Below are 56449 nucleotides of genomic sequence, written 5' to 3' on the forward strand. Positions count from 1 at the left end.
CGTACGCGGTGGACCGACGCCGGGACGTCCCGCCGACGGGCCGCGAACGGGTGGTCGCGTCGCACGTACCGGACCCGACGGAGCCGGTCCACTCCTGACCGCCCTCACCTTCGGAGATGCGCGGAAACCATCCGGGTGATCGCCAGTCCGTAGCCGGTGGTGGGTACGAGGCCGGCGGCGACGAACAGCACGCCTGGGAACATCAACGCCAGCCAGCCGAGTTGGCTGGGGAACAGGGCGTGTCCGGGGCGTGCCGGGTCGTAGAGCACGGTGACGTGATCGCCCGGCGACAGGCTGCCCGGGGCGTGCGCGACGTCATCGATCGACGCCCGGGTCTCGTGGCCGTCGGCCAGGGCGACCCTGACGAACTTGGGACTCTGCTTCATCTGCGGCCTGTTGTAGTCGGCGTCGACCACCACGGCCACTCATTGTCGTCTCTGACGGGCACATTGACCTGATCTCGCACCAGACCGTCTTGTGGTCCAGGGCCCGGTTCACGCCCCATCGGTCGCTCAGCGCGTCGAGGAGAGCCAGGCCGCGGCCGGACTCCTCCGTCTCCGTGGCGGGCAGGAGGACGGGCAGAGCCTGTGCTTCGGGATCGCTCACCTCGATGCGCGTATGGCCGTGTCCCGGCACCCCGATGACACGGACGGTCACCGGTGTTCCCTCGCCCACGTGGTCGATCACGTTCGTCAGCAACTCCGTTGCGCAGAGGCGGACGTCGTAGGGGTGGTCGCGGAGGTGGTGGCGTAGTTCCGGGGCCGCCTTCGGGGTGGCCAGGAGGTGGAGTTCGAGGTGGGTCATCGCCCCGCCGCCGTCTTCCTGAGCGCGGCGGCCAGGGCGCGGGCCGTGGCCGTGTTGCAGTTCCCCAGCGCGACGAGTCCCGTCGGCGGGGCGTACGTGCCCGCGAAGCTCGGCAGGTCGACTCGCAGGGAGGGGAGGGTGATGCCGTGTTCGGCGAGGGCGGTGCGGAGGTCCTCGACGCACAGGGTGACGTCGTAGGCCGTGGGGGAGTGGTCGGGCATGAGGGTGGGCAACTTTCTGTGTGCCGTGTGTGATCAATACCTCACAGACTGTCGTCCGGCTCGCTACCGTGGAAGGGCATTCGCGTCCGCGACGCGAACTGCGGAAACGGCCAGGTGAGTTACGGCGGTGAGCACGGGTGCGGCGTAAGGACATCGACGGTTCGATGAGCGTCCCGACCTTCTACGGAAAGGAGTTGCGGTGGAAGCGGGAGGCGGCGGGACTGTCCCTCGAGAAGCTGGTCGAGGGCAGCTTCTACGGCAAGTCCCATCTCAGTGACATCGAACGCGGTGAACGGCGGATGCCGTTGGAACTGGCCCGGCATGTGGATCGCGTGCTGGGCACGGACGGGTACTTCGAGCGGCATTGCGAGGATGTGCGGCGGGCGAGGAGAGGGCCGCATGCCGCGTACTTCGAGAAGGCTCTGGAGGCGGAACGGCACGCCGAGTCGATCGAGTTGTGGTCTCCCAGCACGTTGCCCGGACTGCTTCAAACGGCTCCGTACGCACGGGCGCTGGTCCGGGCTGCCCATCCGTCGGCATCCGACGACTGGGTCGAGGAGAAAGTGCAGGCCCGGCTCGATCGCGCCAGTCTCTTCGAGAACGACCAGTCGGTCCCGGAGTATTGGGCCGTCCTGCATGAGTCGCTTCTTACGGAAGCCATCGTGCCGCCGCAGGACATGACCGTGCAGCTCGACCGCATCACGGAGTTGGCGGATCGGCGCAGGATCACTCCGCAGATCGTTCCGCGGAAGTGCGGCGCGTATCCCCTCATGGCCGCGTCCATCATGATCATGGCCTTCCCTGACGCCCCGCCGCTGGTCTACACCGAGGCGTCGTACAGTGGAGACACCATCGACGATCCGGCCCTCGTGAGGCAGTACCGCAAGGCATACGATCGGCTCAGGGCCGTTGCGCTGTCACCAGACACGTCCCTCGCCATGATCAAGGCAGCGGCAGAGGATTACCGAAATGGCAAGCAACCGGATCGACTTGAGTGACGCGCTCTGGTTCAAGAGCAGCTATAGCAACGGTGACGGCGGCGAATGCGTGGAGGTCGCGAGCGACTTCCCGGGCGCCGCCCTCTGGCACAAGTCGAGCTACAGCAACGCGGGTGGCGGGGATTGCGTCGAAGTCGCCCACGGAGTGCCCAGCCTGGTCCCCGTCCGCGACTCCAAGGCCCCGCAAGGCCCCACTCTCCTCCTCCCCGTCACCGTCTGGACGTCCTTCATAGCCTCGCTCAAGTCGTAGTAACGCAGAGGGCGTGAGGCCTGGAAGGCCTCACGCCCTTTCGCTCACCGCGTCAGCGGATCAGTGCTTGCGGTACGACTCCACGTAGCCGCCCGCCGGCGTCCCCACGCCCGTCACGTCGTCGTAGCCCTTCACCGCGGACAGTGAGCTGTCCTTGCCGAGGCTGCGGACCGAGGTCAGCAGGCCGTCGGCGGCGTCGTAGCCGTTGGCGAAGTCGACGCGGGCGACGGCGAGGCCGGAGCCGGTCGGGTTGTCGGTGACGTCGTGGTAGGCCTTCGTGCCGTACCTGGAGTAGATCAGCGGGTTGGCGAAGCCGAGCGCCTTGCCGCCGCGGGCCTCCTGGGCCAGCGCCTGGACCGCCGCGATCACCGGCGCCGCCAGCGAGGTGCCGCCGATGCGGTACTCGCTGTACTGCTGCGACCCGTCCGGGAAGGTCTGCGTCTGGCCGACCTTGAAACCGGTGTTGGGGTCGGCGATCGCCGAGATGTCCGGGACCACGCGGTTGCCGGAGGCGCTGTTCGCCGTCGCCAGGGAGTTCGGGACGACGCCCTTCTGGTAGTACGGCTCGGCGACCGTCTTGCTGGTGCCGCCGCCCGCGCCCGAGGTGAACGCGCCCGGGAAGGCCGTCCAGCTCTTGCCGTCGCCGGACAGGGCCGCCTTCTCGGTGCCCCAGCCGGTCTCCCACAGGTACTTGTCGCCCTTGCCGACGGCGAGCGAGGTACCGCCGACCGCCGTCACCCACGCCGAGTTGGCCGGGGTGTCGACCTGCTTCGTGCCGGTGTTGGCGACCTCGTCGCCGTTGTCGCCGGAGGAGAAGTAGAAGCCGATGCCCTGCACCGCGCCCAGCTGGAAGACCTGGTCGTAGGCGGCCGCGAGGTCCGGGGTCTGGTTGGCCTCGATGTCGCCCCAGGAGTTGGAGACGATGTCGGCCAGGTGGTTGTCGACGATCTTGCTGAGCGAGTCGAGCAGGTCGTCGTCGTAGCAGGAGGCGGCGCCCACGTAGGTGACGTCGGCGTTCGGCGCGACCGCGTGCACGGCCTCGACGTCGAGGGTCTCCTCGCCGTACCAGCCGGCCGCCCCGCACTCCTGGGTCTTGGTGTACTTGCCCGGCAGCACCTGGTGCAGCTGGCCGGTCTTCCAGGCCGCGTCGCCGTGCTTCGCGGCGTAGGTGCCGGCGTCGTAGGCGATGGTCGGCGAGGCGTAGGCGTCGGTGATCGCGACGCGCACGTTCTTGCCGGTGTACGAGCCCGCGCCGTAGGCGGCCCGCAACTGCTTGCCGGTGTAGCCCTGGACGGCGTACGGGATCTTGGAGCCGTAGGCGTCCGGCAGCGTGGTCGCGGTGTTCGAGCCGTAGTACGACGAGAACGGGCCGGCGTTCTTGAACACGGCGTCCGGGGGCGGCAGCGTGTCGTCGTGGGTGGCCTTGTGCGGCGCGCTGTCCAGGCCGGTGACGGTCAGGATGGAGCTGCTCACGGCCGCCGGCACGGTCGCGGTCTTCACCGGCGCGCGGTAGGTCTTCGAGCCCTTGGCGTAGTTGTGCAGCTGGGTGCCGAACGCCTGCTCGACGGCGGAGACGTCGCCGGAGACGGAAATGTAGTGCTGGGTGACCTCGGTGACCTTCAGGCCGGACGCGGTCAGCCAGGTCTTGACGGCCTTCACCTGGGCCGCGGTGGCGCCGAAGCGGGCCTGCGCCTGCTTGGCGCTGAGGTACTTGCCGTAGAGCGGCGAGCTGGGGTCGGACACCGCCTTCGCGTAGGCCGCGAGGCCGCTGGCGTTCCGGCCGGCCAGGTAGACCCGGGCCTTGACCTGCGCGCTGTTGGAGGTGGCGCCCTTGTCCGCCTTGGCCGTGGCCCAGGTGGGCTTGGTGCCCTTCAGGGTGTCACGGGCCGGACTGTCCGCGGCGTGCGCCGCGGGTATGCCGAGTGCGAGCGCGCCGGCGATCATCGGCAGTGTCGCTGCCATGCTCACGCTGGCCCGCACCTTGGCACGGTTCGATCTCATACTGCCCCCTGCTATGCGGTTCGTCGCATGGAGTGGTCGGTCAACCGTGATCACCAGGGGGCCAGCGGCGGAACGGCCCGTGAATGGATCACGCGATGGGGGTCACTCTTGCGGTGAACTGTTCATGCCAGGGGAATGAAAAGGCCAAGGAAACCCCAAGTGGGCGTTGATTAGGGGCCTTTGGTCGGATTTCGACATCGCGCCGAACGTTACGGATCGATTTCGATTATCGGCAAGCCCTTGCGGTGCCGTTAAGTCGACAAATCCCCCACCGTGTACGCCCGTTCAGTCGCGTGGCTTCGCGCCCCGCTCCTTCAGCATCTGCGCCATCGTCGTCAACTCCGACTGCTGCGCGTTCACCATGCCCTGGGCGAGGTTCTTCTCCACCTCGACGGTGCACTTGGCCACGCACCCCTCGGCCATGTGGATACCGCCCTTGTGATGGTCCGTCATCAGCTGCAGGTAGAAGATCTCCGCCTGACTGCCGTTCAGGGTCTGCAGCTGCTTCAGCTCGGTGTTGGTCGCCATGCCCGGCATCAGCGAACCGTCCTTGCCGGAGGCCATGTCGCCCATGCCCATCCAGGTCATCGGCGGATCGGCCGACACCTTCGGCAGCCCCCACAGATCCAGCCAGCCCAGCAGCATGCCGCGCTGGTTGGCCTGCGTCTGTGCGATGTCGTAGGCGAGCCGCCGTACGTCGGTGTCCTTGGTGCGGTCGCGCACGATGTACGACATCTCCACGGCCTGCTGGTGATGGACCGCCATGTCCCGTGCGAAGCCCGCGTCCGCCGAGCCGGCGCTCGGGACCGTGCCGCCGCCGCCGTCCTCGCCCGCGACCGCGTAGGTGATCGCGCCGGCCGCGACCAGCACCGCCACCGCGGAGCCCGCGATGAGCACCGACCGCATCACTGGCCCTTGCCGCCCGTGCACGCGGCACCCGGCTCGGGCGTCTGCTTGCCCTGCACGAACTCCTCGAGGAACTTGGCCACGTTCGGGTCGTCGGCGCCGGTCACGGTGCGCTGGTGCGCCCACGCCGTCATCATGATCGGGTCCTTCTGCTGGTCGTCCGGGCTCATCAGCGTGTACGGCGTCTGCTTCACCTTCGCCGCCAGCGCGTCGACGTCGGCCTTCTTCGCCTTGCTGTTGTACGTCACCCAGACCGCGCCGTGCTCCAGTGAGTGCACGGCGTTCATGTCGTCGACCGCCTTGGTGTAGACGTCGCCGTTGCAGTTCTGCCAGACCGGGTTGTGGTTGCCGCCCACCGGGGGCACGGTCGGGTAGCGCACGGTCGTCGACACATGCGTCCGGCCAAGGGCACCCTTCCAGGTCTTCACCCCGTCCTTGCCGGTCACGAAGTGCCCCGAGGCCTTCGCGTCGGCCGCCGCGGTCTTGTCACCGGACTGGTTCTTCACGAGCACCACACCGCCGACCACGAGACCGGCGACGACCACCGCGCTCGCGGCGATCGTGAGGATCCGGCCGCGGCGCTGGCGCGCCTGCTCAGCGCGCCGCATCTCCTCTATACGCGCCTTGCGCTCGGCACTGCTGCTCTTCTTCGCGGAACCCATGGGGTGTGTCCTTCTGGGGGAAAGGGGCGTGGCGGGTGGGCCCGCTGATCGTAAGGGGGGAGACGGGGTCAGTCGTAGGGAGGGCACAGGAAAGACCTGGAAATGCCGGTGGTCGACAGGAAACCGGTAGCCGGAACGCACAGGTACGGGTGGTTTTGCATCTGATATTCATGTTCGTGGGTCGGGGGTGACTCGCGTCGGAATCGAATCGGCCATTACGGATGTCGGTGCGAGCAGGCAAGATGGGCGCCAGGACGGTACACCTGCCGTATGGGAGCCGTTCAGGCCGAGGACGCCGGGGCGATCATGGTCCGCAACGCGCATGAAATGCTGTTGTGGTGTGATGCTGAAGTGCCCGACCGCCTCCTGTGGGACCGGGAGCAGGCGGCCTGACCAGCAAGGATGGGGAAGCGGAAGATGGACAAGCAGCAGGAGTTCGTGCTCCGGACCTTGGAGGAGCGCGACATCCGGTTCGTACGCCTGTGGTTCACGGACGTGCTGGGCTTCCTCAAGTCCGTCGCCGTGGCCCCGGCCGAGCTGGAACAGGCCTTCGACGAGGGCATCGGCTTCGACGGCTCCGCGATCGAGGGCTTCGCCCGGGTCTACGAGTCCGACATGATCGCCAAGCCGGACCCGTCCACCTTCCAGGTCCTCCCGTGGCGCGCGGAGACCCCCGGCACGGCCCGTATGTTCTGCGACATCCTCATGCCGGACGGCTCCCCGTCCTTCGCGGACCCGCGCTACGTCCTCAAGCGCGCCCTGGCCCGCACCTCCGACCTGGGCTTCACCTTCTACACCCACCCGGAGATCGAGTTCTTCCTGCTGAAGGACCGCCCGCTGGACGGCTCCCGGCCCATCCCGGCCGACAACTCGGGCTACTTCGACCACACCCCCACCAACGTCGGCATGGACTTCCGCCGCCAGGCGATCACCATGCTGGAGTCGATGGGCATCTCGGTCGAGTTCTCCCACCACGAGGGTGCCCCCGGGCAGCAGGAGATCGACCTCCGCTACGCCGACGCGCTGTCGACGGCCGACAACATCATGACGTTCCGCCTGGTCATGAAGCAGGTGGCGCTGGAGCAGGGCGTGCACGCGACCTTCATGCCGAAGCCCTTCTCCGAGCACCCCGGCTCGGGCATGCACACGCACCTCTCCCTCTTCGAGGGCGACCGGAACGCGTTCTACGAGTCGGGCGCGGAATTCCAGCTCTCCAAGGTCGGCCGCTCCTTCATCGCGGGCCTGCTGAAGCACGCCGCGGAGATCTCTGCGGTCACCAACCAGTGGGTGAACTCCTACAAGCGCATCTGGGGCGGCTCCGAGCGCACCGCCGGCGCCGGCGGCGAGGCCCCCTCCTACATCTGCTGGGGCCACAACAACCGCAGCGCACTGGTCCGCGTCCCGATGTACAAGCCCGGCAAGACGGGCTCGGCGCGCGTCGAGGTCCGCTCCATCGACTCCGGATCGAACCCGTACCTGGCCTACGCCGTCCTGCTGGCGGCCGGCCTCAAGGGCATCGAGGAGGGCTACGAGCTCCCGCCGGGCGCCGAGGACGACGTCTGGGCCCTCTCCGACGCGGAACGCCGCGCGATGGGCATCGAGCCCCTCCCGCAGAACCTGGGCGAGGCCCTCACCCTGATGGAACGCAGCGACCTGGTCGCCGACACCCTCGGCGAACACGTCTTCGACTTCTTCCTGCGCAACAAGCGCGCGGAGTGGCACGAGTACCGCTCCGAGGTGACCGCCTTCGAACTGCGGAAGAACCTGCCGGTGCTGTAGGCGCAGGTCAGAGCCGGTTTCCCGCTGTAGCGACGCATGGGGCCGTACGAGGACCCCCGCACGTGAGGTGTTTGCGGGGGTGGCCTCGGGCAAAGCGACCGGGATTATTCTGATACGAGTGCCACTCCCATACCCGCATGAAAGGGGCAATAAAGTCGTATTCCGCACTTTTTGATCACTGAGGATGGGTCCGCTATGGACCATCGAGCCCACGCCGCCCCGCAGCTTGTGCCTCGCGCTGACCCTGTCCGGGCCCGGCACTGCGAAGTGTGCTTCGGGTGGGGAACCGTTATTACCGCCAGGGGTCTGCATGAACTGTGCCCAGCGTGCCAGGTAGACCTGTACCAGGCGGATCCGGCCGCGGGCCCGCCCCGTGACCGTGAGCGTCCTTGATCCCTGTCGGAACCGGGTGGCGCTGAGTGATGGTAGATGGCCACTGACCTGCGCGAATCTGTGCGAGCCTGGCAACGGGCGAAGGCCAGCGCACACACGAGACTGGATAGTGAGGCCGCGATGCGGGAGACCTACCACGAGGAACTGGCCTCGATCAGTGACGGCCTGGTGGAAATGGCTAACCTGGTCGGCTCGGCCATCGGCCTGGCTACGACCGCTCTCCTCGATGCCGACCTTCAGCTTGCCGAAAGCGTGATCGCAGCCGACGAAAAGGTCGATGACCTTCAGCGCGACCTGGAGAACCGGGCAATCGCGGTGCTGGCACGGCAGCAGCCGGTAGCCACGGATTTGCGGGTCGTGGTCACCTCGCTTCGCATGAGTGCGGACCTGGAACGCGCTGGTGTCCTGGCCCAGCATGTGGCCAAGCTGGCCCGCATGCGATTCCCCCAACGGGCGGTGCCGGGCGATCTGCGCCGAACGGTTCTGGAGATGGGCCAGCTCGCGCAGCGGCTGATGGCGCAGGCCGCCGAAGTGGTCATCACCCATGACGTCCATGCCGCAGTCCAGCTGGAGAAGGACGACGACCGCATGGACGAGCTGCACCGCAGGATCTTCCAGCACCTCATGGACGGCCAGTGGCAACACGGCGTGGAGACCGCCGTGGACGTCACGCTGGTCGGCCGCTACTACGAGCGGTTCGCCGACCACGCGGTCTCAGTGGCCCAGCGTGTGGTCTACCTGGTCACGGGCGAACACGCAGACGCGCTGATCCCGGACACGTCGACATGACGCCCATCAAGCTCGGCGAGGGTTGCCCGCTTGGCCGCTCGCAGCGGTCGCGGCGCGTAACCGGGCGCGGCCGTCGGAACTGAGGTAGCCCACTCGGCGGGCGTGGCGTTGGCAGGCAGAGTCCCGGCCATCAGTATGGGCGCATGGTGGAACACACGACAGTCCTGCACGCCATCACCCGGAGCAGAACCCACCGGGGAGGATGGGTCGAGCATGACCCGACTGGGCAGGCAGTGGTGCGATGTACCTGCGGCCTTGACAGCGGCAGCTTGCTGGAAACACAGGCGGTGCAGATCGCTGATGAGCATCGCCGAACGGCCGCGGAAGCGCGCGTGTAAGAGAACGGCGACAGCGCTTGTCAAGACCGCGTGCGTCGGCTGACATCACCGGCTGACACCAACAACGAAGAACGCCGGCGATCGGCGACGAACCTCAGTGGACGATCAGTCGAGGCTCAGCACAAGTTGATCGAGGCGCCCCAGACGCATGATCGACCCGACAAGGATGAGGCCACAGGTCTCAAAGCCTCGGTCTCGCAGGGACGCCGTCCTCACCGCCGGCCGGCGCCCGTCGCCTTGACTCGGTCGGTAGACGACTACCGACTGTCGATGCGCTGACGACACCGGCCAGGGGGCCGTGAGGCTGTGCCCGATCGACACTGTGGGGTTTGAGCCTCACGCCTAAACTCATGAGTGTGAGTTCCGCCCAAGGCAGCGAACGCGACCCGTCCGTGTCCCATGCGGCAGGGGTGCCCAACCTCACGCAGCACGAGCAGGACGGCGCCCGGGTGATAGCTGTGCGCGGCGCCTTCGACCTCAACTCGGCTCCCGCCCTCGCCGTGGCACTTGAGACCGCGGCCCAGACGTACTCCCGGGTGGTCGTGGACGCGGCCGGCCTCACCTTCGCAGACTTCACCGTCCTGAACCTGTTGCTGAACTTCAACCGAAAGACGACTGGACTACGCCTGGCAAGGCCCGCGCCGCCGCTTCGGAGAGTGCTGGAGCTGACCGGGGCAAACGCTGTCCTCGACATCCGCTCGACTGTGCAAGACGCCGCGCGCCCCTGATCCGGCCTACTCCGCCGGATCCTCATCCGCGTGCCGCACCGCGCGCTTCACGGCCTGCTCCGCCTCGTACCGCGACATGGTCACGTCCTCGCGGTGTGCGTACTCGGTCACGGCCGCCTGGAAGGCTGCGCTCGCCTTGCGCCACTCCGCCCACTGCGCGTCGTACTCATCGCCCGCGAGGCCCGCGAGCTTCGCCCGTTCCTCCTCGGTGGAACGTTCCAGCTTGATCAAATCGTCGGGGATGTCTGTCACGACCGGATCCTAAACGGCACCCCGTCGTGACGCCCGTCGCCGCCCCGCTCGTAGGACTTATGGGCCGGGACTCCGCCTCTCAATCTCAACTTGAGTCGCGCCCCCCGGGGGGCGCACACGCTGAGCCGTGGGCACCATCCCTTCGGGAGTTCTTCCTGGGAAGTCGCCTGACTTCCCCCAGGTGTCCCCCCAGGGGTGCTCCGGTCCGGAGACCGCCTGCTCACAGGGCTATTGCGGCGCCCGCTGTAAATCTGCCGAGCTTCGTAACGGGGCCGTCTGTGGGCCGTCGAAGGGTGGCCCACAGCGACCAACGACGACCAACGACGGCCGTTCGATGGCAGGTCAGGGCTGCGTCGATGTCGATCGCATGAGGTCGCTCCGGGCCACCGTCACTTCCTGCGCGACAAGCGCCGGGAGTGGGAGGAGTACCGCAGCGAGGTCACGGCCTTCGAGCTGCGGAAGAACCTGCCGGTGCTGTAGGCGCGGCGCCGTCCGGCGCCGCGGGCTCAGCCCGCTGCCACGGCGTAGGGGCTGGTGCCCACGGTCACCGTCGCGACGACCTTGTGGGATGTCGGGGCGATGACCGTGAGGGTGCCCGCTCCCTGGTCAACGACGTAGAGAGCCTGGCTGGTGGCTTCCATGCCGAACGGGTCGGTCCCGGCGGGCCCCACGGGAATGGTCGCCGTCACGCGATGGCTGCCGGTGTCGATGACGGAAATGTTGCCCGGGCCCAGAGCGGCGGCGTAGGCGACGTGGCCCTCGGGCGCGACGGCCACGTCGAAGGGGCCTTCGCCGACCTGCACGGCAGTCGCCTTCCCGGTCCTGGTCGCGACGGCGAGGACCTGTTTGCCCACTTCGTCGGCGACGTAGGCCCACTTGCCGTCCGGGGTGACGGCGACGCCCACCGGGGAGCGGCCCGCGGAGAGCTGCTGGGTGACTCGGTGCGTGTGGGTGTCGACGACCGAGAGAGTGCCCGATCCGGCGTTGGCCACGTAGGCAGCGCCGCCGTCACGAGTGAAGGCGACGTTCACGGGAGATTTTCCGACCGGGACGGTCGCCGCCACCCGGTCGGTCCGGGCGTCGATCACCGAGACGGTGTTGGAACCGCCGTTGGTGACGTAGAGGGACGTGCCATCGGGGCTGAGCCCGACCCCGGTGGGGCTCTTCCCGACGGGCACGGTGGTGACGATCTTGTTGGTCCGGGTGTCGAGGACCGATACCCGGTTCGAGCCGTTGTCGGCGACGTACACGTGCCTGCCGTCCTTGGCTACAGCCACGCCCTCCGGCGCCAGGCCGGCCGGAACGGTGGCGACGACCTTGTGGCTGCGGGCGTCCACTACCGAGAGCGTGTTGTCCTGCTGGTTCGTGACGTACACGCGCCCGGCGCCGGCGCCGGGCGAGGTCGACGCGGGAGAAGGTTCCGCCTCCGCCGAGGCGACGGGCGTACAGGTGATCAACAGGATTCCCACGCCGGCGGCGAGCGCCGACCGGAGCGCCCGACCGGGTCGCCGGCGGCCGCTGCCGGCTCGGATCCGCAGGGCAGAGAACATCTCGCCTCCTGAGCGCATTGCGACGGTTCGGTCCGTGAACGGGCGACATCCCGCCGACGGCCGCCCCGCGGCGGGGATCGGACCAGGTCAGGTCAGGAGCGTGCGGGCGTAGTAGTCCTTCTCGTCCCGTACGCCCGGAAGGGCGTAGAAGTAGCCCCCGCCCCGTGGGCTGATGAACGGCACCAGTGCTTCGTCTTCCAACCGCTTCTGCATGGTGACGTAGGTGTTCAGTTCCTGCTGGAAGCAGACGAACGCGTGCCCCATGTCGAGCTCCGGCAGGTTGGGACTGCGGTCGTAGTCGTAACTGCGACGCAGGATGCTGCTGGTCGCCGCGGTCTGCGGAGTCTGGGGATTGGCAAGGCGGATGTGAGAGTTCAGGGCGGTGATCAGACCCTGCGGATCGTTGGTGTAGATGGGGTCCTGAAGATCATTGGCGTTCTCGCCCGTGGCGTACATGGGGGCGCCGCTCGCCTTGCGGCGGCCGAAGATCCGCTCCTGTTCGGCAACGGACACCTTCTGCCACGCCTCGATGAAGAAATGCACGACACGCACCACGTGGTACGTACCACCGGCGGCCCAGGCCGGTTCGGCGCTCTTCGGCTGGACCCAGACCACCTGGTTCAACTGGGTGGCGTTGTCGAGGGGCGGGTTGGTGATGCCGTCCTTGAAGCCGAACCAGTCGCGCCGGACACCGACGGGACGCTCCGGGTTGCGCTGGCCGTCGACGCGCCAACGGAGCTTCGCCGCGGACTTGGTGTGGGTCAGGATGTCGAGCAGCGCGTGCACCGTCGTGTCGCGGTGATCGGCGCAGATCTGGACGAGCAGGTCACCCTGGCTCAGCGCGGGGTCCAGGTCGTCATGGCGGAAGGGTGTCATCGAGACGAGCTGGACCGGCTTGCGCGCGCTCAGTCCGTAGCGGTGGTCGAAAAGGGACGCGCCCACTGCGACGGTCACCGTGAGACCGTCCGCCACGACCGTGGGTCCCATGATGCCGTTGTCCGTCGGCCGTGCGGTCGAGGGCACCTTCGGTGGCCTGCCCCCCGCCGTGAGAAAGCGGGCTCGCGAGGTCAGCGTGCGGAACAGCTCGGTGAGTCCCGCACGATCGGGGGCGGTCACGTCCAACGAGACGAAAATCGCGTCCTGTTGGGGCAGAGTGACGATGCCTGCCTGGTGATAGCCGTGGAAGGGGACCACCCTGGACGTCGGCTCCGCCTTCGCGGCGGCCACCGTGTCGGCGTGCGCCGGACGGCTCCCCAGGGCTGCCCCGCCTGCCGCCCCGGCCAGGCCCGCGGTCGCACCGAGAAACGTCCGCCGAGCGAACGCACTCCACGGGCACCCTTCGCCGCTCCGCCCTTCGTCCGGGGTCTCGAATGTCGCGTCAGTCATAAGTTCCCCTCCGACAGGGGCCAGATGGCACGCCGTGCGGCTCTTCCGCGACGCGATCGCGTGAGCCGGCTGGTCCTGGAGGGCATGAACATCGGTGGCGGTTCTCCGTCAGCGTTCCCGGGGGCCGCCAGTTTGCATGACCGTCCATAAGCGGAATGTTTTGGACATATCCACTTTTCCCTACTGTAAACGGGTGAAGGGGATGCGTCGAGTGACGGCGGTGCCCGCGCGGTCATGGGCAGGTAAAGCGGCACGTCGGCTTCCCGGTGGCCGGATCGCAGGCGGCGGCCGTTCCAGGGGCTGCCCCCGCCGCCGACCGGACAGGCCCCTGCCGTCGCCCTCGCTCGCGCTGCTCTCCCGCGTCCGACCTGGCGGACTGTCTGTCAGCTCGGGTTCCTGACTTGCGGGTTGAGCCTGCCGCTCACTTCCGGGTGGGTCACGAGCGACAGGCGGCCTGCCTCGTTCCGCCGCTGGTTCAGCTCTGGCCGACGAACGCCGGGGACACGGCCGCGGTGCTGATGCGTCGCGCCTTTCCCGTGCCGTCCGCCGGGATCTCGTACAGGTCGGCTCCGAAGTCTCCCGGCAGGGCGTAGACCAGGGTGTGGTCGTCGCGCCACACCGCCTGGTCGTCGACGCTGCGGGACTCGGCGAGCGGGGCCTCGCGCAGGGTGCGCAGATCCAGGACGTACAGGTGCCAGGGGGCGTCCTTGGGCAGGCCCTTGACGCGCTTCTTGAAGGCGACGCGGGTGCCGTCGGGGGACAGGGACGGACACTCCACGTTGGTGTGGAGCATGGTGACCGTGCGGGCGCGCAGGTCGCCGCGGACGAGGTACGTCGTGCCCTTCGTCGCCAGCGTCGCGTAGAAGGTGCGGTCGTCCTTCGCGAAGGTCACGCCCCAGAAGTTCACGTCGGACGCCCGGTAGCCATGCCCGTCCTCGACGATCCGGAACTCCTCCAGGGACGCCGTCAGTTGTCCCGTCCGGGTGTCCACGATCGCCGCGCGCGTCGAGAAATTCGTGCCGGCGTACGAGTCGCCGCCGACGAACGCCGTCCAGGCCGCGAAGTGGCCGGTGGGGGAGACCCGGGCGCGGGAGGGGATGCCGGGGACGTCGTAGTGGGCCTTCTCGTGGAGGCGGGCGTCGAGGATCAGGGCGCGGTAGGTGTCGGAGACCGCGCCGTGGACCGCCTGGAGGCAGACGCCGGTGCCGGAGGCGGCGTAGAAGCGCAGGCACTTGACGCCCGAGGCGGTGCGGGGGCCGGACGGGTCCGAAGCCGGGGTCGTGGTCAGTTCGTCCCGGTGCGGGCCCCAGGCCATGTTCCGGAAGACCATCCGGCCGTGCTCGGTCAGGGTCACCGTGCCCGGCGTGACCTTCGGGCCCCCGGCCTGCGTGTGATTGCGGCGGTCCGCCCGCGCCGACGCGTGCAGGACCGAGGCCAGTCCCACCGCCGCCAGGACGGCGACGGCCGAGAGGAGGACCAGGATGCGCCTGCGTACGGTCATGCGGTCGCCGTCCCTTTCGAGTGCGGGGTGCCCTTCGGGCGGAGGGTGAGCGCGAACAGGGCGCACGCGGCCAGCGCCGCCACCGACCCCGCCAGCGCCGCGCGGTCGCCCCAGACCGTCCAGGCCGCGCCGAACAGCAGCGAGCAGGCGAACCGGGCCAGGGCCTGCCCGGTCTGCACGACGGCGAGACCGGACGAGCGCAGCGCCTCGGGCACGCTGTCCGAGGCCGCCGCCATCAGCACGCCGTCGGTGGCCGCGTAGAAGCCGCCGTGGAGGGTGAGGACGATGTACGGCAGGGCCGTGCCCTGCCAGGTGGTGAGCAGCAGGGCGTAGGCGAGGAGCAGCGCGCCGTGGCCCGCGAGAAAGACGTGCCACCGGCCGATCCGGTCGGCCAGCCGGCCCAGCGGCACCGCCAGCAGCAGGAAAGCGGCCGCCGTGCCCAGCGGGAGCAGGGCGAACCAGCGGTCCGGGACGCCGAGCCTGTGCTGCAGCAGCAGGTAGACGAAGGAGTCGCTGACCGTGGCGAGGCCCAGCAGCAGCGCGCAGACCGTGATGCGGCGCAGGTCGCGGCGGCGGAGCAGGGCGAGGGCGGCCCGCAGGGTGGGGCGCTCGGCCGGGCCGCGGGCCGGGTCCTGGCCGGACGGCGCCGCCTGCCGGCCCGGCACGAACAGCACCAGTACCAGCACACCCAGCACCGCCACACAGAAGCTGACCATGAACACCGCGTCGTAGCCGTCCACGGTCGCCCGCAGGATCAGGAACGCCACCAGCGGCCCGAGCAGCGCGCCCGCCGTGTCCATCGCGCGGTGCACCCCGAAGGCCCGGCCGCGTGTCTCCGGTGTGCTGGACAGGGAGATCAACGCGTCCCGGGGTGCCGTGCGCAGGCCCTTGCCCGTGCGGTCGGCGGCCAGGACCAGGCCGATGGGGGTGAGGGTGTGGGCGAGCAGCAGCAACGGCTTGCAGAGCGCAGAGATGCCGTAACCGAGGCCCGCCACCCACTTGTGCCGGCCCCCGCCCCGGTCGGCGAGGTGGCCCCCGGCCAGCCGCACGACCGCCGAGAAGCCGTTGTACACGCCGTCGAGGAGGCCGAAACCGAGCGGGGACAGGCCGAGGCCCGCCACCAGGTACAGCGGCAGGACCGCCGTGACCATCTCGGACGACACATCGGTGACCAGGCTGACCGTTCCCAGCGCGAGCACGGTGGGGGCGACCGCGGCACGGCGCCGCCCGGCCGGGGGCCGGACGGCACCGTCCGCGGACGCCGCGCTGGGGGTGCCGGCGCGGCTGTCCGCTACGTACACGTCAGGACGCCCAGACGCCGGTGATGTCCTTGGCGGAGGCCGCGTTGCCCGCGTGCGCGGTCAGACCCTGGGTGTCCTCCAGGGTGCGCAGCAGGTCGTAGTGGTTGTACGTCGTCGAGGAGGAGGAGGCCGCCGTCACCGGCTGGCCGTACAGGACCGTCGGGATGCGGTTGCCGCTGAGCCGGTTGTCCTCGTCGAAGGTGACGACCAGGAGGCTGTTGTGGGTCTTGGCCCAGGTGGCGTACGCGCCGAGGTTGTTCTTCAGCCAGGTGTCACCGGTGGACACCGAGCAGTCGTGCATGTCGCTGCACAGGTTGGGGACCACGAAGGACATCTGGGGCAGTGTCGTGTAGTCCGTCGGGAACTGGGTGAACGTCTTCGCGGACGAGGTCGGCACATTGCTGAAGCCGAACCACGGGTTGTGCTTGCGCGCGTAGCTGCCGCTGCTGCACGTGGTCGAGCCCTGGCTGGGCAGGGTCTCGTTGTAGCTGGCCCAGGTGCGGCCCGCGGCGAGCTGCTCGGACGCCAGGTTGGCGGCCGAGGAGAAGCCGGGGGTGTAGCAGCTGTCGTCGGTGATGCCCTGGGTGGAGCCGGAGAACAGGGCGAAGTAGTTCGGCTGGCTCGGGTGCGTGATGCCGTACGACTGGGTGAGGTTGGCGCCGCCGGTCTTGAGCGAGTTGATGTACGGCGCGCTGGAGGAGCCGATGACCTGGCTGTAGGCGTGGTTCTCGAAGACCACGACGACCACGTGGTCCGGGGTCGGGACGGCACCCGCGGCGTGCGCGGAGCCGCCGCCGAACCCGGTCCACAGTCCGATCGCGGCCGCGGCGAGCGCGGTCGCGGACGCTACGACGGTACGGGCACGGTGGTACACGGAACTGCCGGACACATCAACCTCCGGTGGGGGATGGACGGGGCTGGCGGTGCGCACAGAGCATGCACACGCCAACATTCCCGTGTGCCACGGCACTCAACCCGGCGGATGAAAACCGCGTGAACGACTGCTGCCGTGCCGACAGGGTGCCGGCGCGGCGGTCTCCGGGACCCGAGCGGCCCGCGGGCACCCGCACGGCCGACGGGGTGCCGAGCCGCCCCGTGCGGGTACCCGCCGTCCATGGCGGAGATCCTCGTGGGCACCTGTTCCTGGACCGACCGCGCGCTGGTGAGGAGCGGCTGGTATCCGCGCGGGCTGCGCGACGCCGAGGGGCGGCTGCGGCACTACGCCGAGCGGTTCGGCGTGGTCGAGGCGGACTCGCCGTACTACGCGCTGCCGAGCTCGCGCACCGCCCGGCTGTGGGCGGAGCGCACCCCGGACGGCTTCCGCTTCGACGTCAAGGCCTTCTCCCTGCTGACCGGGCATCCGACCAGGCCCGCCGCGCTGCCCGCCGACTTACGGGCGGCGTTCACGCGCGGGCGCGCCACCGATCCGGGGCTCCTGGACGAGGTGTGGGCCCGGTACGCCGAGGCCGTCGAGCCGCTGCGGCACGCCGGGCGGCTCGGGACCCTGCTGTTCCAGTACCCGCCCTCCCTCGCCCCCGGCTCCCGCTCCGAGGCCGTCGTCCGGGCGAGCCGTGAACGCGCGCGTGGCTGGCCGTTCGCCGTGGAGTTCCGGCATCCCGGGTGGTGGCAGGGCGACCGCGCGCACGCCACGGCCGCGCTGCTCACCGACCTCGACGCCACCGCCGTGGCCGTCGACACGGCACAGGGGCTGCCCACCTCCATGCCACCCGTCACGCCCGTCACGACGAGCCGGCTCGCGGTGGTCCGCTTCCACGGCCGCAGCCCGCACTGGGGGACGGGCAGCAAGGAGGACCGCTTCCGGCACGCTTACGCCGAACGGGAACTGACACCGTGGCTGCCGCGCATCCGTGCCCTGGCCGACCGCACCGACCGGGTCCACGTCCTGTTCAACAACTGCTGCGCCGACGCGGCCGTCACCGCGGCGGACACCATGCGCCGCCTGCTGGGCGAGACGGTGCCCCACCAGGTGAGCCGACGAGTGAACCACCGCCGTTCCCCGGCGAGTTGACGAGGGGCTACTCGAACCGCCAGCGCGTCTGGCTGAACGGCTCGCCCTTGCCGAAGCCGAGAACCTTGCGCGGTGCCACCGCGAAGACCAGGGTCCGCCCCGGGTCCCGGTGGAAGCAGCCGTCGGCCACCTCGTAGTGCCAGAAGGGGCCGTACTTCTCCTCCCAGGCCGCCGCCAGCTCACGCAGCCGGTCGTCGTCGGTGACCCGCACCGCCTCGCCCTCGACGGTCAGGTCGTACCCCATGGTCCAGCTGTTGGTGCCCGTCGTCAGGACGACGTGCGGGTTCTCGGCGAGGTTGTGCGCCTTGCGCTCGCCGGGGCCGGTGCCGAAGTGCAGGGCACCGTCGTGCCACACCGCGAGCAGCGGGGTGACATGCGGCCGCCCGTCCGGCCGTACCGTCGAGATCCAGAACAGCTCCGAGTCGGTGAGCACCTTCTCCGCCTCGGACCAGTCGTGGGCCCGGGTGCCCTTGCTGCTGTAGCGGGCGTCCAGCACACCCTCGGGTTCGCGCATGATGCCTCCTTCGGTTCCCTGCCGGTACAGACCCGGTACAGACCACGATCCCGCCGGAAACTCATCGGCGCTCGGGACAGGCTCTGCGGTTAGGCTCTGGCGTGGACGACCTTGATCCGGAGGGAGGCCGCGGATGACGCCGGGGCGCAGGAGCAGTACCTTCACGCGACTGCTGCGGCACGGCTTCACCGATGCGTCGGCCGCCGAGCGGCTGCTGGACAGCGCCGAGCTGGCAGCCGTACGTGACGACCCGGTCCTCCTCGAGGCACTCGGTGCCACCGCCGACCCGGATCTCGCCCTGCGGGGTCTGGTACGGCTGCTGGAGGCCCAGCCCGGCCCCACCGCCCACCAGGAACTGCTCGACACCCTGATAGCGGCCAAGCCGCTCCGGGACCGCCTGCTGGGCGTCCTCGGCGCCTCCGCCGCCCTCGCCGACCACCTCGCCCGGCACCCGCGGGACTGGGAGGCCCTGGTCACCTACGAGCCCCGGGACCTGCACCCCGGTGTGGCGGAGTTCGAGCGCGGCCTGGCCGAGGCCGGCGACCCGGTCGCGCTCCGGGTCGCCTACCGGCGCTGCCTGCTGTCCATCGCCGCCCGGGACGTGTGCGGCACCACCGATGTCGCCGAGACCGCCGCCGAGCTCGCCGACCTCGCCACCGCGACCCTGCGCGCCGCCCTCACCCTCGCCGAGGCCGCGGCGCCCGAGGACGCGGCCGGCTGCCGGCTCGCGGTGATCGCCATGGGCAAGTGCGGCGGCCACGAGCTGAACTACGTCTCCGACGTCGACGTCATCTTCGTCGGCGAGGCCGCCGCCGGCGCCGACGAGGCCGAGGCGCTCCGCTCCGCCACCAGACTCGCCTCGCACATGATGCGGATCTGCTCAGAGACGACGGTGGAGGGCTCGATCTGGCCGGTGGACGCCAATCTGCGTCCCGAGGGCAGGAACGGCCCGCTGGTGCGCACCCTCAGCAGCCACCTCGCCTACTACCAGCGCTGGGCCAAAACCTGGGAGTTCCAGGCCCAGCTCAAGGCCCGCCCGGTCGCCGGCGACCCCGAACTGGGGCGGGAGTACATCGACGCGCTCGAACCGCTGGTCTGGAAGGCCGCCGAGCGCGAGAACTTCGTCACCGACGTGCAGCAGATGCGCCGCCGGGTGGTGCAGAACATCCCCGTCGCCGAGGTCGACCGTGAACTGAAGCTCGGCCCGGGCGGTCTGCGCGATGTCGAATTCGCCGTCCAGCTGCTCCAGTTGGTGCACGGACGGGCCGACGCCACCCTCCGTTCCGGCACCACCCTCGACGCCCTCCAGGCGCTCGCCGCCGGCGGCTATGTCGGCCGTGCCGACGCCACGCAACTCGGTGAGGCCTACCGCTTCCTGCGCTCCATGGAGCACCGCATCCAGCTCTACCGGCTGCGCCGCACCCACCTGGTCCCCGAGGACGAGGCCGACCTGCGCCGCCTCGGCCGCTCCCTGGGCCTGCGCACCGAACCGGTGACCGAGCTGATCCGTGAGTGGAAACGGCACACCGGTGTCGTACGGCGCCTGCACGAGAAGATCTTCTACCGCCCGCTGCTCGACGCCGTCGCCCAACTCGCATCCGGCGAAGCCAGGTTGAGCCCGAAGGCGGCCCGGGAACGCATGGAGGCCCTCGGCTACGCCGACCCGGCGGCCGCCCTGCGTCATCTGGAGGCCCTCGCCTCCGGCGTCTCCCGCAAGGCCGCGATCCAGCGCACCCTGCTGCCCGTTCTGCTGGGCTGGTTCGCCGACTCCGCCGACCCGGACGCGGGCCTGCTGAACTTCCGCAAGGTCTCCGACGCCCTCGGCAAGACCCCCTGGTACCTGCGGCTGTTGCGGGACGAGGGCGCCGCCGCCGAGAACCTGGCCCGCGTGCTGTCGGCCGGCCGCCTCGCCCCCGACCTGCTGATGCGCGCCCCCGAGGCGGTGGCCCTGCTCGGCGACGGCGACGGTGCCCGCGAGGGCGGCGGCACCGGCGGCGGCCTCGAACCCCGCGAACGCGCCCAGCTGGAAAGGGAGATCCTCGCCGCCGTCGGCCGCGCCGACAGCGCCGAGGACGGGGTACGGGCCGCGCGTGGCGTGCGCCGCCGCGAGCTGTTCCGTACGACCGCGGCCGACATCGTCGACTCCTACGGCACCGAGACCAAGCCCGCCGCGGCCGACCAGGGCGCCCTGGTGGACCGGGTCGGCGGCGCGGTCTCCGACCTCACGGCGGCGACACTGGCCGGGACCCTGCGGGCCGTGGTCCGCGACGGCTGGGGCGACACCCTGCCGACCCGGTTCGCGATCATCGGCATGGGCCGGTTCGGCGGGCACGAGCTGGGCTACGGCTCCGACGCGGACGTCGTGTTCGTGCACGAGCCGCAGGAGGGCGTGGACGAGCGGGAGGCCGCCGACGCGGCGAACAAGGTGGTCGCCGAGATGCGGCGGCTGCTCCAGCTCCCCAGCGGCGACCCGCCGTTGCTGATCGACGCCGGCCTGCGGCCCGAGGGCAAGTCCGGGCCGCTGGTGCGCACGCTCAAGTCCTACGAGGCGTACTACCGCCGGTGGTCGCTGGTATGGGAGTCGCAGGCCCTGCTGCGGGCCGAACCGGTCGCCGGGGACGAGGAGTTGGGGCGCCGGTTCATCGAGCTGATCGATCCGCTGCGGTATCCGGCGCAGGGGCTCGGCGAGGACGCGGTACGCGAGATCCGGCGGTTGAAGGCCCGCATGGAGTCCGAGCGGCTGCCGCGCGGGGCCGACCCCAAACTGCACACCAAGCTCGGGCCGGGCGGCCTGTCCGACGTCGAGTGGACCGTGCAGCTGCTGCAGCTGCTGCACGGATGGGCCGAGCCACAGCTGCGGACCACCCGGACGCGGGAGGCGCTGGCCGCGGCGTGCGGGGCGGGGCTGCTGGGGACCGAGGAGGCCGCGACACTCGACGAGGCGTGGGTGCTGGCCACGCGGGTGCGCAACGCGGTGATGCTGGTGCGGGGGCGGGCCGGCGACACGTTCCCCTCCGAGAGCCGGGAGTTGGCCGCGGTGGGCCGGTACCTGGGGTACGGGGACGGGCATGCGGGGGACATGCTGGACGCGTATCGGCGGACCGCGCGGCGGGCCAGGGCTGTGATGGAGGAGCTTTTCTACGGGGCGTAAGCGGTCGAGTGCGGGGGAGTCCGGTCGTGTTTCGGGTGCGGGTGCGGGTGCGTGCGGGCCGAGCGCGCCCCGCGGCGGAGCCTCTGCTGTTGACAGCCCGCGCCCTCTGGGGCCACTTGGCGAGGGCCAGGACCGCCGACAGGTCACGCCCGTCGCCAGGACGCCGAGCGCGGTGACCGCCAGGAGACCGCGCCGCCGCAACTCGCGCGGGAGGCGACCTCGACGCGCTGCGGGCGGCGGCCGGGGCCGCTAGGGGGGTGTCGTCTGGATCATGCCGGCGTCGCGGGCCCTGGCACGCACTCGCCCAGAGGGGGTGCCCCCAGCGGCGTTGTCGTCACTCGCCGAGGTCCCCCAGCCTTCGGCCGGGGGTGCCCCCACCGCGTCGCCCGCCGCGGCAGCGGCTGATTGTCCACGCCTCCTCCGCCTTGCAGCTGCACGCACCAGACCCCGCTCGGCTCGGTCAAGAGGCACTGTTCCTCACTGCCGGCCTGATCCAGACGACACCCCCTGGGTGAGCATGGCCCGCGCGTGGTTCATGAGCCCCGTCAGCCCCACCTCGAAGGCCCGGTCCGCGCGGCCGGCCGCCACCGCCGCCAGGGCCTCGGCCGGCCGCGGGGTCGGGGTCTGCGTCGTCAGCTCCCACATCGTCTCCCGCGCCGCCAGGTCCGGCGCCGAGCCCAGCACCAGGTTCTCCAGGGCGATCAGCAGCGGCATGGCGTCCGCGGGGGCGAAGCCCGCGTCCAGCAGCACCGTGACCGTACGCTCGTACTGTCCAGGGTCGCGGGGTCGCTCACGGAGGCGATGCGTTCGCGCAGCAGTTCGTGCGGGCCTGGAGGCCCTGGAGGGCTGCACGAGTCATGCGGCGAGGGCTGCGGGAGAGGCGGCGGTGGACGAGGTGCCGGAAGCACCGGTATGGCTGACGGTGACCGGAGGGCACGTGGTGCACCGGGGGGAGTGAGCCGCCGGCGGTCCCTTCCTCAGCCGCCCGCGGGGTCAGGTAGTGCGGTCGCTCCCGGTGGGCGGCGTGGCAGCGCGTAGGGCAGCGTCCCGTACCACGCCCTCGCCACCGCCAAGCCGAACGTCAGGCACAGCATGCCGCCCACCGCGTCGAGCCAGAAGTGGTTGGCCGTGGCCACGATGACGAGGAGGGTCGCCGTCGGGTAGAGAAGGCCCAGGACCCGTACCCAGGGCAACGACGCCAGCGCGAAGATCGTCAGACCGCACCACAGGGACCAGCCGATGTGCATGGACGGCATCGCGGCGTACTGGTTGGACATGTGCTTGAGGTCGCCGGAGGCCATGGAGCCCCAGGTGTGGTGGACCATCACCGTGTCGATGAAGCCGTCGCCGTTCATCAGCCGTGGCGGGGCGAGCGGGAACAGGTAGTAGCCGAGGAGGGCCACGCCCGTCGTGGCGAAGAGAGCGAGGCGGGCCGCCGCGTAACGGCCGGGATGGCTGCGGTAGAGCCACACCAGCACACCCAGCGTCACCACGAAGTGCAGTGTCGCGTAGTAGTAGTTCATGCCGACGATCAGCCAAGCCGTCGAGTTCACCACGTGGTTGACGGACCCCTCGACGGCGATCCCCAGCCGGTGCTCGCCCTTCCAGATCCAGTCGGCGTTGCGCAGCGCCTGCGCCTTCTGCTCCGGGACCGCGTTGCGGATGAGCGAGTAGGTCCAGTAACTCACCGCGATCAGCAGGATCTCGAACCAGAGCCGGGGCCGGCGCGGCGTGCGCAGCCGGCGCAGGAACCCCTGCTCTCCCTCGCCCGTGACGGTCTGCGGAAGGGTCTGTTGTGCGCGACCTTCCGGCTCTGTCACGGTCGAGTCACTCATAGGCACAGAGTCTGCCAGAAAAGACGTCTTCGACAGATCATCCCAAGGTTGGGTTCACCGCGCACGTTCTACGGCATGGCGACTACTTCCCAGGTACTGCTCGGCCGCCGCCGAGGTACTGGCGCGTGGTCAGGGGCGGTTGGTGCGCTCCCCCGGTGCCGACGCCGTAGAACCGCGTACCACCAATTCCGGCATGAAAACGAACTCGCTGTGCGGAGCCGGTGTACCCCCGATCTCCTCCAGCAGGGTGCGCACCGAGGCCTGCCCCATCGCCGGGACCGGCTTGCGGATCGTGGTGAGCGGCGGGTCGGTGAAGGCGATCAGCGGGGAGTCGTCGAAACCGACCACCGAGACGTCCCGGGGGACGTCCAGACCCCGCTGCCGGGCCGCCCGTATCGCGCCGAGGGCCATCATGTCGCTGGCGCAGACGATCGCCGTGCAGTGCCGGTCGATCAGCGCCGTGGTCGCCGCCTGACCGCCCTCCAGGGTGTAGAGGGAGTGCTGGACCAGCTCGGACTCGATCGCCTCGGCCGTCAGCCCCAACTGGTCCTGCACGGCCCGTACGAAGCCCTCGATCTTGCGCTGTACGGGGACGAAGCGTTTCGGGCCGAGGGCGAGACCGATCCTCGTGTGCCCCAGGGACACCAGATGCGTGACCGCCAGAATCATCGCAGCCCGGTCGTCCGGTGAGATGAAGGGTGCCTGCACCTTCGGCGAGAAGCCGTCCACGAGGACGAACGGCACGCCCTGCGCCCGCAGTCGCTCGTAGCGCTGCATGTCGGCGGTGGTGTCCGCGTGGAGACCGGAGACGTAGATGATGCCCGCGACCCCGCGGTCCACCAGCATCTCGGTCAGCTCGTCCTCCGTGGACCCGCCGGGGGTCTGGGTGGCGAGCACGGGTGTGTAGCCCTGCCTGGTCAGTGCCTGCCCGATGACCTGGGCCAGGGCCGGGAATATCGGGTTCTCCAGCTCGGGGGTGATCAGCCCCACCAGGCCCTCGCTGCGCTGCCGCAGCCGTACCGGGCGCTCGTAGCCGAGCACGTCCAGCGCGGCGAGCACGGACTGGCGGGTGGTGGCGGCGACGCCCGGCTTCCCGTTGAGGACCCGGCTGACGGTCGCCTCGCTCACCCCCGCCTGCGCTGCGATGTCGGCAAGCCGTGTGGTCACGCCACTGGACTGTACCGGCCGTATGTCCCCTTGCACACCGATCGGGCGCCTGATGCGGCCTGGGGGGCGGCCCGGTCGGGGCTGCTGCGTCATCGCGCTCCCTCGTGAAAGTGATGGCAAGAGCTTGCAGAGTCTTGCACAAGTGGCCCTCGTAGCGCTCTACCCCCGTAAACAAGCGTCTCACAGCGGTCGCCGAAGGGTCACGTCCGGATAACTTCGAAGATCCCTTGCGCTTTTTTTCTGCAAGGTCTTTCGCAACGCTTACATCGCTGTTACGTTCCCTGACGCCCGGCCGCCGCAACGGCGCTGTCGGCACGACGGCGAGGACGGCGGACGGGGCCGCCTCGCATCACTCGGGCTTTTCACCCTCAAGGAGAACTCATGCGGCGTGGCATAGCGGCCTCCGCGCTGGTGGCGTCCCTCGCCCTCACGGCGACGGCGTGCGGCGGGAGCGGCAGCGACAGCAAGTCGGACGGCCCGGTCACCATCACCTGGTGGGACACCTCCAACGCCACCAATGAGGCACCGACCTACAAGGCCTTGGTCAAGGACTTCGAAGCCGCGAACAAGGGCGTCAAGGTCAACTACGTCAACGTCCAGTTCGACCAGGCGCAGAACAAGTTCGACACGGCCGCGCAGTCCGGCAAGGGTGCCCCCGACGTGCTGCGCTCCGAGGTCGGCTGGACCCCCGCCTTCGCCAAGGCCGGCTACTTCCTGCCGCTGGACGGCACCGGCGCCCTCGCCGACCAGGCCACGTTCCAGTCCAGCCTGATCACCCAGGCCCAGTACGACGGCAAGACCTACGGCGTCCCGCTGGTCACCGACACCCTCGCCCTCGTCTACAACAAGGCGCTGCTGAAGAAGGCCGGCATCACCGAGGCCCCCAAGACCTGGGACGAGCTGAAGACCGACGCCGCCAAGGTCCAGGACAAGGCCAGGGTCACCGGCTACTGGGGCCCGGAGGCCGCGTACTACACGCAGCCCTTCCTCTACGGCGAGGGCACCGACATGGTCGACGCCTCCGCCAAGAAGATCACCATCACCTCGGCGGCGGCCAAGAAGGGCTACCAGACCTGGCTGGACCTCTACTCCGGCAAGGGCCTGCAGAAGGCGGACACCACCGCCGACGCCTACGCGCACCGCCAGGACGCCTTCGTCAACGGCAAGGTCGCCATGACCCTCGAGGGCCCCTGGGAGATCACCAACTTCTACAAGGGCTCCGCCTTCGGCGACAAGTCCAACCTGGGCATCACCACCGTCCCGGCCGGCTCCGCAGGCAAGGCGGGGGCCCCGACCGGCGGCCACAACCTCTCCGTCTACGCCGGCTCCGACAAGGCCCACCAGGAGGCGGCCCTGAAGTTCGTCGCCTTCATGACCTCCGCCAAGTCCCAGACGGAGATCGCCCTGAAGAACTCCACCCTGCCGACCCGCTCCGACGCCTTCACGGCCGAGGTCAAGGCCGACCCGGGCATCGCCGGCTACCAGGCGGTGCTGTCCTCCGCCCAGCCGCGCCCCGCGCTCGCCGAGTACTCCTCGCTGTGGGGCCCGGTCGGCACCGAGCTGGCCAAGGTCGCCGGCGGCAAGGAGTCCCTCGACAAGGGCCTGGGCAACGCCGAACTCGGGGTCGAGAAGCTCGTCCCCGACTTCAGCAAGTAAGCCCCGAGTGGCCGTCGGATCCCCCTGGAAGACGGGGGTAGGGATCCGACGGCCACCGGCCTGTGCCCAGCCCGAACCCGGAAAACCCAGAAGGTGTCGAACCATGACAGTCGCCATCGACCGCGCGACCGGCAAGCGCCACGGCGACCGCGCGCCCCGCCCCGGGCTGGGCCAGCGGCTCCGGAACGGCTACCAGAAGTACTGGTACGCCTACGCGATGACCGCCCCCGTGGCCGTCGTGCTCGGCGCGCTCGTCGTCTACCCCCTGGTGTACGGCTTCTACCTGACGCTGACGGACGCCAACAGCCTCAACACGGCCCGCACCATCGGCGTCAACCACATCGACGCCACCTACAAGTTCATCGGCCTGGCCAACTACCAGGACATCCTGTTCGGCCCGACGTCCTACGACCGCTTCTGGTCCCACTTCCTGTGGACCATCGTCTGGACCGCGCTGTGCGTCACCCTGCACTACACCATCGGTCTCGCCCTAGCCCTGCTGCTCAACGAGAGGTTCCGCGGCCGCACCTTCTACCGCATGGTCCTGGTGCTGCCCTGGGCGGTTCCCACCTTCGTCACCGTGTTCGGCTGGCGGTTCATGCTCGCCGACGGCGGCATCGTCAACGCGGCTCTCGACTTCCTCCATCTGCCGCAACCCGGATGGCTGGAGGACACGTTCTGGCAGCGGACCGCCGCGATCCTCGTCAACACCTGGTGCGGTGTGCCGTTCATGATGCTCTCGCTGCTCGGCGGCCTCCAGGCCATCGACGGCACCCTCTACGAAGCCGCCGAGATGGACGGCGCCAGTGCCTGGCAGCGCTTCCGCTACGTCACCCTGCCGGGGCTCAGGTCCGTCAGCTCCACGGTCGTGCTGCTCGGCATCATCTGGACGTTCAACCAGTTCGCCGTCATCTTCCTGCTGTTCGGCAACACCGCCCCGGACGCGCAGATCCTGGTCACCTGGGCCTATTTCCTCGGCTTCGGACAGCAGCCGCGTGACTTCGCCCAGTCCGCCGCCTACGGCATGCTGCTGCTGGCCATCCTGATCGTCTTCACCTCCTTCTACCGCCGCTGGCTCAACCGCAACGACCAGCAGCTCGCGATCTGAGGCAGGAGTTTCCATGAGTACGACCACTGTCGAGACCTCCGCCCAGGTCGCCGAGGAGGCCCACGTGACCGCCCCCCGCCGCATCCGCCGCCGGAGCGAGCGCGGCCCCCTCGCCACCGCCCTCACCCACGGCATCCTGGGCGTGGCGAGCCTGATCGCGTTCTTCCCGGTCGGCTGGCTGATCTTCCTGTCCCTCGGCCCGGACAAGGACGACTACCTCCATCCGGGCGGTATCTGGCACAAGATGACGCTGGACAACTACTCCTTCGTCCTCCAGCACACCGGTTTCTGGGACTGGTTCAGGACGACGATGATCGTCGTCGGCGGCACCACGGTCATCGGCCTGATCCTCGCCTCCACGACCGGTTACGCGGTCTCCCGGATGCGCTTCCCGGGCTACCGGAAGTTCATGTGGCTGCTGCTGGTGACCCAGATGTTCCCGATCGCCGTGCTGATCGTGCCGATGTACCAGATCCTGTCGCGCCTCGGCCTCATCGACAGCTACCTCGGGCTGATCCTGGTCTACTGCACCACCGTCGTCCCCTACACGGCCTGGCTGCTCAAGGGCTACTTCGACACGATCCCCTTCGAGATCGACGAGGCCGGCCGCGTCGACGGACTCAGCCCCTTCGGCACCTTCGCCCGGCTGATCCTGCCCCTCGCCAAGCCCGGTCTCGCGGTCGCCGCGTTCTACAACTTCCTCACCGCCTTCGGCGAGGTCGCCTTCGCGTCCACGTTCATGCTCAGCGACGACAAGTACACCTTCGCCGTGGGCCTGCAGAGCTTCATCAGCGAACACGACGCCCAGCGCAACCTGATGACCGCGACCGCGGTGCTGATCGCGATACCCGTCGCCGTGTTCTTCTACCTCGTGCAGAGGAACCTGGTGACCGGGCTTACCGCGGGCGGCACGAAGGGCTGACCGCCGGTTGAGCCGCGACGGGCCGTTGTTTGTCTGCGGCGGCGTTGTGGCTGGTCGCGCCCACGCGGCGGAAGCCGCACATCGATACAGCCCCGCGCCCCTTTGGGGCGCTTGCACTCCCGCGCCTCACAGAGGCGCGGGTTGGCGGTCGCGATGGACATCCGACCCCGCTTCCACCGCGGCCGCCTGTCACCCGCCCCGTATCCACCTGTGACCCGATGAATCCGTTACGTATCAAGGACGCCATGAGCCAGCAGCAATCCGCCGCACCGGCCACCGCCACGACCACCGTCGCCCGTCGTCGCGACTGGTGGCGGGACGCGGTGATCTACCAGGTCTATCCGCGCAGCTTCGCCGACAGCAACGGCGACGGGATGGGCGACCTGGAGGGCGTACGTTCCAGACTCCCGTATCTGCGCGACCTCGGCGTCGACGCCGTGTGGCTCAGCCCGTTCTACGCGTCACCGCAGGCCGACGCCGGTTACGACGTCGCCGACTACCGGGCCGTGGACCCGATGTTCGGCAACCTGCTCGACGCGGACGCGCTGATCCGCGACGCCCATGAGCTCAGCCTGCGGATCATCGTCGACCTGGTGCCCAACCACTCCTCCGACCAGCACGAGTGGTTCAAGCGGGCGTTGGCGGAGGGCCCCGGCTCGCCGCTGCGGGAGCGCTACCACTTCCGTGCGGGCAAGGGCGCGAACGGCGAACTCCCGCCCAACGACTGGGAGTCCATCTTCGGCGGCCCGGCCTGGACGAGGGTGGCGGACGGCGAGTGGTATCTCCATCTCTTCGCCCCCGAGCAGCCGGACTTCAACTGGGAGCACCCGGCCGTCGGCGACGAGTTCCGCTCCATCCTGCGTTTCTGGCTGGACATGGGCGTGGACGGATTCCGTATCGACGTGGCGCACGGCCTGGTGAAGGCGGAGGGGCTGCCGGACATCGGCGGCGCCGAACAGCTGAAGCTGCTGGGCAACGATGTCATGCCGTTCTTCGACCAGGACGGTGTCCACGAGGTCTACCGACAGTGGCGGCACGTCCTCGACGAGTACGCCGAAAATGAAATGGGGCCCGAAGGGCCTTCCGCAGAAGGGCGGTGGTGGGCGACGGGTGGGCGGATCTTCGTGGCCGAGGCCTGGACGCCGACCGTGGAGCGCACGGCGAACTACGTCCGCCCGGACGAGCTGCACCAGGCCTTCAACTTCCAGTATCTGAGCACCGAGTGGGAGGCGAAGGAACTGCGTACGGTCATCGACCGCACCCTGGAGGCGATGCGCCCGGTCGGTGCCCCCGCCACCTGGGTCCTCTCCAACCACGACGTCACCCGGCATGCCACCCGCTTCGCCAACCCGCCCGGCCTCGGCACCCAGATCCGCACCGCGGGGGACCGGGACCTCGGTCTGCGGCGGGCCAGGGCCGCGACCCTGCTGATGCTGGCGCTGCCCGGTTCGGCGTACATCTACCAGGGCGAGGAGCTGGGACTCCCGGACGTCGTGGACCTGGCCGACGAGGACCGCCATGACCCCGCGTACTTCCGTGGCGCCGGCCAGGACGGCTTCCGGGACGGCTGCCGGGTGCCGATCCCATGGACGCGGAAGGGCTCGTCGTACGGGTTCGGCGGCGGGGGCAGCTGGCTGCCGCAGCCCGCGAGCTGGGCCGAGCTGAGCGTGGAGGCGCAGACGGGGATGGCCGGTTCCACCCTGGAGCTGTACCGCACCGCACTGAGCGTCCGCCGTACACAGCCCGATCTGGGCGCGGGCGAGGCGGTGGAGTGGCTGCGTGCCCCGGAGGGTGTACTCGCCTTCAGGCGCGGGGAGTTCGTGTGCGTCGCGAACACGAGCGGGGAGTCGGTGACCACTCCGGCATACGGCCGGGTGCTCCTCACCAGCGGTGAGGTGACCGAGGCGGACGGCGAGGCGAAGGTGCCGGCCGACACGACCGTGTGGTGGACGACCGCCTGACGAGCCGTCATCCGGTAACTTCCTGCAGCGACTTCTGAAGGCCCGCTACCCATCCGGGGAGCGGGCCTTTAGCATCTGCGCAACCGCAAGGTTTCGGCAATCTTTCAGCAAGAGCCTTCAACGGCGCCTTCAAAGACGAAGGAACCCCCACATGGCACACAAGACCCTCTCCGTCGCGCTGGCGCTGGCCGCCTGTGGCGTTGTCATGACCCCATCCGTCGCGGACGCCTCCCCGCCCGGCACCAAGGACGTCACCGCCGTCCTCTTCGAGTGGAACTACGCCTCGGTCGCCAAGGAGTGCACCGGCACTCTGGGCCCCGCCGGCTACGGATACGTCCAGGTCTCCCCGCCCGCCGAGCACATACAGGGCGCGCAGTGGTGGACGTCGTACCAACCGGTGTCGTACAAGATCGCGGGCAGACTCGGCAACCGCACGTCCTTCCAGAACATGGTGAACACCTGTCACGCGGCCGGTGTGAAGGTGGTCGTCGACACGGTCGTCAACCACATGTCGGCGGGCAGCGGCACCGGCACCGGCGGCTCGTCGTACACGAAGTACAACTATCCCGGGCTGTACTCCTCCTACGACTTCGACGACTGCACCTCCGCCGTCTCCAACTACTCCGACCGCTGGAACGTCCAGCACTGCGAACTCGTCGGCCTCGCCGACCTGGACACGGGCGAGGAGTACGTCCGCAAGACCATCGCCGGCTATATGAACGACCTGCTGAGCCTGGGCGTCGACGGCTTCCGCATCGACGCGGCCAAGCACATCGACGCGGCCGACCTGGCGAACATCAAGTCGCGTCTGACCAACCCTTCCGCCTACTGGAAGCAGGAGGTCATCTACGGCGCCGGCGAGGCCGTCCAGCCGACCGAGTACACCGGCAACGGTGACGTCCAGGAGTTCCGCTACGCCTACGACCTCAAGCGCGTCTTCAACAACGAGAACCTCGCCTACCTGAAGAACTACGGGGAGGGGTGGGGGTACATGAGCAGCTCGGTCGCCGGAGTCTTCGTCGACAACCACGACACCGAGCGCAACGGCAGCACGTTGAACTACAAGGACGGCGCCAACTACACCCTCGCCAACGTCTTCATGCTCGCCTACCCCTACGGCGCCCCGGACATCAACTCCGGCTACGAGTGGACCGACGCCGACGCGGGCCCGCCCAACGGCGGCACGGTCAACGCCTGTTGGCAGGACGGCTGGAAGTGCCAGCACGCCTGGCCGGAGATCCTCCGCATGGTCGCCTTCCGCAACGCGGTGCGCGGCGAGCAGGTGACGAACTGGTGGGACGACGGGGCCGACGCCATCGCCTTCGGGCGGGGCGCGAAGGGGTACGTCGCCATCAACCACGAGTCGGGCTCGCTGACCCGCACGTACCAGACGTCGCTGCCGGCGGGGACGTACTGCAATGTGCAGGCGAACACCTCGGTGACGGTGAATTCGAGCGGCCAGTTCAGCGCCACCCTGGCCTCGAACACCGCCCTGGCGATCTACGCCGGGAAGTCCACCTGCTGATCCATCCGCTGTGTGCCGATCACGGAGAGCAGCCGCAGCGCCTCCTCGGAGCGTGAGCCCGGGGTGGCGGTGTAGATCACGACCTGCTGGTCCCGGTCGGTGATGTCGAGGGCGTCGCAGTTGACGGTGACCGGGCCCACCACCGGGTGCTGGAAGGTCTTGCACAGGGTGGGCTCGGCGCTCACGTCGTGCGACTCCCACAGCCGCCTGAACTCCTCGCTGCCGACGAGGAGTTCGTCCACAAGCCCCGTCACCTCGGGGGCGTCCGGGTAGCGGGCGGCGGCGGCCCGCAGGCGCTGTGCCGAGAGCCGTGCGAAGGCGTCGACGTCCGACACCCCGTAGAGCTTCCTGCCGCCCGGGCGCGGGCTGAGAAAGGCGCGGCGCACGATGTTGCGGTCACGCGGGGGCAGGGCGGAGAAGTCCTCCATGAGGGCGGCCGCGAGGTCGTTCCAGGCCAGCACCTCGAAGGCCGCGGACGTCACGAAGGCGGCGGCCTGGGGCAGCCGGCGCAGCAGGTCGAGGAGGCTCTGCCGCACCTCGCGCGAGGGTCCGGGCGGCGGTCCCGGCGGGGCCCCGGCGAGGTGGTGCAGATGGCCGCGCTCGGCGTCCGACAACCGCAGCGCCCGCGCCAGCCCGCCCAGCACCTCCCGCGACGGCCGTGGCCCCCGCGCCTGCTCCAGCCGGGTGTAGTACTCGGTCGAGATGAACGCCAGCTGCGCCACCTCCTCGCGCCGCAGCCCGGGCGTACGGCGGCGCGGGCCGTGCGGCAGCCCCACCTCGGCAGGGGAGATCCGCTCCCGGCGGCTGCGCAGGAACGCGGCGAGTTCTGGCCTGTCCACGCCCCCAGTGTGCGCCGGTGCGGCGGGGCCCAGCCAGGTACTGCCGGTGCCTGGATGGGCCGGGGGACCGGGCGCACGCTCGAAGACATGGACAACACCACGAACCAAGGCCTGCTGACCGGCAAGGTCGCCTTCATCAGCGGCGCCGGCCGCGGTATCGGCGCGGCCGCCGCCCGGCTCTTCGCCCGCGAGGGCGCCCGGGTCATGCTGGCGGCCCGCACGGAGGACCAGCTCAAGACCGTCACGGAGGAGATCAGGACGGCCGGCGGCACCGCTGACCACGTCGTCTGCGACCTGGCCGACACGGAGTCCGTCCGCGCCGCCGTCGACCGCACGGTGGAGGTCTACGGCCGCCTGGACATCGCCTTCAACAACGGCGCCACCATCCAGCAACCCGGCCCGATGGACGAGCTCCCCGAGGACGACTTCGACCACATCACCGCCGTCAACCTCAAGGGCGTCTGGCTCGCCATGGCAGCGGAGGTCAAGGCCATCCGCGCCACCGCCACGGGAGGCGCCATCGTCAACAACTCCTCCGTCGGCAGCCTGCGCGCCAACCCTGCCCTGCCCGTCTACGGCGCCCTGAAGCGCGCCGTCAACAGCCTCACCGAGTCGGCGGCCGTCACCTACGGCCCCGAGGGCATCCGCGTCAACGCCGTCGCCCCCGGCGGCACCCTCACCGACATGGTCCGCGAGTGGGAGGCGGCCACCCCCGGCGTCATCGACCGCATGAGGTCCACGACGCCTCTGGGCCGCACGGCCGAACCCGAGGAGATAGCCGAGGCCGCCGCCTGGCTCCTGAGCGACCGCGCGTCCTACGTGACGGGCACGGTACTGCGCGTGGACGGCGGGGCGCGGGCCTAGACACCCCCGCCGTTCATGGCGCGGGCGGTCAGGGAGTGACGTTGATGTGCCTGGCCAGCGCGGTGACGGAGAGGTCACCGTGGTCGACCCACTGCGGGAGGGCCAGCGTCTTGTGCTGGGTGGCGGCGGGCGGGGTGATCTCCAGGTAGGAGGCGTGCACCGCGCCCGAGGTGCCGGTGTTGGCGTGGGTCCAGGCGGCGACGGCCTCGGCGCTCTCGCCGTCCTTGAGGACGAGCGTCCTCCTGCCCGGGTCCTTGGCGTACCAGGTGTTGCCCCAGTGCGTGTGGGTGGTGAGCGTCCGGTGCGCGGAGTTCTCCAGCCCCAGTCCGGGGTAGCCGCGCAGGGCGCAGGTCTTGCCGCTGAGGTTGCGCAGCCTGATGACCACACCCTGGTGGTTCATTCCGCCGGCGAGCTGCTGGCCGAAGGTGGCCTTGAGCCCGGCGGCGGAGCAGGTCGGCGTCGACGTCGCGGTGCTCGGGGTCGCGGCCTCGGCGGTGCCCGCCCAGGCGAGACCCAGGCCGGCGACGGCGGCGACGGCGAGCACCGTGCGGCCCAACCTGCGGTCGGTGCGGTGCTTGGCGGTGCCTGTCGGGTCGGTGGTGTTCCGGTGTTCGTTCACAGTGACGGTGCTCCACTCGTGCTCCGCGGCGCGGTCGGCGGCGGTGTTCTCTTCCCGCGCGCCGCGCCGTCCTCTGGTGCTCTACACAAGCTTCGATGCGCGGTACAGCCGATTTGTTCACCGGATCGCGGAAAATTTCTCCCGCCCGTCGGCTCTTCGGGTGTCCCTCGTGCACGAGCGGTTCGTGCCCGACTCCCAGGTCACCTTCCCAGTTGTTGAAAGTTCTTTCTGTTGATTGCAAGCCTCTTGCTGTAAGCCTTTCGTCGGCGGTACGGTCGCGCGGGGTCCGACCCAAGAGAGCCGCCATCGCTAGGAGTTCACACCGGTGATACATGTCAGACGGGTCGCGGCCGTCGCCGTCGCCGCCCTCGCCGCCGCGCTCGTGCAGCCCCTCGCCGCACACGCCGCCGCCCCGCCCGCACCGCCCTCCGACGCGAAGCTCGCCGCCGAGCCCGCCCGGCACGACGACACCCGAGAGCAGTTCTACTTCGTCATGCCGGACCGTTTCGCCAATGGCGACACCGGCAACGACGAGGGCGGCCTCACCGGCTCCCGCCTCTCCACCGGCTACGACCCCACGGACAAGGGCTTCTACCAGGGCGGCGACCTCAAGGGCCTGACCAAGCGGCTCGACTACATCAAGGGGCTAGGCACCACCGCCCTCTGGATGGCCCCCATCTTCAAGAACAGGCCGGTGCAGGGCACGGGCAGCAACGCCTCGGCCGGCTACCACGGTTACTGGATCACCGACTTCACCCAGGTCGACCCGCACTTCGGGACCAACAGGGACCTGGAGACGCTGATCTCCAAGGCGCACGCCAAGGGGATGAAGGTCTTCTTCGACGTCATCACCAACCACACCGCCGACGTCGTCGACTACGAGGAGAAGTCGTACGACTACCTCTCCAAGGGCGCCTTCCCCTATCTGACCCAGGACGGGCAGCCCTTCGACGACGCCGACTACGCGGACGGCGGGAAGAGGTTCCCCGCCGTCTCCGCCGCCTCCTTCCCTCGGACGCCGACCGTGACGAGCGACAGCAAGGTGCCGTCCTGGCTCAACGACCCGACGATGTACCACAACCGGGGCGACTCGACGTTCGCCGGCGAGTCCGCCACCTACGGCGACTTCTCCGGCCTTGACGATCTGTGGACCGAGCGTCCCGAGGTCGTCAGCGGGATGGAGAGGATCTACGAGCGGTGGGTGCGGGACTACGACATCGACGGCTTCCGGATCGACACCGTGAAGCACGTCAACATGGAGTTCTGGACGCAGTGGGCGACCGCGCTCGACAAGTACGCGACCCGGCACGGCCGTGAGAACTTCTTCATGTTCGGCGAGACCTACTCCGCCGACACCTCCGTCACCTCCCCGTACGTCACCCAGGGCCGCCTCGACGCCACCCTCGACTTCCCCTTCCAGGACGCGGCCCGCGCCTACGCCTCCCAGGGCGGCAGCGCACAGCGGCTCGCCTCGGTCTTCGGCGACGACTACAAGTACACGACCGGCAAGGCCAACGCCTACGAACAGGTCACCTTCCTCGGCAACCACGACATGGGCCGGATCGGGTACTTCCTGGAGCAGGACAACCCGAAGGCCGCAGACGCCGAACTGCTGGCCAAGGACAGGCTCGCCAACGAGCTGATGTTCCTCAGCCGCGGCAACCCGGTCGTCTACTACGGCGACGAGCAGGGCTTCACCGGTTCGGGCGGGGACAAGGACGCCCGGCAGACGATGTTCGCGTCGAAGGTCGCCGACTATCTCGACGACGACGAGATCGGCACCGACCGGACCGCCGCCGACGACGCCTATGACACCAGTGCACCGCTCTACAAGCAGATCAGTGCTCTCTCCAAGCTGCGCAAGGCCAACCCCGCCCTCGCCGACGGCGTGCAGACCGAGCGCTACGCGGCCGACGGCGCCGGCGTCTACGCCTTCACCCGGACGGACGCGAAGACCGGCCAGGAGTACGTCGTCGCCCTCAACAACGCCGACACGGCGAGGACCGCGACCTTCGCCACCGGCTCCGCCGGCATGCGCTACCGCGCGATCCACGGCACCGACGGCACCCTGACCTCCGACGGTGCGTACCGGCTGACCGTCACCGTCCCCGCCGGGTCCGCCGTCGTCTACAAGGCCACCGGCGTCCTCGCCAAGCCCGCCACAGGCCCGGAGATCACCCTCACCGCCCCGCCCGCCGGCGCCACCGGCACCGTCGACGTCACCGCGAACGTCACCGGCGGACAGCTCAACCGGGTCGTCTTCGCCGCCCAGGTCGGCAACGGCAGATGGACCACCCTCGGCTCCGCCGACCACGCCCCCTACAAGGTCACCCAGACCCTCGCCGAGAACATCCCGGCCGGCACCCCCCTGCGCTACAAGGCGGTCGCCGTCGACTCGGCCGGGCAGACCGGCAGCGCGCCGGCGGAAAGCACCTCGGGCACCCCGCCCGCCCCCGAGACCCCCACCGCCTCCTCCCGCGACTACGCGATCGTCCACTACCGGCGCACCGACGGCGATTACGCCGACTGGGGCCTGTACGCCTGGGGCGACATCGCCGACGGCGAGGCGACCACCTGGCCCGCCGGCCACCCCTTCGTCGGCCGGGACGCCTACGGTGCCTTCGCCTACGTCAAGCTGAAGCCCGGTGCCTCGAACGTCGGCTTCCTCGTCGTCGACAAGAACGGCGACAAGGACGTCTCCGCCGACCGCTCCATCGACGTCACCAGGACGGGTGAGGTCTGGATCGAGCAGGGGAAGGCGGACGTGATGACCGAAAGGCCTTCCTATCCCGCCCAGGACACCACCAAGGCGGTCATCCACTACCACCGCGCCGACAGCAACTACGACGGCTGGGGCCTGCACGTCTGGACGGGCGCCGCGAACCCCACCGACTGGTCGAACCCCCTGAAGCCGGTGAAGACTGACGCCTATGGCGCGGTCTTCGAGGTACCGCTCACCGAGGGTGCCACCAGCCTCAGCTACATCATCCACAACGGCGACGAGAAGGATCTCTCCGCCGACCGGTCCCTGGACCTCAAATCCGACGGCCACGAGGTGTGGCTGTTGAACGGCCAGGAGAAGTACCTGCTCCCGCAGCCCGCCGGCAGCGCGGCCGCCCTCGACCTGACCACCTCCAAGGCCGTCTGGATCGACCGGGACACGGTCGCCTGGGACGGCGTCGACGGCGCTGTCTCCACCCAGCTGCTCTCCTCCCGTGACGGTTCGATCGCCGTCAAGGACGGAACGCTGACGAGCGACGACGAGCGGTGGCTGCGGCTGACGAAGACCACCCTCACCGACGCCCAGAAGGCCAGGTTCCCGCATCTGAAGGACTACACGGCCTGGTCGGTCGACCCGCGCGACCGCGACCGCGTGCGCCAGGCGCTCGCCGGGCAGCTCGTCACCTCCCAGCGCGCGGCGAACGGGGCGGTGCTGGCCGCGACCGGCGTGCAGATCGCCGGCGTGCTCGACGACCTGTACGCCAAGGCGACGACGGCGAGTCTCGGTCCGGTCTTCCACCGCGGAAAGCCGACCCTCTCCGTCTGGGCGCCGACCGCGCAGAGCGTGGGCCTCGAACTCGACGGCTCCACCGTGGCCATGAAGCGGAACCCCGCCACCGGCGTCTGGTCCGTCACCGGCCCCAAGTCCTGGAAGAACAAGCCCTATCGGTATGTCGTGAAGGTCTGGGCGCCCAGCGTGCAGAAGATGGTGACCAACAAGGTCACCGACCCGTACTCGGTCGCCCTCACCGCCGACTCCGAACGCAGTCTCGTCGTCGACCTGGCCGACAGATCCCTCGCCCCGGGCGGCTGGTCGACCTACACCAAGCCCGAGGCCGTACCGCTGAAGGACGCGCAGATCCAGGAGCTGCACATCCGGGACTACTCGGTGGCGGACTCCACGGTCCCGGGCGCCGACCGGGGCACGTATCCGGCCTTCACCGACAAGGACAGCGACGGCTCGAAACATCTGCGCGAACTCGCGAAGTCCGGGACGTCCTACGTCCATCTGCTCCCGGCCTTCGACTTCGCCACCGTGGCCGAGAAGAAGGCCGACCAGGCGAGCCCAGACTGCGACCTCGCCTCCTACCCGGCCGACTCCGACAAGCAGCAGGAGTGCGTCGCGGCGGTCGCCGCCAGGGACGCCTACAACTGGGGTTACGACCCCTACCACTTCACGGTCCCCGAAGGGTCGTACGCCACCGACCCCGACGGCACCGCCCGCACGGTCCAGTTCCGGCAAATGGTCAAGTCGCTGAACGAGGACGGCCTGAGGGTCGTCATGGACGTCGTCTACAACCACACGGCGGCCGCCGGGCAGGCCGACACATCCGTCCTCGACAAGATCGTGCCCGGCTACTACCAGCGGCTGCTCGCCGACGGCAGCGTGGCCGACAGCACCTGCTGTGCCAACACCGCGCCCGAGAACGCCATGATGGGCAAGCTGGTCGTCGACTCGATCGTCACCTGGGCCAGGGAGTACAAGGTCGACGGCTTCCGCTTCGACCTGATGGGCCACCACCCGAAGGCCAACATCCTGGCGGTCAGGAAGGCCCTGGACGCGCTGAGCGTGAAGAAGGACGGCGTCGACGGCAAGAAGATCATCCTGTACGGCGAGGGCTGGAACTTCGGCGAGGTCGCCAGTGACGCCCGGTTCGTCCAGGCCACGCAGGCGAACATGGCCGGCACCGGCATCGCCACCTTCTCCGACCGCGCCCGGGACGCCGTACGCGGCGGCAGCCCCTTCGACGCGGACCCCGGCGTCCAGGGCTTCGCGTCCGGGCTGTACACCGACCCCAACTCGTCCACGGCGAACGGCACTCCGGTCGAGCAGAAGGCCCGCCTGCTGCACTACCAGGACCTGATCAAGGTCGGCCTGACCGGGAACCTCGCGAAGTACCGGTTCACCGACACCGACGGCAAGGAGGTCACCGGCGCCGAGGTCGACTACAACGGCTCGCCCGCCGGTTACGCGGACGCGCCCGGCGACGCCCTCGCCTATGTCGACGCGCACGACAACGAGTCACTGTTCGACGCGCTGACGTACAAGCTGCCGGCCACGACCAGCGCTTCCGACCGGGCCCGGATGCAGGTCCTCGCGATGGCCACGGCCGCCCTGTCGCAGGGCCCGTCGCTCTCCCAGGCGGGTACGGATCTCCTCCGCTCCAAGTCCCTGGACCGCAACTCCTACGACAGCGGCGACTGGTTCAACGCCATCCACTGGAACTGCTCCGACGGCAACGGCTTCGGGCGCGGGCTGCCCTTGGCCGCCGACAACGCGTCCAAGTGGCCGTACGCCAGGCCGCTGCTGGGCTCGGTGAGCGTCGGGTGCGCCGAGATCGACGGGGCGTCGGCCGCCTACCGCGATCTGCTGAGAATCCGTACGACCGACAGCATGTTCTCGCTGGACACGGCTGGACAGGTGCAGTCGAAGCTCTCGTTCCCGTTGTCCGGGAAGGACGAGACACCCGGGGTGATCACCATGAAGCTCGGTGACCGCGGTGATCTCATCGTAGTGTTCAACGCGACACCGGAGCGGCAGGAGCAGCGGGTGAGCGCGCTGGTCGGTACCGGTTACCGGCTGCACCCGGTGCAGGCGGCGGGCGCGGATTCCGTCGTCAAGTCCGCATCGTACGAGCGTGAAGCGGGTACGTTCACCATTCCGGGGCGCAGTGTGGCGGTGTTCTCCCGGACCGCATGACATCCGCACTACTTTGGTGGGGCAGGCCCAAACCGGGCGCTGCCCCACCGGTGTTGTCCAGGGGCTGGTAAATGGACGTCAACGGCAAGCTGACAGATACCACCGTGCTGATCGTGGACGACGAGGCCACGAGCCGGTACGCGATGGGCACCGTGCTACGCCGGGCCGGTCACGAGGTCGTCCCGGTCGCCTCCGGCCAGGACGCGCTCAGCGAACTCGACGTACGGCTGCGCAAGGGCCGGCTGCCCGACGTGGCCCTCATCGACGTGCACCTGCCGGACATGAGCGGCTTCGAGCTGTGCCGCCGGCTCAAGGCACGGCCGCACATGGCCGGTCTTCCCGTCGTGCACTTCTCGGCCCTGTCCGCGGTCCCGGCGGACCGCTGCCCCGGCCTCGACATGGGGGCCGAGGCGTATCTGACGGTGCCCGCCGAGCCGGAGGACATCGAGGCCGCGGTCCGCGCCGCCGTCCGCGCCGCCCGGCTGCGCGCCGACGACCAGGCACTGGTACGGCGGCTCAGGATGCTGTCGGAGACGATCGTCACCATCCAGTCGGCGCGCTCGCTGCACGAGCTGTGCGACGCCGCCGCGGACGGCGCCGCGCGGCTGCTCGGCTGTCCCGCCGCCGTCTTCGTCCTCGACCAGGACGCCGAGCTGTACCGCGGCCTGAGCCGCGAGCGCACCTCCCTCGCCCTGCCGGACGAGGGCGCCCACCGGGAAGTGGCCGGCCTGCTGAGGCGGCTCACCCGAGGCCAGTCCGGGGTCCAGATCACCACCGTGCCGGCGCCGCTGTGGCCCACCGGGTTCTTCCGGCCCGGAGTGCAGCACGACGCCCGGCTGACCCTGGTCCTCACCCACGGCGGCAAGGTGCCGGTGTGCCTGGCCACCCCCACCCGCGGCCGGCACCGGGTCAGCCCCGAGAACGAGGCGCTGCTGGCCCAGCTGGCCCAGGCCACCGCGCTCGCCGCCGAGCCGCTGCTCATGTACCAGGTGGAGCGGCATGTCGCGCTCACCCTCCAGCACAGCTTCCTTCCCCGCCCGCACCAGCTGCCCGAACTGCCGGGCGTCGACATAGCGGTGCGCTACGAGCCCGCCTCCCACGAGACGGAGATCGGCGGCGACTTCTACGCCGCGCTGCGGGTCGGCGACGGCGTGCTCACCGCGGTGGGGGACGTCGTCGGGCACTCCCTGGACGCGGCCACCGTCATGGTGGAGCTGCGGCACGCGCTACGCGCCTACTGCCTCGCGGAGAGCGACCCGGCCGCGCTCGCCGAACGGCTCGACCGACTGCTCCAGCACTACCACGCCGAGGTCACGGCCACCGTCTGCCTGGCCCTGATCGATCCGGAGACCGGGCGCACCCGCATCGCCAACGCGGGCCACATCCCGCCGCTGATACTGGGTGACGACGGCAGCGCCGAGTACGTCAAGGCGTCCGGTCCGCTGCTCGGTGTGGGCCTGCCGCACCCGCCGCCCACCGAGCTGGTCCTCGAACCCACCGACCGGCTCCTCATGGTCACCGACGGTCTGATCGAGACCCGTGGCACCGACCTCACCGTCTCGATGGAACACCTCCGCGCCGCCGCCGTCGGCGCCCTGCCCGGCCTGGAGGCCCTGTGCGACACCCTCCTGGCCTGCTTCGGCCGTGACCGCGAGGACGACGTCGCCCTGCTGGCCCTCAGTCTGGCGAACTAGGCCCTGTCGTCACATTCCCGTCTGCCCCGCGACGCCATGCACGCACTCTCGCCGCACCGGGCCCTGACCCGAGTACATCCAGTACGAGGGCCAGGGCCCGGCACAGCGAGAGCACGCACCTGACGCCGCGAGGCCGCCCTCCGGGCGACGACGGGAATGTGACGACAGGACCTAGGCTGAGGGTCAGTTCCCGTTGACCAGGAGGGCCCATGCCGCAGATCACCGTCGACTACTCCGCCGCCGCGGACGCCGTCTTCGACCGGGAGGGCTTCGCCAGGGCTCTGCACACCGCCGTTGTCGAGATCGCGGCGGCCAGGCCCGAGGCCTGCAAGACGCTGTTCCGCGCCGCCGACCGCACGGCGTACGGCTACGACCAGGAGGGCGGGCACGTCATCGTGCACATCACCTTCGGCCTGCTCGCCGGCCGCACCGACGAGACGAAGGCCAAGCTGACCGAGACCACCCTGGAACTGCTCCGCGAACACCTGAAGCCGGAGGTCTTCGCCCTGCACGCCTCCGCCGAGGTCCGCGACCTGGACCCGTCGTACCGCAAGTACGAGGGCTAGCCGGCCAGGGAGAGCAGCCGGACGGCCAGGTCCGCGAACGGGCCGTCGCCCGGCTCGTCCTTGACCATCCGCTTCAGCAGGCTGCTCGTCTCCTCGTCGTGGGCGGCGCTGACGGCGGCCAGCGCCGCGAAGTCGTGGACGAGCTGGATCTCCAGTTCGCCGCGGGGGATGCGCCGGCCGTCCAGCCAGATCAGCGCGGTCGACTCGGCGAGGGAGATCCAGGAACGGACGACCAGTTCCAGGCGGGCCGGTGCCTCGGTGACGTCGAGGTGCGCGAGGATCTGCTCGTACGCGGCCTGCCGTACGGAGTCGATGAGCGCGTTGGTCGCCGAGACGTGACTCATCGAGTGGGCTCCGCCCACGGACACCGCCGGGCCGCCGCGCATCAACGCGGAGAAACCGGGCCCGTGTTCGTCGACGAAGTCGAAGAAGCGGCGCATCACACGCAGCAGCCGCGCCCCGAGCGGGCCTTCGTGCGGCTCGGCGAAGCGGCCCGCGAGATCCTCCGAGGCACGCTTCAACGCGGCCTCGTACAGGCTGAGTTTGCCGGGGAAGTAGTGGTAGACCAGCGGCCGCGAGATGCCCGCGGCCGACGCTATCTCGTCGATGGAGACCTCGTCGGGCGAGCGACGGCTGAACAGTTCGAGGGCTACGCCGATCAACTGCTGCCGCCGCTCCTCGACTCCCATCCTGCGACGTACCCCGGTACTCATACGAACACCTTACCGATCGGATCCGGCCTCCAACGGACCTGACTCGTCATGAGTGTTCACAGATCCAGCACAATTCTTCCACCACGCGCCCGTGATACACAGATCAGCATCGAGTCGGCACGCTCCGCGTCCGTCAGCAGTTCGTCCCGGCGCTCCACTTCCCCTGCCGGCACCCGCTGTTGGCAGGTCCCGCAGACCCCTGCGCACAGGAGTACGCCGTGTCGGGGAGCTCCGCCCGCACGGCGGCCGGCACCGTCAACGTCCGCCCGCCGCACCGCAGTTCGAGCTGGAACTCGTGGTTGCCCTCGCTGCCGGTACGCGGAGCGAAGCGTTCCAGCCGTACGGCGGCGGGTAGCCAACCTGAGAAGACCTGCGACAGGCCCTGTTCACGGCATCGTCAGCAAGGCTCACCGCAGCCCACTGATCTCGCTCCCGTCCTCCAGCGACCCCTCCAGGTCGGCCCGCGCCCCCTGCTTCGCCTTGGCGGTCAGGAGCGTCCCCTGGGCCGACGCCGTGACCCCGCCGGTCGCCCGGATCGACGCCGTGTCACGGCTGCCCGCGGCCAGCAGATACCACTGCCCGGCCCCGGACTTCCACAACACCCCGGCCAGCACATGCGGATGACGCGGACCGCACGCCGTACCGTCGGACCCCTTCGCCGCCACAGCCCCGTACCGGCTGCCCGGCGTCCGGAACTGGGCCAGCGACACCGTGCCGTCGCCCCGCCAGGTCTCCGCGCGGGTGCACACCCACGAGCCGGTGCCGCTGGCGTCCGGCAGCGGCTGCTCCGCGAACGCCCAGGCGTTGACGCTGCGCACCCCGGCGGAGCGCTCCGCGGCCAGCGAGCAGGCGAACGGCGCCCAGTCATGCAGAGCCTTCGCGCCCCAGGCCTCGCCGGTGTACCCGGGCCGTCCCGAGGTGAGGTGGGCCGGCACCAGTTCGCCGAGGTCGGTCGCGAGGTGCACGCCCTGCGCGTCGGTCAGCTGGAGCACGTTCCAGGACGTGCACTGCCCTTGGCGCAGGGCGGAGCTGGCCAGCGGACCGGTCACCCCGTCGGTCAGCCCGAGGCCCATCGCCCCCGCGGTCGGTTTCACCAGGTCCCGCTCCGCCGCCTCGTTCACCCAAGGGGCGGTCAGATAGCGGACGTTGCCGTCGGAGCGGCCCAGCACCAGCGCGGCCGCCTCTGCGCCGGTCGCGCCGTCGACGCGGGCGAAGTCCAGGGCCGCGCCCTGGGTGCCGTCCTTCGGCTCGGCGTAGCGGGCGATGCGCAGACCGTCGTAGAAGATCACCACCCGGGCGCTGTCGACGACGCCCGCGTACAGCAGCCGGGGCGGGCCGGCCGGGCCGCCGGTCTGGGTGCCGGGGGTCGCCGAGACACGGACCGTGGATCCGGGGCGGGCCCAGACGGCGAGGGCGCGGCGCAGCAGCGCGGTGTCACCGGTGAGGGCGCCGCGCGCGGGCCACACGGAGAAGTCGGTGCGCGCGGCGGTCTCCCAGGCGGTGGCCGGGGCCTTCGTCAACTGGGCCGGGTCCAGGGCGGCCTGGGCGGCCGGGTTCTGCGCGTACACCGGGGCGGCCGCGCCGTCGGCGCCCCAGCCGCCGCCCGGCAGCGCGACCAGTGCCCCGCACACCGCGAGCGCGGCAGCGGCGGCGAGCGCCGCCTTGGTGTGCTGGCGGCGCCGCATCAGATCGGTGGGCCGGGCCTGCAGCGAACAGGGGTCGAACTCGGGGGAGTCGAGCAGCGGGTACTCGGCCGGCACGCCGTTCGCCTCGGCGAGCGCGCCGTCCGGCTGCTCGGCCCCGGCCGCCCGGAGGATCTTGCGGACGTCGCCGTCGGGGAGCTGCTCAAGACCGCGCAGGGCGAAGGCGGCGCGGGCCGGGCCGGACAGGGCGGCGAGCCGCTGGTCCAGGGCGAGTTCGTCGGCGCCGCCGGAGCGCGGGAAGAGCCGCAGGCCCCACACCTGGGGGAGCAGCGGTGGCAGCTGGGCCCGCTTGGGCCACGCGGTCAGTTTGAGCGGCCGGCCCGCCTCCAGTGCCGTACGCACCACTTCGAGGCGGACGAAGGCGTACCCGGGGTCGGTGTTCCGCCCGGTGGACTGGGCCGGGATCACCGGGGCCTGCTTGCGGCCCCGGGGCAGCGCCCGCTGCACCAGGGAGTGCGCGGTCAGGACGCGGCGGCCCCGGGCGAGGCCCGGGGGCAGCACCAGATAGGCGAGCCGGACCAGTCGTGGATAGTGCTCGACGAGCGCGGCCTCGGCCTGCTCGACATCGACGGCCGGACCCAGGGCTCCGGCGGAGGCGGCTGCGTGACGCTGGGCTACATCCTGTGACTGCACTTCCTGATGAACGAGCGAACCGTTGGTTGGTCACCGCCACCCGGGTGACCGCGGCATCCTGGACCCGCTTTCGATTTGAGCGTCCGGCGCCTGACAGCCGTATCGAAGGGGACGGGCCCCAGGGCCAGCGAACGCGACCGGAGGAACAGATGAGGTTGACCCGACCGATGCTCGCCGTGGCCGGCGCCGTCGCCGTCCTGGCGCTGGCGGGCTGTGGATCCGGTGACAGCAGCGCGGAGGCCAAGATTCCGGTCACCGCGACCGGCAGCCTGGAGAGCCTGGCCGCCAAGGTGAAGTGCACCCCCGACATGCAGATCGACTCCGACGAGGTCCGCCAGGCCATCTGCGAGAACCCGTCCGGCAAGTTCGTCTTCGTCACCTTCGCCACCGACCGCGGCCAGCGCGAGTGGATCAACGACGCCAAGGACTACGGCGGCTTCTACCTCGTCGGCCGCAAGTGGGTCGCCGTCGGCGACGACAAGGTCGTCAAGGCGCTGCGGACCACGCTCGGCGGCGAGGAGGAGATCGGCACCAACCACGCGGCCCACACCGGCTGACCCTCCCGGCACACACGAAGGCGGGCGGTGGGAGATTCCCACCGCCCGCCTTCGCGCTATGGGCCGGCTAGCTGCTGCTCACTGGCACCGGCGGCCGGTGTTCACGCAGTTGGCGATCTTCGCCGCCAGGTTGTTCTTGGTGACGCTGATGAAGTCGTCGTGGTCGGTCGACGGCTTGTGCAGCTGCTCCGGGAAGCCGTCCACCGCGTACGCGTTCTTCACCTGGCCGTTCTGGACGGTCGGCGGGGTGATCTTGTACACCAGACGCATCGTCAGCTGCGGAATGGCCTTGAAGCCGTTCGGGCAGACGCCGCTCGCCGGGTCCGCGAAGGCCACGTGCGTACGGTGGTTGGCGCTGTCGACGTTGACGCCGTCCCAGCAGCTCTGGAAGGCGAACGTCCGGACCACGTTGCTGCCCTGCGGGCAGATCGGGTACTGCTCGGTCAGCTGGACCTTGTTCTCGAAGCCGGTGCAGCTCCAGTGCGCGTTGGCGTTGGCCAGACCGTTGGTCGTGGTCTTGGCGTCACCGGTGATGATGCGCAGGAACTGCGGCATCGCGACGACCTTGCCTGCCGGGCTGCCGACGTACTTGATCTGCGCCTGCTGCGGGACCAGGATCTTGCCGACGTTGCCTTCCTTGCCGCCGCCGTCCGCGTTCTGGTCGAAGTCCTGCGTACCGTCCTGGACCCGCACGACCGGCCAGTAGTACGACGACAGGTCGCTCTGGTTCTGGCAGGAACTCGGCGCCGCCAGCATCGAGTCGTTGGTGGCGAACGCGTTGACCTTCTGGTTGCCGACGTAGTCGTGCAGGTGGTGCGCGCCGTTGGTCACGCCGGGCGCCACGATGACGTTGTCGGTGTTGTGGTTCTTGTTCGCGTTCACACCACAGCGGGTGGTGAAGGAACCCGTCGAGGCGTTACCGGTCTTCTGCGGCTTGGCCAGGACGTTCGGCGCGACCTTCGTGATGTCCGCGAAGTCGGCCGCGACCGGGCCGTTGCCGGCCTGCCCGCCGATGTTGGCCGGGGCGCTGGCGCCGGCACTCGGGGCGGCCGTGGCCTGGCCGTTGTTCCCGTTGTTGTTCTGACCGCCGTTGTTGTTGCCCCCGCCGGCGTTGGTCTGGTTGGCGGTCTGCGTGGTGCAGGAGGCGAGCTGGGCCAGCGAGCCGTCGAACGTCCCGCCGACCCGGGTGACGTCGATCCGGATCCGGTCGATCGTGGCCGCCCGCTTCTCCTTCAGGGGGCCGACGATCGCGTTCTGCACGAAGTTCGCGTCGTTCGCCTGCGCCTGGCGGGTGGAGGCCAGCCGGGCGTAGGCCTCGGTGATCTGCTTGTCGAGGTTGGCCAGTTCCGCCGCCACCCCCTGCTTGGCCCTGTCCGGCACGCTCGTCAGCTTCTGGCCGACGTCCGGGCAGGAGATCGTCGCGACCGTGGCAGCGGCGGCCTTGGTGTAGTTCTGGGCCGAGTTGTTCGACTCGTGCGCCGAAGCGTTCATCTGTGCCCAGAGCAGCCCGCCCCCACCGAGCACTAGGGCCGCCGATGCGGCTATGGCCTTGGTGGCCAGCGGCGTACGGCGTTTGCGTGTGTTGCGTCCCATGGAACTCCTCTGACTTCCTTGGCGGGGCAGCATCGAGGCGCCCGACAGGAGTGAAGCGGCGCCCTCTCATACGCAGGCCGTCACAGTGGTGTTCAGCCGTCTCACGAATTCATCAGAGACTTGTTACGAACCTGGGGCACAACTGCCGTTTGAACAGGGCAAGTTCTCGGAAATCAGCGGTCGCGGTCGAGATACGCGAGCACCGCCAGGACGCGCCGGTTGTCATCGTCCGACACCTCCAGTCCCAGTTTGGTGAAGATGTTGGAGGTGTGTTTGGCGATGGCCCGTTCCGTGACGACGAGCTGTGCGGCGATCGCCGCGTTCGACCGGCCCTGGGCCATCAGCTCCAGCACCTCCAGCTCGCGCGCCGTCAGGCCGCCTAGCGGCCGGTCGTCCGCCCGCCGGGACAGCAACTGCTGGATGACCTGCGGGTCCATGGCCGTACCACCCCCTGCGACCCGCTGTACGGCGTCCACGAACTGCTCCGCGTCGAACACCCGGTCCTTCAGCAGATACCCCACCCCGCCCCTGCCGTCGGCCAGCAACTCCCGCGCGTACAGCTGCTCCACGTGCTGGGAGAGGACCAGTACCGGCAGCCCCGGCCGGTCCCGCCGTGCCCTGAGCGCGCACTGCAGCCCCTCGTCGGTGTGCGTGGGCGGCAGCCGTACGTCGACCACGGCCACGTCCGGCTCCAACTCGGCCAGCGCGCGGGTGAGTTCGGGGCCGGTCTCGACGGCGGCGGCGATCTCGAAGTCGTAGGCCTCCAGCAGCCGGACCAGCCCGTCGCGCAGCAGGAACAGGTCTTCGGCTAGGACAACGCGCACGGAATCTCCATGGTGACCATGGTGGGACCGCCCGCGGGGCTGCTGACGGCCAGGACGCCGTCGAATGTACCCAGCCGCCGCTCCACGCCGGCCAGCCCCGACCCGGCGCCGATCACCGCGCCGCCCCTGCCGTGGTCGGTGACCGAGACCCGCAGCATGCCGGCGCCTTCCGGCACGTGGTGCAGGTCCACCCAGATCCGGTCGGCGCCGGAGTGCTTGACCGCGTTGGTCAGCACCTCGCTCACCGCGAAGTACGCGGCCGACTCCACCGGCGCGTCCGCCCGGCCCGGCAGGTCCACCGTCACCTCCGTGGGCACCGGCAGCCGCAGCGCCAGCGCCCGTACGGCGTCGCCGAGGCCGCGCTCGGCCAGCACCGGCGGATGGATGCCCCGGACCAGGTCCCGCAGCTCACCGAGGGCCTCGACGGACGCCTGCCGGGTCTGCGCGAGCAGCTGTTTCGCTTTCTCCGGATCCTTGTCCAGGAGCATCTCGATCGTCCCGAGGTCCATGCCCATGGCGACCAGCCGGGCCTGCGCCCCGTCGTGCAGATCCCGCTCGATCCGGCGCAGCTCGGCCGCCGAGGCGTCCACGGCGTCCTTCCGGGTCTCGGTCAGCACCCGCACCCGCTCGGTGAGTTCACCCTGCCCGGGGGCCAGGACGGCACGGGCGAGCCGGAAGTGGACGGTCAGCAGGGCAGGGGCGTAGCGGAAGGCGGCGGCGAGGATGACGGCGCCGAGCGCGGCGGCGGTGAGCGCGGTGGCCTGCCCGCTGACCGGCACGAAGCCGTACCAGTAGGTCTCACCGTCGGCGACCACCCGCCACAGCCCGGCGGCCACCGCGAACCCCTCGAACGGATAGAACACGAGCACCGCCGGCAGCAGCGCGGTCAGGAACCCGGCCGTCATGTCCACCGGCAGCCACAGCACGTCCCGCCCGACCTGCGGGTCCCGCAGCATCGCGAGGGTACGGGTCCAGAGGTTGGCGTCCGGCGGCAGCGGCCGGTACGCCGACCGGATCCGCACCCCGCACCACTCGTGGGCGAGCCGCCGCCGCACATCCGCCACGTCCCGCACACCGCCCAGGATCCATGGGGTCGTGAGGATGCCGAGGCCGGTCGGGATCAGCGCGACGGAGACCACGGTCAGGACAAGACAGAGGATCGAGACGCCCGGCATCACCAGCGCCAGCACCAGCCCCCGCACGGCGGCCAGCAGAACCTCGCGCGCCCTGCCGCGGAAGCCGCCGCTGTCCGTGTTCGTCGTCATGGCGCCAGTCTGTCCGACCGGATGCGCGGGGGTCACTGGGCCGAAGCCCCAAGTCAGGGGGTGGTGCCAGGTACACCCCCGGCGCGCTGTGCTGTCGCGAGCACTCTCGCCTCCACCTCCGGGTCCAGCCCCGTAGTCGTACGGTCCGGTCGGAGGGGTGCCTCGCCACCGGTCTCCCGGAGCCACCGCCAGGTGTCCGCCACGGTCTCCTCGGCCGACCTGCACACCAGCCCCGTCGCCATCGCCCGCGACACATCCATGCGATGCATGGCGTCATGCGACTCGCTCCCCGGCGGCACCCACACCGGCAGCTGAACCCACGGCTCGATCCCGGCGGCGAGGATCACCTCCGGTTCGGTCCAGCGGAGCTCCGCGTCGGAGCCCGTGACCCGCCTGCAGGCGTCCAGCAGTGCGCCCATCGTGGTGTGGCCGGGCGGGCCGACCAGGTTGTACGGCCCGGACAGGCCCCGCTCGACCGCGCCCAGGGTCCACTCGGCGAGGTCGCGGGCGTCCACGAACTGGACGGGCAGGTCGTACGGGCCCGGCGCCAGCACCGGCCCGCCCCGCGCGATCCGGTTCAGCCACCAGGGCAGCCGGCCGACGTTCTCGTACGGCCCGAGGATCAGCCCGGCCCGCACCAGCACCGAGCCGTCCGCGCCGAAGGACTCCACGGCGGCCAGCTCACCGCCCCGCTTGTCCTGCCCGTACTCGGTCCGTTCCGCGTCGGCCGCGGCCCCCGTCACCAGGGCCGTGTCCTCGGCGAAACCGGCCGGGCGCGGCCAGCCGTACACCGAGCAGCTCGACACATACGCGTACCGTCCGGCGCGGTCCCGCAGCAGCCGCGCCGCCTGGCGCACGGCGCGGGGCGCCGCCGACCAGGTGTCGACGACCGCGTCCCATTCGGTGCCGCCGGCGAGTGCGGCGAGGCCGTCGGGCGCGGTGCGGTCGCCGTGCAGCGACCGCACGCCCGGCGGGGGCCGGTGGTGTCCCCGGTGGAAGACGGTCACCTCCCAGCCGCGCCCCAGCGCCGCCGCCACGACGGCCCGCCCCACGAACTCCGTACCACCCAGCACGAGAAGTCTCATGCCGGTGATCGTGCCCGGAAGGGACGCCGGACGGAACATGACTCTGCCGAGGGCAGAGCGGTCCGTCAGCGGCCGGTCGGCGGCGTGTACTTGTAGCCGACCCGGCGGACCGTCTGGATCGCGCCCCGGTGCTCCGCGCCGAGCTTGCGGCGCAGCCGGGCCACATGGACGTCGACCGTGCGGCCGTCGCCGACATGGCCGTAGCCCCAGACCGTGGTGACCAGCTGGTCGCGGGTGTGTACCCGGTTCGGGTGCGCGACCAGATGGGCGAGGAGCTCGAACTCCAGGTAGGTGAGGTCGAGTTCACGCCCGTCGACCTGCGCGGTGCGCTGCACGGAGTCGACCGTGACGAGCGGCCGGATACCGGCCGCGGCCGGCGTGCCCGGCTCGTCGGTCTTCTCCTGCGGGTCCTGCACCGCGACGGGCAGGAACGGCGGCCGCTGGTCCGCCGGGACCAGCACCAGGTAGCCGATCATCGGCGGCCGGCCCGGCAGGGTGGGCAGGGTGTGCTGGGGGGCGGGCAGCCAGGTGGCGCCCGGTGGCAGCAGGTCCGCCATGTCCACCACCTCGTCCCGGTCGACGGCGCGCAGCCGGTGCCGGGTGGGGGAGGGGGCGGGGGAGAGGGAACGAGTGGTCGCCATGAGACGTCAGCTCTTTCGCGCGAGGAGTTCGTCGGTCGGGACGACGGCCGCGATGCGTGGTCGGGCGCGCCGGGACGTTCTGCGTTTCGCGCTGGCCGAAGGCCGGGGTGTACGGCTTTAGAGGGCCCGCGCGTTCGTCGCGCGGCAACACACCCGGTCGAAGTCGTGGTGCTGACGGGAAGGCCAGAAGGGCTCAAGGTCACGGCGACCCGTCGCGGTGTACTTCTGGTAGCTGGCCATGCGCCCATTGAAGCAGACACCGCCCGGAAACAGGACCCTCCTCTCACTGCTTGGACGCGTCCCCGGCGGAACGCTGACGCTGCCCGCCTCATCCCACCAGGGGTTTGTGCCAGGTCAGCGGGGTGAGCTCGATGGCCCTGTCCGGATCGCCGTCCCATACCGCGGACAGCCCGGCGGCGGTGAGCGCGGCGGCCACCTCGCGACAACGCCTGAGGGGCGCCCACCGTGACGGTGGACGCCCCTGCGAGGAGGCCGCGGATCAGACCTGGCCGGCCTTGTCGAGCGCGGAGCAGCAGGTGTCGACGATCAGCCGGGTCACCAGGTACGGGTCGACGTTGGCGTTCGGGCGGCGGTCCTCGATGTAGCCCTTGCCGTCCTTCTCGACCTGCCACGGGATACGGACCGAGGCACCGCGGTTGGAGACTCCGTAGGAGTACTCGTTCCACGGGGCGGTCTCGTGCAGGCCGGTCAGGCGGTCGTCGATGCCGGCGCCGTAGTTCTTGACGTGGTCGAGCGGCTTGGAGCCCTCGCCGAGCGACTCACAGGCGGTGATGATCGCGTCGTAGCCCTCGCGCATCGCCTTGGTGGAGAAGTTGGTGTGCGCGCCGGCGCCGTTCCAGTCGCCCTTGACCGGCTTGGGGTCCAGGGTGGCGGAGACACCGAAGTCCTCGGCGGTGCGGTAGAGCAGCCAGCGGGCCACCCACAGGTGGTCGGAGACCTCCAGCGGGGAGACCGGGCCGACCTGGAACTCCCACTGGCCGGGCATGACCTCGGCGTTGATGCCGGAGATCGCCAGACCCGCCTTGAGGCAGTTGTCCAGGTGGGCCTCGACGATCTCGCGGCCGAAGATCTCGTCGGCTCCGACACCGCAGTAGTAGCCGCCCTGCGGAGCCGGGAAGCCGCCCTCGGGGAACCCCAGCGGACGGGCGCCGTCGAAGAGGGTGTACTCCTGCTCGATGCCGAAGATCGGCTCCTGCGCGGCGAACTTCTCCGCGACCTCGACCAGCGCGGCACGCGTGTTGGAGGAGTGCGGGGTGAAGTCGATGTCCAGGACCTCGCACAGGACGAGTACGTCGTCGCCGCCGCGGATCGGGTCCGGGCAGGTGAAGACCGGCTTCAGCACACGGTCCGAGGAGTGCCCCTCGGCCTGGTTCGTGGACGACCCGTCGAAGCCCCAGACCGGCAGCGCGTCCAGACCGGCGGGGGCGCCCGCGATGATCTTCGTCTTCGAACGCAGCTTGGCCGTCGGCTCGGTGCCGTCGATCCAGATGTACTCAGCCTTGAAGGTCACGGGCCACATCCTTCGGGGGTGGGTCGGGCGCACTTGCGGGTGCAGTGGCGCTACGGCACTGGGGCGCCTTCGGTGTCTGCCCGGCAGCCTGTCAACAGGCGATTTCCCGATCATTGCTCGAATGTGAACCCGGTGTTACCTGCTGGTTCTGTGGCGCGACTCACGTTGTGAGGACCGTTGGGGTGGGGTAGGCGGGGCATTTCGAGCATCGGCCGCGGCCTGTCGTACGCCCGTGAGGAAGCCCCGGATCGCGGCCAGTCCTGGCTCGTCGTACTCCCGCAGCAGCGCGGTCGAACAGTCGATGAGCGGCCCGAAGAAGGCCTGCCCGAGCTCGATCGCCCGCTCCTCCACCTCGATCACGACCCGGCGCCGGTCCCGCTCGCCACGCACCCGCCGGACATGCCCGGCCCGCTCCAGCCGGTCCACGGCGGCCGTGGTCCCCGCCGAGTTCAGCCCCAGCGCGGCCCCGAGCCGTCCGGCGGTCATCTCCTCGCTCGCACGCCGCGCGTCCATGAGGGCGACGAGAGCCCGTACGTCCGTCGGGTGCATGCCGTTCTGATGCGCGAACCGCGCGCTGTGCAGCCCGAGTTCGACCGTGACGGCGCGCAGCAGATGGACGATCTCCATCTCGGGACCGGTGTCGTCGGTCATGCCCGTCCGTCCCTTCGATTTCCCTCGCCGAAGAAGTATCTTGCTCAGCGAGATAATAGCGGAGGTGGGGGTCGTGATGGGTTCTTACGACAGTGAGAGCTTCCGGTTTGCGTACGACAAGGTGCTGGCGAAGTGGCCCGCCGACCGGGAGACGCTGACCGTCGGCACGCCCTTCGGGAACACCCACGTCAACGCCTGCGGCCCGCGCGAAGCACCCCCACTGCTCCTGCTGCCGGGCGGCGGCGGAGCGACCTCCGCCTCCTGGTACGCCCAGGCCGCCGACCTCGCCCGCACCCGCCGGGTCCTCGCCGTCGACCTGCCCGGGGCCCCCGGCCGCAGCGCCGACGCGGCCCCCGGACGCCACCCGCGTACGGTCGCCGATCTCGCCGTCTGGCTGGACGCGCTCCTCGACGGCCTGGGCGTGGCGCGGACGGACATCGGCGGACACTCCTACGGCGGCTGGATCGCCCTCCATCACGCACTGCGGGCGCCCACCCGGATCCGCCGCCTGTTCCTCCTCGACCCGACCCAGTGCCTGGCCGGGTTCAAGACGGCGTATCTGCTCCATGCCCTGCCGATGCTGCTGCGGCCCACACCCGCGCGGGTCCGCGCGTTCCTGAAGTGGGAGACCGGGGACGCTGTCCTCGACCCCGACTGGCTCCGTCTCCAGGAGGCGGCCGCCGGCTTCCCCGCCGCGAAGCCGGTGACCGGGCCGCGCCCGGCGCCCGAGGCGCTGCGTGGCCTGAACGCGCCGGTCCTGCTGCTCGTGGCCGCGAACAGCAGGACACATGACGCGCACTCGCTGGTGGACCGGGCCCGTGAGCTGCTGCCGCACGCGGAGGCCGACATCCTCCCGGACGTCTCCCACCACGCACTGCCGCACTCCGCACCCGCGGGGCTGGCCCGCCGTCTCACCGGTTTCCTCAACGGCTGAAGGCGCCGGCGGTCGGGTGCGGCCTCACCCCACCTTCTCGATCAGGGCACGGCGGATCAGGAATTTGCCGGGCTCGCGGACCTGTTCGAAGGCCGCGTTGTTGAGCAGTGCGCAACTGCCGGAGACCGACCTGACCTTCACGGTCGTGGACTTGTTGTTGTCCAGGTTGGTGACCTTCAGTGTGGTTCCCGCGGGGAACTGGTTGCTGGAGGCCGCCGGGGCACCGGCTTCGCCGGAGAGCGTGACGGTCGAGCCGTTGCAGACCTGCTGACCCGAGGCGGCCGCGCCGCCGGTACCGGCACCGGCGGCGGACTGGGTGGGCGTCGCCGTGGCGGTCTGCCGGCCGGTCTGGCCGGTCTGGCCCGTCTGCGCGCCGTTCGCCGCCTGGGAGCCCTGAGCCGACTCCCCAACGACACAACCGGACGCCTTCTGCTGGACCTTGATCTGGGCGATCACCGCTTCGCGGTTGGTGATCCGGGCCGCCGACTGGGCGTCCGGGTTCGCCTTCTGGTCCGCGATGAACTTCTCGTTGTTGCCGAGGGCGGTGGCCAGCCCCTGGCAGACCGTCGAGTCCGCGGCCGACGACAGCGTCTTCGCGTTCTGCGGGGTCTGCGCGGCGTTCGAGGTGGACGCCAGGGCGAAGGCCCCGCCGCCCGCCACCGCCGCGGCACTGACGAGCAGTGCGATCTTCTTCTTGGCGCTGACAGTTCTCCTACGCGACATGCGCGCCTCCTGAGAGGGGTGGGGGAGCGTACGCCGCTATGTACGAGATACCGAACGCGGTTACTCAGTGGTGACAGGAGTCATTGAAGTAACTTGTGTCACACAGGAGTTGAGGCCGGCTCACCTCCTGTCACCTCCGGCTCCTGGCCAGCGCTTCCCGCACGGCCTCGTCGGTGCGGGCGACAAGTGCCGTCCCGTCGTCCGCGGTGATGATCGGCCGCTGGATGAGCTTCGGGTGCTCGGCGAGGGCCGTGATCCAGCGGTCGCGCGCCGTCTCGTCCCGCGCCCACTCCTTCAGCCCCAGCTCCTTCGCCACCGCCTCCTGGGTGCGGGCGATCTCCCAGGGTTCGAGCCCGAGCCGTTCCAGTACGGCCCTGATCTCGCCCTCGCTCGGCACGTCCTGCAGATAGCGGCGGACGGTGTAGTCGGCCCCCTCGGCGTCGAGCAGGCCGATCGCGGTACGGCACTTCGAGCAGGCCGGGTTGATCCAGATCTCCATACCGGCCACGGTAGCCGTCGCGTGAGCCTGTTCGGATCCGGCCACGCCCGAGGGGCCGGCGGCTGGCCGTGTTCGAATTTCTGGCGCCCCATGCGCACCATCCGGAACCGCTGAACCGGGACCGTAATTCCCGCTGCCACCAGCTGCTTTGACGGATCGTTCAGGATCCCGATTGTCAGTGGCGGCCGGTACACTGGACACAGTGTTCGAGAGAGTCGCCGGGATGTCCGGGGGCACTCTGACCGCGACAGGAGGATGCCTGTGCCCGCTGCCGCACTGAAGCCGAAGCCGTTGCCGACCCAGTCCACCGCGAAGCGTGCCGTCCTGCTCGACTCGCCCTACGCGCCGGTGGAGAAGCGCCCGCTGCCGGCCGGGCGGCCACGCGAGTGGTACGTCACGCACAACCGCCGCCTCAAGGCCATGCGCCTCGCCATCGCCCTGCTCGACTCCGGCGTCTACCTGCCCAACCAGGCGCGCGACGAGACGATCCGGAGCACGGCGGAGCGCATCGGTGTCCATCCGCCGTCGGACATGACGTGCCACATGGTGCGGGCGCTGATGCGATATTCGCGCTGAGCCGATGGTGCCGGGTGCCGTGTGTTCGACGCGGTGCCCGGCGCCTTCGCCGCTGACGGCTGCCGCCCCGGACCCCCACTCGACCGTCACCCGTTCGCTGGTCCCGGCATGCGGACCCCCCTTCGTACGCCCTTCACTGCGATCAGCAGGTGACGAAGGGAGCAGTCGACACAGGGGAGCGCCGTATGCCCACACCCGCCGAGCGTGCCGCCCGTGGCAAGGCCGCCCGCAAGCGCGCACCCCGCTCCGCGCACGCCTTCTGGCTGCCCTCCGTCGACCGGCCCGACCCCGTCGCCGTACTGGAGTGGCAGGGTCGTGACCGGGTGCCCGAGCTGCTGCCCATCCGGTACGGGCGGATGGCCGCCTCGCCCTTCGCGTTCCTGCGCGGCGCTGCCGCCGTCATGGCCGCGGACCTGGCCGCCCAGCCGCACACCGGGCTCACCGTGCAGCTGTGCGGTGACGCGCACCTGTTGAACTTCGGGCTCTACGCCTCCCCGGAGCGGACCCTGCT

Annotated in this window: 50 protein-coding genes and 3 pseudogenes (2 of these 53 only partly in view); 23 read left to right on the forward strand and 30 right to left on the reverse strand. The window is 70.2% G+C overall.

What is annotated here, in order from left to right; all coding sequences use genetic code 11:
* On the forward strand, nucleotides 1–98 hold the final stretch of the coding sequence (locus ABZ396_RS25515; protein WP_358921810.1) for an MFS transporter. The gene continues 1123 nt to the left of window position 1, outside the view; 98 of the gene's 1221 nt are visible here — the last part of the coding sequence; the start codon falls outside the window, past its left edge; the stop codon is at nucleotides 96–98.
* A 6-nt stretch (nucleotides 99–104) separates the two neighbouring features.
* Here the strand turns inward: ABZ396_RS25515 and ABZ396_RS25520 are convergent, their stop codons facing one another.
* The 3 genes from ABZ396_RS25520 to ABZ396_RS25530 are packed head-to-tail and all read right to left on the reverse strand — an operon-like array spanning nucleotide 105 to nucleotide 1025.
* Nucleotides 105–419, reverse strand: coding sequence for a DUF3592 domain-containing protein (locus tag ABZ396_RS25520; RefSeq protein WP_358921812.1), 315 nt, complete (start codon nucleotides 417–419; stop codon nucleotides 105–107).
* A complete protein-coding gene (locus ABZ396_RS25525; RefSeq protein WP_358921813.1) occupies nucleotides 316–804 on the reverse strand; it encodes an ATP-binding protein in 489 nt (162 codons plus the stop codon). Before ABZ396_RS25525 ends, ABZ396_RS25520 begins: the two co-directional genes overlap by 104 nt.
* The gene (locus ABZ396_RS25530; protein ID WP_358921815.1) at nucleotides 801–1025 is read right to left on the reverse strand and encodes a hypothetical protein; all 225 of its coding nucleotides are present in this window, start codon (nucleotides 1023–1025) and stop codon (nucleotides 801–803) included. Before ABZ396_RS25530 ends, ABZ396_RS25525 begins: the two co-directional genes overlap by 4 nt.
* A gap of 164 nt (nucleotides 1026–1189) precedes the next feature.
* Here ABZ396_RS25530 and ABZ396_RS25535 point away from each other — a divergent pair, with 164 nt between their 5' ends.
* Together ABZ396_RS25535 and ABZ396_RS25540 are read left to right on the forward strand one after the other, a co-directional pair.
* On the forward strand, nucleotides 1190–2023 hold the full coding sequence (locus ABZ396_RS25535) for a helix-turn-helix transcriptional regulator (protein WP_358921817.1): 834 nt from the start codon (nucleotides 1190–1192) through the stop codon (nucleotides 2021–2023).
* Nucleotides 1995–2273 (forward strand): DUF397 domain-containing protein, encoded by a 279-nt coding sequence (locus tag ABZ396_RS25540; RefSeq protein WP_358921819.1) that lies wholly within the window; start codon nucleotides 1995–1997, stop codon nucleotides 2271–2273. The genes ABZ396_RS25535 and ABZ396_RS25540 overlap by 29 nt, the downstream gene beginning before the upstream one ends.
* A 60-nt stretch (nucleotides 2274–2333) precedes the next feature.
* Here the strand turns inward: ABZ396_RS25540 and ABZ396_RS25545 are convergent, their stop codons facing one another.
* From ABZ396_RS25545 to ABZ396_RS25555, 3 genes are all read right to left on the reverse strand, one after another.
* Nucleotides 2334–4235, reverse strand: a complete 1902-nt coding sequence (locus ABZ396_RS25545) for a S53 family peptidase (protein ID WP_358921883.1) — start codon at nucleotides 4233–4235, stop codon at nucleotides 2334–2336.
* A gap of 324 nt (nucleotides 4236–4559) precedes the next feature.
* Nucleotides 4560–5180, reverse strand: a complete 621-nt coding sequence (locus ABZ396_RS25550) for a DUF305 domain-containing protein (RefSeq protein ID WP_358921821.1) — start codon at nucleotides 5178–5180, stop codon at nucleotides 4560–4562.
* Nucleotides 5180–5842 carry a DUF3105 domain-containing protein gene (locus tag ABZ396_RS25555; protein WP_358921823.1) on the reverse strand — a complete coding sequence of 221 codons (663 nt, stop codon included), beginning with the start codon at nucleotides 5840–5842 and terminating at the stop codon, nucleotides 5180–5182. The genes ABZ396_RS25550 and ABZ396_RS25555 overlap by 1 nt, the downstream gene beginning before the upstream one ends.
* Before the next feature lie 270 nt (nucleotides 5843–6112).
* On the opposite strand from ABZ396_RS25555, the gene ABZ396_RS25560 reads away from it, so the two are divergent.
* From ABZ396_RS25560 to ABZ396_RS25575, 4 genes are all read left to right on the forward strand, one after another.
* Complete coding sequence (locus ABZ396_RS25560; RefSeq protein WP_358921825.1) at nucleotides 6113–6235, forward strand: hypothetical protein; 123 nt, start codon at nucleotides 6113–6115, stop codon at nucleotides 6233–6235.
* A 24-nt stretch (nucleotides 6236–6259) separates the two neighbouring features.
* A complete protein-coding gene (locus tag ABZ396_RS25565; RefSeq protein ID WP_358921826.1) occupies nucleotides 6260–7621 on the forward strand; it encodes a glutamine synthetase family protein in 1362 nt (453 codons plus the stop codon).
* 513 nt (nucleotides 7622–8134) lie between these two features.
* A complete protein-coding gene (gene phoU, locus ABZ396_RS25570) occupies nucleotides 8135–8803 on the forward strand; it encodes a phosphate signaling complex protein PhoU (RefSeq protein ID WP_358921828.1) in 669 nt (222 codons plus the stop codon).
* 694 nt (nucleotides 8804–9497) lie between these two features.
* Complete coding sequence (locus tag ABZ396_RS25575; RefSeq protein WP_358921830.1) at nucleotides 9498–9869, forward strand: STAS domain-containing protein; 372 nt, start codon at nucleotides 9498–9500, stop codon at nucleotides 9867–9869.
* A 6-nt stretch (nucleotides 9870–9875) separates the two neighbouring features.
* Here ABZ396_RS25575 and ABZ396_RS25580 read toward each other — a convergent pair whose 3' ends face one another.
* The 6 genes from ABZ396_RS25580 to ABZ396_RS25605 all read right to left on the reverse strand — a co-directional run bounded on the left by ABZ396_RS25580 (nucleotide 9876) and on the right by ABZ396_RS25605 (nucleotide 16748).
* Entirely contained in the window at nucleotides 9876–10121 is a 246-nt protein-coding gene (locus ABZ396_RS25580; protein WP_358921832.1) for a hypothetical protein, read from the reverse strand.
* A 506-nt stretch (nucleotides 10122–10627) separates the two neighbouring features.
* Nucleotides 10628–11671: a cytochrome D1 domain-containing protein gene (locus ABZ396_RS25585; protein ID WP_358921833.1), complete on the reverse strand. Its 1044-nt coding sequence runs from the start codon at nucleotides 11669–11671 to the stop codon at nucleotides 10628–10630.
* An 87-nt stretch (nucleotides 11672–11758) separates the two neighbouring features.
* Nucleotides 11759–13057 (reverse strand): Dyp-type peroxidase, encoded by a 1299-nt coding sequence (locus ABZ396_RS25590; protein ID WP_358921835.1) that lies wholly within the window; start codon nucleotides 13055–13057, stop codon nucleotides 11759–11761.
* Between the two features lie 475 nt (nucleotides 13058–13532).
* Complete coding sequence (locus tag ABZ396_RS25595; RefSeq protein ID WP_358921837.1) at nucleotides 13533–14558, reverse strand: TolB-like translocation protein; 1026 nt, start codon at nucleotides 14556–14558, stop codon at nucleotides 13533–13535.
* Complete coding sequence (locus ABZ396_RS25600; RefSeq protein ID WP_358921838.1) at nucleotides 14555–15859, reverse strand: MFS transporter; 1305 nt, start codon at nucleotides 15857–15859, stop codon at nucleotides 14555–14557. Before ABZ396_RS25600 ends, ABZ396_RS25595 begins: the two co-directional genes overlap by 4 nt.
* 1 nt (nucleotide 15860) lies before the next feature.
* On the reverse strand, nucleotides 15861–16748 hold the full coding sequence (locus ABZ396_RS25605) for an alkaline phosphatase family protein (protein WP_358921840.1): 888 nt from the start codon (nucleotides 16746–16748) through the stop codon (nucleotides 15861–15863).
* A 225-nt stretch (nucleotides 16749–16973) separates the two neighbouring features.
* Between ABZ396_RS25605 and ABZ396_RS25610 the strand changes: the two genes are divergently transcribed.
* Nucleotides 16974–17888: a DUF72 domain-containing protein gene (locus ABZ396_RS25610; protein WP_358921842.1), complete on the forward strand. Its 915-nt coding sequence runs from the start codon at nucleotides 16974–16976 to the stop codon at nucleotides 17886–17888.
* Between the two features lie 7 nt (nucleotides 17889–17895).
* On the opposite strand, the gene ABZ396_RS25615 is transcribed toward ABZ396_RS25610, so the two are convergent.
* Nucleotides 17896–18402 (reverse strand): pyridoxamine 5'-phosphate oxidase family protein, encoded by a 507-nt coding sequence (locus tag ABZ396_RS25615; protein WP_358921844.1) that lies wholly within the window; start codon nucleotides 18400–18402, stop codon nucleotides 17896–17898.
* Nucleotides 18403–18535: 133 nt separating this feature from the next.
* Here ABZ396_RS25615 and ABZ396_RS25620 point away from each other — a divergent pair, with 133 nt between their 5' ends.
* Entirely contained in the window at nucleotides 18536–21553 is a 3018-nt protein-coding gene (locus ABZ396_RS25620; protein ID WP_358921845.1) for a bifunctional [glutamine synthetase] adenylyltransferase/[glutamine synthetase]-adenylyl-L-tyrosine phosphorylase, read from the forward strand.
* 477 nt (nucleotides 21554–22030) lie between these two features.
* Here ABZ396_RS25620 and ABZ396_RS25625 read toward each other — a convergent pair.
* Nucleotides 22031–22324: pseudogene (locus tag ABZ396_RS25625) on the reverse strand (TetR/AcrR family transcriptional regulator); the annotation flags it as partial.
* A 55-nt stretch (nucleotides 22325–22379) separates the two neighbouring features.
* Here ABZ396_RS25625 and ABZ396_RS25630 point away from each other — a divergent pair.
* A pseudogene (locus ABZ396_RS25630) lies at nucleotides 22380–22511 on the forward strand (amidohydrolase); the annotation flags it as partial.
* Between the two features lie 19 nt (nucleotides 22512–22530).
* Here the strand turns inward: ABZ396_RS25630 and ABZ396_RS25635 are convergent.
* Together ABZ396_RS25635 and ABZ396_RS25640 are read right to left on the reverse strand one after the other, a co-directional pair.
* On the reverse strand, nucleotides 22531–23388 hold the full coding sequence (locus tag ABZ396_RS25635) for a phosphatase PAP2 family protein (protein WP_358921847.1): 858 nt from the start codon (nucleotides 23386–23388) through the stop codon (nucleotides 22531–22533).
* 129 nt (nucleotides 23389–23517) lie between these two features.
* Nucleotides 23518–24555, reverse strand: coding sequence for a LacI family DNA-binding transcriptional regulator (locus tag ABZ396_RS25640; protein WP_358921848.1), 1038 nt, complete (start codon nucleotides 24553–24555; stop codon nucleotides 23518–23520).
* Nucleotides 24556–24936: 381 nt separating this feature from the next.
* On the opposite strand from ABZ396_RS25640, the gene ABZ396_RS25645 reads away from it, so the two are divergent.
* From ABZ396_RS25645 to ABZ396_RS25665, 5 genes are all read left to right on the forward strand, one after another.
* Nucleotides 24937–26211, forward strand: a complete 1275-nt coding sequence (locus ABZ396_RS25645; protein WP_358921850.1) for an extracellular solute-binding protein — start codon at nucleotides 24937–24939, stop codon at nucleotides 26209–26211.
* A 103-nt stretch (nucleotides 26212–26314) separates the two neighbouring features.
* The gene (locus ABZ396_RS25650; protein ID WP_358921852.1) at nucleotides 26315–27319 is read left to right on the forward strand and encodes a sugar ABC transporter permease; all 1005 of its coding nucleotides are present in this window, start codon (nucleotides 26315–26317) and stop codon (nucleotides 27317–27319) included.
* A gap of 13 nt (nucleotides 27320–27332) precedes the next feature.
* On the forward strand, nucleotides 27333–28241 hold the full coding sequence (locus ABZ396_RS25655) for a carbohydrate ABC transporter permease (RefSeq protein ID WP_358921854.1): 909 nt from the start codon (nucleotides 27333–27335) through the stop codon (nucleotides 28239–28241).
* A gap of 245 nt (nucleotides 28242–28486) precedes the next feature.
* Nucleotides 28487–30202, forward strand: a complete 1716-nt coding sequence (locus tag ABZ396_RS25660) for a glycoside hydrolase family 13 protein (RefSeq protein ID WP_358921856.1) — start codon at nucleotides 28487–28489, stop codon at nucleotides 30200–30202.
* Nucleotides 30203–30353: 151 nt separating this feature from the next.
* Nucleotides 30354–31727, forward strand: a complete 1374-nt coding sequence (locus ABZ396_RS25665) for an alpha-amylase family protein (protein WP_358921857.1) — start codon at nucleotides 30354–30356, stop codon at nucleotides 31725–31727.
* On the opposite strand, the gene ABZ396_RS25670 is transcribed toward ABZ396_RS25665, so the two are convergent.
* Nucleotides 31703–32566, reverse strand: a complete 864-nt coding sequence (locus ABZ396_RS25670) for a helix-turn-helix transcriptional regulator (RefSeq protein ID WP_358921859.1) — start codon at nucleotides 32564–32566, stop codon at nucleotides 31703–31705. The genes ABZ396_RS25665 and ABZ396_RS25670 overlap by 25 nt on opposite strands.
* Before the next feature lie 87 nt (nucleotides 32567–32653).
* On the opposite strand from ABZ396_RS25670, the gene ABZ396_RS25675 reads away from it, so the two are divergent.
* Nucleotides 32654–33430 carry a glucose 1-dehydrogenase gene (locus tag ABZ396_RS25675; RefSeq protein WP_358921861.1) on the forward strand — a complete coding sequence of 259 codons (777 nt, stop codon included), beginning with the start codon at nucleotides 32654–32656 and terminating at the stop codon, nucleotides 33428–33430.
* 28 nt (nucleotides 33431–33458) lie between these two features.
* Here ABZ396_RS25675 and ABZ396_RS25680 read toward each other — a convergent pair whose 3' ends face one another.
* On the reverse strand, nucleotides 33459–34049 hold the full coding sequence (locus ABZ396_RS25680; RefSeq protein WP_358921862.1) for a DUF4232 domain-containing protein: 591 nt from the start codon (nucleotides 34047–34049) through the stop codon (nucleotides 33459–33461).
* A gap of 325 nt (nucleotides 34050–34374) precedes the next feature.
* Between ABZ396_RS25680 and pulA the strand changes: the two genes are divergently transcribed.
* From pulA to ABZ396_RS25695, 3 genes are all read left to right on the forward strand, one after another.
* The gene (gene pulA, locus ABZ396_RS25685; protein WP_358921864.1) at nucleotides 34375–39750 is read left to right on the forward strand and encodes a pullulanase-type alpha-1,6-glucosidase; all 5376 of its coding nucleotides are present in this window, start codon (nucleotides 34375–34377) and stop codon (nucleotides 39748–39750) included.
* Between the two features lie 71 nt (nucleotides 39751–39821).
* Entirely contained in the window at nucleotides 39822–41444 is a 1623-nt protein-coding gene (locus ABZ396_RS25690; protein WP_358921866.1) for a fused response regulator/phosphatase, read from the forward strand.
* A 209-nt stretch (nucleotides 41445–41653) separates the two neighbouring features.
* Nucleotides 41654–42010 (forward strand): isomerase, encoded by a 357-nt coding sequence (locus tag ABZ396_RS25695; protein WP_358921868.1) that lies wholly within the window; start codon nucleotides 41654–41656, stop codon nucleotides 42008–42010.
* Here ABZ396_RS25695 and ABZ396_RS25700 read toward each other — a convergent pair.
* From ABZ396_RS25700 to ABZ396_RS25710, 3 genes and pseudogenes are all read right to left on the reverse strand, one after another.
* The gene (locus ABZ396_RS25700; protein ID WP_358921869.1) at nucleotides 42007–42723 is read right to left on the reverse strand and encodes a TetR/AcrR family transcriptional regulator; all 717 of its coding nucleotides are present in this window, start codon (nucleotides 42721–42723) and stop codon (nucleotides 42007–42009) included. The two genes, ABZ396_RS25695 and ABZ396_RS25700, sit on opposite strands and share 4 nt — an antisense overlap.
* A gap of 56 nt (nucleotides 42724–42779) precedes the next feature.
* Nucleotides 42780–43057 (reverse strand): annotated as a pseudogene (locus tag ABZ396_RS25705) (2Fe-2S iron-sulfur cluster binding domain-containing protein); the annotation flags it as partial.
* Nucleotides 43058–43130: 73 nt separating this feature from the next.
* Nucleotides 43131–45059, reverse strand: a complete 1929-nt coding sequence (locus tag ABZ396_RS25710) for a hypothetical protein (RefSeq protein WP_358921870.1) — start codon at nucleotides 45057–45059, stop codon at nucleotides 43131–43133.
* 149 nt (nucleotides 45060–45208) lie between these two features.
* Here ABZ396_RS25710 and ABZ396_RS25715 point away from each other — a divergent pair, with 149 nt between their 5' ends.
* Nucleotides 45209–45616, forward strand: a complete 408-nt coding sequence (locus ABZ396_RS25715; protein WP_358921872.1) for a hypothetical protein — start codon at nucleotides 45209–45211, stop codon at nucleotides 45614–45616.
* Nucleotides 45617–45694: 78 nt separating this feature from the next.
* Here the strand turns inward: ABZ396_RS25715 and ABZ396_RS25720 are convergent, their stop codons facing one another.
* The 7 genes from ABZ396_RS25720 to ABZ396_RS25750 all read right to left on the reverse strand — a co-directional run bounded on the left by ABZ396_RS25720 (nucleotide 45695) and on the right by ABZ396_RS25750 (nucleotide 53206).
* Entirely contained in the window at nucleotides 45695–47209 is a 1515-nt protein-coding gene (locus tag ABZ396_RS25720; protein ID WP_358921874.1) for a DUF1996 domain-containing protein, read from the reverse strand.
* 173 nt (nucleotides 47210–47382) lie between these two features.
* Nucleotides 47383–48033: a response regulator transcription factor gene (locus ABZ396_RS25725; RefSeq protein ID WP_358921876.1), complete on the reverse strand. Its 651-nt coding sequence runs from the start codon at nucleotides 48031–48033 to the stop codon at nucleotides 47383–47385.
* A complete protein-coding gene (locus ABZ396_RS25730; protein WP_358921877.1) occupies nucleotides 48018–49298 on the reverse strand; it encodes a sensor domain-containing protein in 1281 nt (426 codons plus the stop codon). The genes ABZ396_RS25725 and ABZ396_RS25730 overlap by 16 nt, the downstream gene beginning before the upstream one ends.
* A gap of 53 nt (nucleotides 49299–49351) precedes the next feature.
* Complete coding sequence (locus ABZ396_RS25735; RefSeq protein WP_359186001.1) at nucleotides 49352–50383, reverse strand: SDR family oxidoreductase; 1032 nt, start codon at nucleotides 50381–50383, stop codon at nucleotides 49352–49354.
* A 65-nt stretch (nucleotides 50384–50448) separates the two neighbouring features.
* Complete coding sequence (locus tag ABZ396_RS25740; RefSeq protein ID WP_358925666.1) at nucleotides 50449–51024, reverse strand: winged helix-turn-helix domain-containing protein; 576 nt, start codon at nucleotides 51022–51024, stop codon at nucleotides 50449–50451.
* A gap of 499 nt (nucleotides 51025–51523) precedes the next feature.
* On the reverse strand, nucleotides 51524–52555 hold the full coding sequence (gene glnII, locus ABZ396_RS25745; protein WP_358925664.1) for a glutamine synthetase: 1032 nt from the start codon (nucleotides 52553–52555) through the stop codon (nucleotides 51524–51526).
* Nucleotides 52556–52690: 135 nt separating this feature from the next.
* A complete protein-coding gene (locus ABZ396_RS25750) occupies nucleotides 52691–53206 on the reverse strand; it encodes a MarR family transcriptional regulator (protein ID WP_358925662.1) in 516 nt (171 codons plus the stop codon).
* 76 nt (nucleotides 53207–53282) lie between these two features.
* Between ABZ396_RS25750 and ABZ396_RS25755 the strand changes: the two genes are divergently transcribed.
* Nucleotides 53283–54140, forward strand: a complete 858-nt coding sequence (locus ABZ396_RS25755; protein ID WP_358925660.1) for an alpha/beta fold hydrolase — start codon at nucleotides 53283–53285, stop codon at nucleotides 54138–54140.
* 24 nt (nucleotides 54141–54164) lie between these two features.
* Here ABZ396_RS25755 and ABZ396_RS25760 read toward each other — a convergent pair whose 3' ends face one another.
* The gene (locus tag ABZ396_RS25760; protein WP_358925658.1) at nucleotides 54165–54863 is read right to left on the reverse strand and encodes a hypothetical protein; all 699 of its coding nucleotides are present in this window, start codon (nucleotides 54861–54863) and stop codon (nucleotides 54165–54167) included.
* Between the two features lie 130 nt (nucleotides 54864–54993).
* Nucleotides 54994–55362, reverse strand: a complete 369-nt coding sequence (locus ABZ396_RS25765) for an arsenate reductase family protein (protein ID WP_358925656.1) — start codon at nucleotides 55360–55362, stop codon at nucleotides 54994–54996.
* Nucleotides 55363–55623: 261 nt separating this feature from the next.
* On the opposite strand from ABZ396_RS25765, the gene ABZ396_RS25770 reads away from it, so the two are divergent.
* Nucleotides 55624–55938, forward strand: a complete 315-nt coding sequence (locus ABZ396_RS25770) for a hypothetical protein (protein WP_358925654.1) — start codon at nucleotides 55624–55626, stop codon at nucleotides 55936–55938.
* A 185-nt stretch (nucleotides 55939–56123) separates the two neighbouring features.
* A protein-coding gene (locus tag ABZ396_RS25775) for a DUF2252 domain-containing protein (RefSeq protein ID WP_358925652.1) crosses the window boundary here: on the forward strand, nucleotides 56124–56449 show its 5' end (the start). It continues 1015 nt past the right edge of the window; 326 of the gene's 1341 nt are visible here — the first part of the coding sequence; the start codon lies at nucleotides 56124–56126; the stop codon falls past the right edge of the window.

This window comes from Streptomyces sp. NPDC005866 (assembly GCF_040629895.1).
GTDB lineage: Bacteria > Actinomycetota > Actinomycetes > Streptomycetales > Streptomycetaceae > Streptomyces.

Bases quoted from the DNA above. Each gene is read 5' to 3' on its own strand.
- ABZ396_RS25525 (WP_358921813.1), bottom strand. From the start codon at position 804: ATGACCCACCTCGAACTCCACCTCCTGGCCACCCCGAAGGCGGCCCCG.
- ABZ396_RS25530 (WP_358921815.1), bottom strand. From the start codon at position 1,025: ATGCCCGACCACTCCCCCACGGCCTACGACGTCACCCTGTGCGTCGAG.
- ABZ396_RS25535 (WP_358921817.1), top strand. From the start codon at position 1,190: ATGAGCGTCCCGACCTTCTACGGAAAGGAGTTGCGGTGGAAGCGGGAG.
- ABZ396_RS25540 (WP_358921819.1), top strand. From the start codon at position 1,995: ATGGCAAGCAACCGGATCGACTTGAGTGACGCGCTCTGGTTCAAGAGC.
- ABZ396_RS25545 (WP_358921883.1), bottom strand. From the start codon at position 4,235: ATGGCAGCGACACTGCCGATGATCGCCGGCGCGCTCGCACTCGGCATA.
- ABZ396_RS25550 (WP_358921821.1), bottom strand. From the start codon at position 5,180: ATGCGGTCGGTGCTCATCGCGGGCTCCGCGGTGGCGGTGCTGGTCGCG.
- ABZ396_RS25555 (WP_358921823.1), bottom strand. From the start codon at position 5,842: ATGGGTTCCGCGAAGAAGAGCAGCAGTGCCGAGCGCAAGGCGCGTATA.
- ABZ396_RS25560 (WP_358921825.1), top strand. From the start codon at position 6,113: ATGGGAGCCGTTCAGGCCGAGGACGCCGGGGCGATCATGGTCCGCAAC.
- ABZ396_RS25565 (WP_358921826.1), top strand. From the start codon at position 6,260: ATGGACAAGCAGCAGGAGTTCGTGCTCCGGACCTTGGAGGAGCGCGAC.
- phoU (WP_358921828.1), top strand. From the start codon at position 8,135: ATGCGGGAGACCTACCACGAGGAACTGGCCTCGATCAGTGACGGCCTG.
- ABZ396_RS25585 (WP_358921833.1), bottom strand. From the start codon at position 11,671: ATGTTCTCTGCCCTGCGGATCCGAGCCGGCAGCGGCCGCCGGCGACCC.
- ABZ396_RS25590 (WP_358921835.1), bottom strand. From the start codon at position 13,057: ATGACTGACGCGACATTCGAGACCCCGGACGAAGGGCGGAGCGGCGAA.
- ABZ396_RS25595 (WP_358921837.1), bottom strand. From the start codon at position 14,558: ATGACCGTACGCAGGCGCATCCTGGTCCTCCTCTCGGCCGTCGCCGTC.
- ABZ396_RS25610 (WP_358921842.1), top strand. From the start codon at position 16,974: ATGGCGGAGATCCTCGTGGGCACCTGTTCCTGGACCGACCGCGCGCTG.
- ABZ396_RS25615 (WP_358921844.1), bottom strand. From the start codon at position 18,402: ATGCGCGAACCCGAGGGTGTGCTGGACGCCCGCTACAGCAGCAAGGGC.
- ABZ396_RS25620 (WP_358921845.1), top strand. From the start codon at position 18,536: ATGACGCCGGGGCGCAGGAGCAGTACCTTCACGCGACTGCTGCGGCAC.
- ABZ396_RS25635 (WP_358921847.1), bottom strand. From the start codon at position 23,388: ATGAGTGACTCGACCGTGACAGAGCCGGAAGGTCGCGCACAACAGACC.
- ABZ396_RS25645 (WP_358921850.1), top strand. From the start codon at position 24,937: ATGCGGCGTGGCATAGCGGCCTCCGCGCTGGTGGCGTCCCTCGCCCTC.
- ABZ396_RS25650 (WP_358921852.1), top strand. From the start codon at position 26,315: ATGACAGTCGCCATCGACCGCGCGACCGGCAAGCGCCACGGCGACCGC.
- ABZ396_RS25655 (WP_358921854.1), top strand. From the start codon at position 27,333: ATGAGTACGACCACTGTCGAGACCTCCGCCCAGGTCGCCGAGGAGGCC.
- ABZ396_RS25660 (WP_358921856.1), top strand. From the start codon at position 28,487: ATGAGCCAGCAGCAATCCGCCGCACCGGCCACCGCCACGACCACCGTC.
- ABZ396_RS25665 (WP_358921857.1), top strand. From the start codon at position 30,354: ATGGCACACAAGACCCTCTCCGTCGCGCTGGCGCTGGCCGCCTGTGGC.
- ABZ396_RS25675 (WP_358921861.1), top strand. From the start codon at position 32,654: ATGGACAACACCACGAACCAAGGCCTGCTGACCGGCAAGGTCGCCTTC.
- ABZ396_RS25690 (WP_358921866.1), top strand. From the start codon at position 39,822: ATGGACGTCAACGGCAAGCTGACAGATACCACCGTGCTGATCGTGGAC.
- ABZ396_RS25695 (WP_358921868.1), top strand. From the start codon at position 41,654: ATGCCGCAGATCACCGTCGACTACTCCGCCGCCGCGGACGCCGTCTTC.
- ABZ396_RS25700 (WP_358921869.1), bottom strand. From the start codon at position 42,723: ATGAGTACCGGGGTACGTCGCAGGATGGGAGTCGAGGAGCGGCGGCAG.
- ABZ396_RS25715 (WP_358921872.1), top strand. From the start codon at position 45,209: ATGAGGTTGACCCGACCGATGCTCGCCGTGGCCGGCGCCGTCGCCGTC.
- ABZ396_RS25720 (WP_358921874.1), bottom strand. From the start codon at position 47,209: ATGGGACGCAACACACGCAAACGCCGTACGCCGCTGGCCACCAAGGCC.
- ABZ396_RS25730 (WP_358921877.1), bottom strand. From the start codon at position 49,298: ATGACGACGAACACGGACAGCGGCGGCTTCCGCGGCAGGGCGCGCGAG.
- ABZ396_RS25735 (WP_359186001.1), bottom strand. From the start codon at position 50,383: ATGAGACTTCTCGTGCTGGGTGGTACGGAGTTCGTGGGGCGGGCCGTC.
- ABZ396_RS25740 (WP_358925666.1), bottom strand. From the start codon at position 51,024: ATGGCGACCACTCGTTCCCTCTCCCCCGCCCCCTCCCCCACCCGGCAC.
- ABZ396_RS25750 (WP_358925662.1), bottom strand. From the start codon at position 53,206: ATGACCGACGACACCGGTCCCGAGATGGAGATCGTCCATCTGCTGCGC.
- ABZ396_RS25755 (WP_358925660.1), top strand. From the start codon at position 53,283: ATGGGTTCTTACGACAGTGAGAGCTTCCGGTTTGCGTACGACAAGGTG.
- ABZ396_RS25760 (WP_358925658.1), bottom strand. From the start codon at position 54,863: ATGTCGCGTAGGAGAACTGTCAGCGCCAAGAAGAAGATCGCACTGCTC.
- ABZ396_RS25765 (WP_358925656.1), bottom strand. From the start codon at position 55,362: ATGGAGATCTGGATCAACCCGGCCTGCTCGAAGTGCCGTACCGCGATC.